Consider the following 55,651-nt stretch of genomic DNA (forward strand, 5'->3'; position numbering starts at 1 on the left):
GGGACATCAATCCGTTCGACCAGTGGGGCGTCGAGCTCGGCAAGATTCTCGGCAAGGTGGTGGAAGCCGACCTGTCGGCCGAGTCGGTCGATCCGGCGAAGCACGATTCGTCGACGGCCGCGCTGATTGCCCGGGCTCGGAAAGAGTCCCGGTAATCTTCAAGTCAGATTCTTGCGCCGACCCAGCCCGGCCAACGAGCGCCGGGCGTGCGAGTTCACTTATCTCCGGGCATGTCCTTCAGAACCTGAGTGTCCTGCGCCCGGTGGTTCGCTTTAGGAATCTCGGACCGATCCGAGATTCCCAAAGCGGATCACTGAAATTTTCTACGGGGCGAAATTATCTCGAATATCGTGTGGAACACGGTACCGTCGAACATGTCGAGCAGCACGTGTGAAGCTTGTTGGCTCTCGACGCGTACCGGCGACGCGAGCGCTTCGTCGATCGACGCCTGGTTATCGAAATGCATCGCGATCACGAGCGGCAGCGCCGGATCGTCGACGTCGCTATGATGCTGTCGCATGACGTGGATCTCGCGGGCGTTCGGGAAGCGCTGCCACAGCGGCACGAGTGTCTCGTCGACGTGCCGGTGGAAGTCGGCCTCCCGGCCGGGCCGGATCCTGCCTCTGAAGCAGGCCAGACGAATGAGCATGATCGTCGCCTCGCTGCGTTCAGCCGCGGCCGATGAACGGCATCTGCGTGGCCATCACCGTCATGAACATCACGTTGGCCTCTAGAGGCAGGCTGTCCATGTAGAGCACTGCCCGCACGACGTTTTCCATGCCCATCCGGGGCTCGACCTGCGTCGAGCCGTCCGCCTGCAGCGTGCCGTGCGCCATCAGGCTGCTCATGTCGCTGACGACGTTGCCGATGTCGATCTGACCGCACGCGATGTCGTACCGGCGGCCGTCGAGCGACGCGGCCTTCGTGAGCCCCGTGATCGCGTGCTTGGTCGCCGTGTAGGCGGCGGCCTGCGGGCGCGGTGCATGCGCCGAGATCGAGCCGTTGTTGATGATTCGCCCGCCGCGCGGGCTCTGCCGCCTCATCAGCCTGAACGCGCCCTGCGTGCAGAGAAACGTGCCGGTCAGGTTGACGTCGACGGCCTGGGTCCATTGTTCGTAGGGCAGATCCTCGAGCGAACACTGCGGCGTGAAGATGCCGGCGTTGTTGAAAAGCAGATCGAGCCGGCCCCAGCGGTTTTCGATCGTGTCGAACAGACGGCCGACGGCCGCTGGATCGCTCACGTCGCAACCGACGACCAGCGTGCGCGATGCCGCGTCCGCGCCGGCCTCGTCGATGACGCCCTGGAGATTCGCGACATTGCGCGCCGCGAGCGCGACACGGTAGCCCGATCGCAGCAGGCCGAGCGCGACGCTCTTGCCGATGCCGGAACTCGCGCCCGTTACCAGCGCAATCCTTGCGTTCATTTCAGTGTCCTCGTGCAAGAAACCCGCCCGGCAGCCGGGCGGGCGATACGGCGACGGTGCTGCCCGACGGGGCGACCGCCGCGTTGCGCGTCAGCGTGACCCGCCGCGCCATGCGCGGGTCGTCTGGCGCTGCGTTCCGAGCCCGTCGATGCCGACCCGCATCTCGTCGCCCGCCTTCAGATAGACGGGCGGCTGCTGGCCGAGCCCGACGCCGGGCGGCGTGCCGGTGCTGACGATGTCGCCGGGCAACAGCGTCATGAACTGGCTGATGTAGCTGACGAGCGTCGCGACGCCGAACACCATCGTTGCGGTGCTGCCGTTCTGGTAGCGGTGGCCGTTCACGTCGAGCCACATCCCCAATGCCTGTGGGTCCGGCACTTCATCGCGCGTGACGAGCCAGGGGCCGACGGGCGAAAACGTGTCGCAGCCCTTGCCCTTGTCCCACTGTCCGCCGCGTTCGAGCTGGTACGCACGCTCGGAGACGTCGTTGACGATGCAGTAGCCGGCGACGTGGTCGAGCGCGTCGGCTTCGTCGACGTACGACGCACGTTTGCCGATCACGACGCCGAGCTCGACTTCCCAGTCGGTCTTTTCAGAACCGCGCGGAATGACGACGTCGTCGTCCGGTCCGGTCAGCGAGCTGGTCGCCTTCAGGAACAGCACCGGTTCCTCGGGGATCGGCATGCCCGATTCCGCGGCGTGATCCGCATAGTTCAGGCCGACGCAGACGATCTTCGACACGTGCGCGACCGGCACGCCGACCCGCGTGCCGGCCGCGACTTCGGGCAGTGCGAGCGGATCGAGCTTCGCGAGCGCGGCGAGGCCTTCGGGCGACAACGTGTCGGCCGTGATGTCCGGCACGACGCCGGACAGGTCGCGGATGCGCGATTCGGCATCCAGCAGGCCGGGTTTCTCGAGGCCGGGCGGCCCCCATCTGAGCAGTTTCATGGCAATTCCGATGGACGGGTGGTGAAGGGGCGGCGGCGCGCGGTCAGTTCGACCAGCCGCCGTCGATGATGTGAATCGCGCCGGTCGTGAACGCCGACTCGTCCGACGCGAGGTAGGTGACGAGCGCGGCGATTTCGTCGGCACGGCCGACGCGGCCGATCGGCTGGCGCGCGACGAACGCGGCGCGTACCTGCGCCGCATCCTGACCGGACGCGGCGGCCTGGCTGGCGATCCGCTGATTCAGCGACGGCGATTCGACGGTGCCGGGGCAGATCGCGTTGCAGCGCACGCCGGCCGCCACGAAGTCGGCCGCGACGGCCTTCGTCAACCCGATCACGGCCGCCTTGGACGCCCCGTAGACGAAGCGGTTCGGCACGCCCTTCACGCTGGACGCGGCCGACGACATGTTGATGATCGAGCCGCCGCGGCCACCGGCGAGCATCGCGGGCAGGAATGCGCGGATCGTTCGATACATCGATTTCACGTTCAGGTCGAACGCGAAATCCCAGTCCTCTTCCGGACACTTCAGAATGTCGCCGTTGTGTACGAAGCCCGCGCAATTGAACAACCCGTCGATCCGGCCGACCCGGTCGGCGAACGCCTGCACGGCGGCGGTGTCCCGCACGTCGAGCCGCGCGGTTTGCAGCGTGCCGCCCGCGGGCGGATCCGACTGCAATTCGGCGAGCGCCGCATCGTCGACATCGGTCGCGAACACGTACGCGCCCTGTTCGGCCAGCATCCGTGCCGACGCGCGCCCGATGCCTTTGCCCGCCGCGGTGACGACGATGGTTTTTCCTGCTACGCGATTTTTCATGCCTGGGTTTCCGTTGGTCAATGAAGGGGGCCGCAGATGCGTTTCCCGGCCGGCGCTTCAGCGGATCGCATCCCGCAGATCGGTGAGGTCGCGTCCGCGCGTTTCGGTCGACATCGCGACGCCGACGAGCGTCAGCGCCGACAGCACGGCCGTATAGGCGCCCATCACCCAGTACGCGCCGCCCGCGAGCCCGATCAGGTACACGCCGAGGATCGGCGCGAGGCCGCCGGACAGCACCGCGCCGATCTCGCGCGACAGCGCGACGCCCGAGTAGCGGTAGCGATTGCCGAAGAGTTCGGCGAAGTGCGAGCACTGCGCGCCGAGCATGCTGTTCGAGCCGAGCGCGAGCCCGCCGAACATCGCGATCGCGATCAAGAGCGGGTCGCCGGTGCCGATCATCCACCATGCCGGCAGCGCCCACAGAAGCATGAAGATCGCGCCCCAGCGATACACGGTCTTGCGGCCGAAGCGGTCGGACAGCGCGCCGAACATCGGCGTCGTGACGACGCTGGCGAGGGTCGCGATCATCACGCAGGTCGTGCCGATCTTCGTGAGATCGGCGGGCGGCACGCCGAGCCGTGTCGACACGGCGCCGCCGAGAAAGGCGATCACGATCGTCGTGTAGATGGTCGAGCCGCCCTGTTCGGCGAGCCGCATCAGGACGGCGGCGATCACGGGGCGGCGCGCGTCGCGCATGACCAGCCGCATCGGCGAATGCGCGATCTTGCGCTCGCCTTCCAGTGCGGCGAAGGCCGGGCTTTCGCGCAGGCGCAGCCGGATCCAGATTGCGACCGCGATCAGCACGACGCTCGAGAGGAACGGAATGCGCCAGCCCCACGCGAGCAGCGTGGCGGGGTCCATCATGTGCTGCAGCGCGCTGAACGTCGCCGTCGCGATGCCGAATCCGGCGAAGATGCCGACGAACGGCAGCGCCGCGTAGAAGCCGCGCCGCGGTAGCGGCGAGACTTCGGCCATGAGCGTGGATGCGCCTGCCTGCTCGGCGCCGGCGCCGAAGCCCTGGATCAGGCGCAGCACCACGAGCCCGATCGCGCCGAGCGGGCCGGCCGGCAGCAGGCCCACGAGCGTGGTCGAAACGCCCATGATCGCGATGGTCAGCAGCAGCACCAGCTTGCGGCCCTTGCGATCGCCGAGCGATCCGAAAAAGAGGCCGCCCAGCGGCCGGGCGAGGAACCCGACACCGTAGGTGGCGAAGCTCGCGAGCAGGCCGGCGTTCGCGTCGAGCGTCGCGAAGAAGACATGACTGAACACGAGCGCCGTCGCGAGCCCGAAGATCGCGAAATCGTAGTATTCGAGCGCGCTGCCGACTGCGCTGGTCAGGATCGCGCGTCGTAGCTGCCGGGGTGTCACCGGCGTGGCGGCGTCGGAGCGAGGCAGGCTTTCCGGACCCGCGCCGGACAGGCTGGATGGCGCCGCTGGCGTGACGGCCGCGCGATGAATCGTCATGGTTTCTGTCTCCTGGATTCGGCCCCGCCCGGCGCGCGTGCGCCGTTCGTCGCGACGCACGATGCTCGCCGGGCAGCAGCGAAATCACCGTCTGTATTGTCAGTACGTCAAATTATTTTGCGATGGGCGGCATGGTGAACGATTTACCAACCCGCCGTTCATCGGCTACACTTGGTTACCGGTAACCAAGTTGAATGAAATCTAACATGAGGAGACGCGAATGCACAAGGAAGAGTTGATGGTGGTTTCCCGGTATCCGGACGCGGACATGGCGACGCTGGAAGCGCAGTTCTCGCTTCACGTGCTCGCGGATGCGCCGGACCGCGAGCGGTTGCTGGCGGAAGTCGGGCCCCGCATCCGGGCGCTCGCGACGGACGGCGAGTCGGGCGCGAGCGCCGCGCTGATCGATGCGCTGCCGAATTTGCAAATCATCGTGTCATATGGGGTCGGGGTCGATGCGATCGATCTCGCGCAGGCGGCGCGCCGCGGCATCCGGGTGACGAATACGCCGGACGTGCTGACCGGCGACGTCGCCGATCTTGGCATCGGCCTGATGCTTGCCGTCGCTCGCGACATCGCGCAGAACGATGCGTTCGTGCGTGCCGGAGCGTGGGGCGCGCAACGCTTCCGGCTGACGTCGAGGATGTTCGGCAAGCGGCTCGGGATCATCGGGCTCGGGCGCGTGGGCCGCGCGGTCGCGCGACGCGCGGCGGCGTTCGACATGCAGATCGCCTATCACGACCGCATGCGCTTCGACGACGTCGACTACCGTTTCCATGCGAGCGCGGCCGAGCTGGCCGGCGACGTCGATTTCCTGATGGTGTGCGCGGCGGCGGACCGGATTCCCCGCGGCGCGATCGGCCGCGACGTGTTCGACGCGCTGGGACCGGACGGCTTCCTCATCAATATCGCGCGCGGCAGCATCGTCGACGAACCTGTCCTTGTCGACTATCTGCTCGACGGCCGGATCCGCGGCGCCGCGCTCGACGTATTCTGGAACGAGCCGGCGATCGATGCCCGGCTCCTGACGCTGCCCAACGTCGTGCTGCAGGCGCATCGCGCGAGCGCGACGATCGAGACGCGCGCGGCGATGGCGCAGCTCGTTCGCGACAATCTACGGGCGTACTTCGACGGCCAGCCGCTCGCGACCGAATTCACCGGTCATCTCGGGGCGGCATGACGCGCCCCGTTCCCTTCACTCATTCGATCGAACCGTCCATGACCCATTCTTCCCGTTCCGCTTCCGACACCGACCATGCTGCCGACAGCGCCGGCGACGCAAAGGCCGGCCAGCCCCGGCTGCGCAGCCGCCGCTGGTTCGACGATCCCGAGGATCCCGGCATGACCGCGCTCTACATCGAGCGCTACATGAACTACGGAATCACGCGCGACGAGCTGCAGTCCGGCAAGCCGATCATCGGCATCGCGCAGACCGGCTCCGATCTGGCGCCGTGCAACCGGCATCATCTCGAACTCGCCCAGCGCGTGCGCGACGGCATTCGCGATGCAGGCGGCATTCCGCTCGAATTTCCGGTTCATCCGATCCAGGAAACCGGCAAGCGGCCGACCGCGGCGCTCGACCGCAATCTCGCGTATCTCGGTCTGGTCGAAATCCTGCACGGCTATCCGCTCGACGGGGTCGTGCTGACGACCGGTTGCGACAAGACCACGCCGGCCTGCTTGATGGCCGCGGCGACCGTCAACATTCCGGCGATCGTGCTGTCGGGCGGCCCGATGCTCGACGGCTGGTGGAAGGGCAAGCTGGCCGGCTCCGGCACCGTGATCTGGGATGCCCGCAAGCGCCACGCGGCCGGCGAGATCGGCTACGACGCGTTCATGGACGAAGTGTCGGCGTCCGCGCCGTCGGCGGGCCACTGCAACACGATGGGCACCGCGCTGTCGATGAATTCGCTCGCGGAGGCGCTCGGCATGTCGTTGCCCGGCTGCGCCGCGATTCCCGCGCCGCACCGCGAGCGCGGCTGGATGGCCTACCACACGGGCCGCCGGATCGTCGGCATGGTCGCCGAGAACCTGCGTCCGTCGGACATCATGACCAAGGGAGCGTTCGAGAATGCCGTCGTGGCCGCCGCGGCGCTCGGTGCATCGTCGAACTGTCCGATCCACATGGTCGCGATCGCGCGGCACATGGGCGTCGACCATACGCTCGACGACTGGCAACGGCTCGGCCCCGACATTCCGCTGCTGGTCGACTGTCAGCCGGCAGGCCGCTTTCTCGGCGAGGCGTTCCATCGTGCGGGCGGGGTGCCCGCGGTGATGCGCGAGCTACGCGATGCGGGCCGGCTCGACACCGGGGTGCGCACGGTGACGGGGCGCACGCTCGGAGAGGATCTCGCCGGTGTCGCCGAGCCGGATCGCGAGGTCATCCGCGCCTACGACCGGCCGCTCAAGCCGGCGGCCGGCTATGTCGTGATGTCGGGCAACCTGTTCGACAGCGCGGTGATGAAGATCAGCGTGATCGACGAGGCTTTCCGCCGGCGCTTCCTGTCCGATCCTGCGCATCCGAACGTGTTCGAGGGGCGCGCGATCGTGTTCGAGGGGCCGGAGGACTACCACGCGCGCATCGACGATCCGTCGCTCGGAATCGACGAGCGTTCGGTGCTGGTGATTCGCAACTGCGGGCCGGTCGGGTTTCCGGGCGGCGCGGAGGTGGTCAACATGCAGCCGCCCGCCGCGCTGATCAAGCAGGGGATCACGCAGTTGCCGACGCTCGGCGACGGCCGGCAGAGCGGCACCTGCGCGACGCCGTCGATCCTCAACGTATCGCCGGAGGCGGCCGTCGGTGGCAATCTCGCGCTGCTGAAGACCGGCGACCGGTTGCGGATCGACCTGACGGCCTGCCGGGTGAACGTGCTGATCTCGCCGGAGGAGATGGCCGAGCGCCGCGCCGCGTACGTGCCCCGGCCGCTGCAGCACAAGACGCCGTGGGAGGAAATCTATCGCAGCATGGTGGGGCAGCACGGCACGGGAGCGTGCCTCGAGCCGGCGACGCTGTATCTGGACATCGTCGCGTCGCGCGGCGAGTCGCGTCACAACCACTGACGGGCGACGTCAAGTCAGGCGCTTTCGCGTGCGATCACTTCGTACGGGATGCGAATGAGCGACGGCGCGTCGCGCCGCGCTTGCGGCGCCGACGCGATTTCGCGGCGCGACGGCGTCGGCGGCTCCGATGCGTCGATCGCCGCGAGCAGCGACTCGCCCGCCGAATGGCCGATGCCGTAGGCGTCGACCGATACGGTCGTGATCGTCGGATAGCAGTGACGCGACACCTCGAAGTCGCCGAAGCCGGCGATCGCGACGTCGCGCGGCACGCTCAGCCCGCGGCGGTGGCACGCCATGATGGCGCCGAATGCGTGAATGTCGCTGGTGCACATGATCGCGTCGGTGTCCGGCCACGCGTCGAGGAGCCGGTTCAGCACGTCGCCGCCGTGACCCATCGCGACGCCGTGCGTCATGTCGGTCGTCCATTCCGTCCGGGCGATTTCGCGCGGCGTGTGCAATCCGGCCTTCCTGACCGCGGCCAGGTAGCCGTTGCGCCGCGCGACGCCGCGCAGGTCCAGCCGCGACGCGCTGCCGATGAAGCCGATCCGGCGGTAGCCGCGTTCGTACAGGTAGCGCGTCATCGCGGCCGCCGCATCCGCGTTCGAGAAGCCGACGACACGATCGATCGGATGACGCGGCAGCTCCCAGGTTTCGACCACGGGAATCTGCGCCTGCTTCAGCAGGTTGCGCGCTTCCGGCGTGTGATGGCCGCCCGTCAGCACGACGCCGCGCGGCTGGTGGCTCAGCAGCGAGCGGATCAGCGATTCCTCGCGGTCGGTCTGGTATTCGGTGTCCGCGAGCAGCAGCCGGAGGTTGCGCGGCTCGATGGCATCGTTGATGCCGCGCACCGTCTCCGCGAAGTTCGAGCTCGACAGCGACGGCACGAACACCGCGACGATGTTGCTGCGGCCGGACGACAGCGCGCCCGCCGCCGCATCCGCGACATAGCCGGTCTTCCTGACCGCATCCATGACGCGGGCACGGATGGCGTCGCTCACTTGCTGCCCCGTAAGAACTCGGGAAACCGACATCTTGGACACGCCGGCCATCCGGGCAACGTCCGCCATGCGAACCGGAACGCCGGGTTCCGGTGCGAAATCGCTGTTTGAACTCATGATCGTGGAAGCGCCGTAACACGGTGGGTGACGGGTCGACCGGCACCGTCGCCCATAAGATGGCTCTCCGGTGCGTAGTGCGAACGTACCCCAAAGCTTCGATTTTAATACCGGCTTCACACGAATGGTTCTGGTGTTCAGCGAAGATCAGAGGAGGCCTGAGGGACAGCCGGCCTGTACCGGAATCAGAGTCCGGGCGCAGCCGCAATCCCGACCTTCAAGCCGTCGCGCAAATGAAAGCTCGGCAAACCGAGGGTGCCCATATGCCCCACGGAACGCGAGAAGGGCCTCAGGGCCGCAAGGACGGCGCAAGCGCCAAGGCGGTCTCGAGCACGGCCCGTCCGAACGTGCGGGCGTATGCAGCGGCGTCGGCATCGTCCCGTGGGCGGTCAGCGCTCTCTTTGAACGGCAACTCGATGGTCATCGCCAGCGCGTCGAATTGCTCCGCGACCCACGGGATGCACTTCTTCGGGCTCGCATGATCAGGTCGGTCGACGGAATAGCCACGCGCAGTCTGGAAGACGGGGGAGCGTCGCAGCAGTTCTTCGTCGAACGCGCGGCGCAAGACCTGCAAGCGTGGCGTCCAAGCGGGGCTACCGTCAGCGCCCACCGAGAAGACGTGGGGCAGAACCTCGTCGCCATGGAAGTCGACGAGCAGGTCGAGCCCGAGCGCTTGCATGCGCCGGCGCACGGCGGCCGTCTCGGGCGCGTCCGGATACTCGCGGTCCCAGCAGCGATTGAGGTTGGCGCCGCGCGCGTTCGTTCGCAGGTTGCCCAGGCGCACACCGTCCGGATTGACATTGACGACGACGTGCACTGCGTGGCCACCGATCTCCCAGACGGGACGCAGTTCGCCGCACAGTGCCTGCACGAGGCCCTCCAGGCAATAGCCGCCCTGCGATTCGCCCGGATGCTGACGGGCCATAAACCAGAGGCGCGAGCGCGGTGCACGGCCCTCGAACGAGAGCATGCGGATCGGCTCGCCGAGCGCGGAGACTCCGAGAGTCGCCAGCGTCGCGCCTGCTTGCGTCGCCTGGGCAACGAGATTGTCCTCAGCGACGCGGTCGAAGGTCGGGAAATAGGCGAAGCGCAGACGCGCGGCGGGGCCGGGCGCGTGGAAGGCGAGCGCGTCGCCATCGAAGTTCGTTGGCAGGCGGCACCAGGCCGCGTTCTCGCCGCCGTTGGCATGCATGCAGACGCGGTAGTCGACCCAGCCTTTAGGGTAGGACGATCCGGCTAGGCCCTCGATGCGTACGTCGATGCCCTCGGACGGCACGTCGACCAGCTCGAAGGCGAACCATTGGGTGAATTCGGCCGCGTTGTCGCTGCGCAGACGCAAGCGCAAGGGCGAGCCGGTGGTGGCATCGGCGACGTGGTCGATCGCGGCGGCTTCGAAGTCGGTGTCGATGTGCATGGGACCGGTCCTTGTACAGTGATAAAAGGCGGGATTCCGCGAATCAAGCATGATATTTGAGTCGCCTTGCAAGAAACAGCGGATCAATATTGGGACGCGGCGGCCTTTTACACAATGTTCGATCGACCTCCCCAAGTCGTTGTTGTCGCATTGAGGGCACCCACTGCCACGTCACATCGGACGCTCGGCAGTCCACCTCTTCATAAATTCCATTTGCGGCCCTGACCGACACCTCGAACACATCACAAGTACATCGGCGTGGATGTCGTGAACGCATCAGCAACAAATTCGCCGCCAGGTAACCGATGGTGCTGCATAAAATCGCGCTGCGCGGATTCGACCATCACCGGCGCGCCGCACGCATACACCTGGCGACCCAACAGATCGGGCAGGTCCTCGATCACCGCGCGATGGACGATGCCCATGCGGCCCGACCACTGATCCCAGGCGCTCGGCTCGGAGAGCACCGGCACGTACTTGAAGTTCGGGATCTTGCGCGTGCCCACTGCCCGGCGAACTCGCCGAGATCGATGTCCTTCTTGTCGCGCGCACCCCAGTAGAGCGTCGTCGGCCTTGCGTTCGAGCGCGGCGAACCGGCACGGCAGCTTCTTGACCTGCACGCCGTCGACGCCGGCGATTTCGCGCACGTCGATCTCGAGATCGCACTGCGCCTTCGAGCAGCGCAGCAGCGCGAGGCTTTGAATGTGATGGTGTTGTTGACAGCGGTGTGCGGACACGGGTATTGCTCGAGTACGCCGCGCGTCCACACGTCACGTGGAGGAATCAGGCGGTGCGGATGACCGCTTGTGCGCGTATCCGCCAGCCGAGCGCTGCCGCAATCGCGGCGAACCCCGCCAACGCCCACATCGGCAATGACAGCCCGAGAATCGGGGGAGTCGGTGTTTCGCACAACCCGCTCACCTTGAAGACCAGCGGCAGCCAGTGCGCTGGCGGCAGACTGTCGACCACCGGCTGCAACGCATCGAAGCCGCAACTGAATCCCGGGTGAGCCTGCACATAGATATGCCGCACGGCGACCGCCGCGCCTGCCAGTGCCGTGGCCAGCGAGAGTGCACGTAGCCACGCGACGCGGCGTCCGCCTGCCGCCGCCACGAAGGCGAATAGTGCGATGAGCAGGAACAGATAGCGCTGGATGATGCACAGCGGGCACGGATCCTCGTGCCACACCAGCTGGATCCCCAGTGCGCCGGCGACGAGCGCGATGCTGGCCGTGCCGATTGCCAGCAGCATCCACCGCTCCGCGCGCGCGGCGCGGGTCGGCGGGCTCATCGCAGTGCTCCGGGTGCGCTGAACGGCGACTCGAGCATGCGGTCGACAGCGCGCTCGAGATCGGGGGCGGCGCTGTCGATGCCCACCGTCGGGCGCGGGTCATGCTCGCTCGTCAGCCAGTCGCCGGCGAGCGCGGCCGTGTGCTCGTCGATGTGGTTCGGCGCGTCGAGCGCGTGATCGAGGGGCCGTTGCAGACCCGCTTCAATGCCGACGAGGTCGTCTAAGTGTTTGGCATCCATGCTGTCGATGAAGGTTGGGTGGAGGAACGAAACGGACGTCACGCGCGCGGGCGCAGCGTCGCATACCAGAACAACAGCGCGGTTGCACTGAACGCGGCGCCGAGCATACAGACGCCGGCCCAGCCGAAGCGCGCATACACGCAGGTCGACGCGATCGAGCCGGACGCGCAGCCTGCGGCATAGAACAGCATGTAGCCGGCCGTCAGGCGGCTGCGTGCATCGGGACGCACGCCGTAGATCAGGCTCTGGTTGGTCACGTGCACCGCTTGCAGGCCGAGGTCGAACGCGATGACGCCCACGACGAGTGCCGCGAGCGAATGCATCACGAGCGCCGTGGGCAGCCATGACACGAGCATCAGCGCGAGCCCGATGCCGGAGGTCCATTGCGCCAAGCCGCGATCGGCGAGGCGGCCGGCGCGTGCGGCGCCGAGCGCGCCTGCCGCACCCGCGAGCCCGAACAGCCCGATCTCCGTATGCGACAGCGACAGCGGCGGCGCGCTGAGCGGCAGCACCATCGGCGTCCAGAGCGTCATCGCGGCCGCGAAATGCAGGAAGGCGATGAAGGCGCGCACGCGCAGCACGCGCTCCTGCGCGAAAAGTGCAAAGACCGACGCGATCAAGCGCGGATACGGCTCGGCAACACCCGGAAGACGATGAAGCGGGAGGACGCGCGACAGGACGACGGCAAGCAGCAGCATCACGCCGGCCGACGTGAAATACACCGCGCGCCATCCCGCGAGGTCGGCGATCGCGCCCGAGAACGTACGCGCGAGCAGAATGCCGAGCACGATGCCGCTCGTCACCGTGCCGACGACCTGTCCGCGTTCCGCCGGTTCGGCGAGCCCTGCCGCGAATGACACGAGCACCTGCGTGACAACGCTCAGAAAGCCGATCAGCGCCATGCCGGCGAACAGCACGGAGGTGCGCGTGGCCGTGGCGATTGCCAGCAGCGCGAGCGCGCAGACGACAGTCTGGATCAGGATCATCCGGCGCCGATCCCACAGATCGCCGAGCGGAACGAGGAGCAGGAGGCCGAGCCCGTAGCAGACGCTCGTGATCGTCATGATGCCGCCGATTGCGGCGCGCGAGATGTCGAACTGGTGCGCGAGCGTGTCGAGCAACGGCTGCGCGTAGTAGACGTTGGCGACGGCGAATCCCGCCGTCGTCGCGAACAGCAGCGCGACCGGACGCGTCAGCGTGGCATGGGCTACCGCGAGGGGCTGCGGGGCGCGCTGTAGCGGAGACAGTTGTTCGAGACTCATGATGGTGACGGCTGGCGAACCGGCATGAAGAAAGCGGGCGGGGTGGTGCTGACCTCCCCCGGGAAACGGCAACGCGCATGAGGTGGCCCGCGCGGCGAAGTCAACGATGGAGGGAAATGTACCGAGTGCGATGCGCAACGGTTAGCCGGTGCGTCTCAATGGATGGACTGTGCGTCCCACCCACACGGCGCGCGGTGCGGACGAGCGCACAGAAACGGATCGTCGATGCGTTGGGACAAAAGCGCTAACGGTTGCGGCCGCCCCTTTCATACCATCACACGCAGCCCACTCCCGCCTGTCGACGCGGCCGGCTGGGCGCATGTCGACGGCACGCTCGCGCGGGTTCGAATCCTGGCCGTCGGCATGGCGACATACCGGCGTCGCGGCGGGGGCCGGTCTCGACAATCCCGCTTGCCATTAATCGATCATGGAGGTTCGTATGGCACTCAATCCGCTGGAACAGTTCTTCTCGAAGGTCGGCGCCCGTGACGTATCGGGCGCGCTCGCGGTCATCGACGACGCGACGGTGTTCGAGCCGCAGGGCCCCGAGAGCCTGCCGATCTACGGGCGCTTCGTCGGCAAGGGCGGTGTCGAACGCCTGCTCGGCACGCTGGCCGAGCAGTTCGAGACCGAGCGGTTCGAGATCCGCGAATGGGCCGAAGCCGGCGACTATGTGTTCGCGTACGGTTACATGCAGCATCGCGTGCGCAAGACGGGGCGGATCTTCAAGAGCGACTTCGCCGTCGTTGCACAAATCGAAGGCAACGTGATTCGCCACTATCGGATCTTCGAGGACACGGCCGCCGCCGTGGCAGCGTTCGCCTGACCGCCCGCAGGATGCCTATCCGGCCCGGTGCGCCTCACGCCGGGCCGTCGCGCGTGGCTTTCGCCACGTCGTTCAGCGAATCTGCGCGAGCCAGCCGTTGTAGTCGGTATCCGTGTGTCGTTGCAAGCGATGCTGCGCGTTTCCCGCGACGATGCGGGTGTCGCTCGGTGCGTGACCGAACTCCAGCCTGAACGCGCGGCTGAGCTGCGTGTTGCTGTTGAAGCCGTACCGGTATGCCAGATCGCCGATCCGGTGCCGTGGGTTCTCGGGCGACATCAGCACGCGGTGAATCGCAAGCAGGCGGCGTTTGCGGATGTAATTCGCGACACCGCCGTCCTGCTCGAATAACCGGTACAGACCCGAGCGCGAGATGCCGATTGCCTTGCAGATTCGATCCGGCGACAGGTCCGGTGAGTCGAGGTTCTGCCGGATGTATTCCTTGATCTTCACGTACAGGGTCGACAGCAACGCGTTGTGCGCATTCGACATCTCTTGAGCGGTCGGGCTGAGCATCGCCTTCACCAGGCTCAGCGTCGCCTGCTCGGCATGCAGCGTTTCCGATTGCGACAGCATGCCGATCTGGTCGAGCAGGCTCCTCAGATAGCTATCGAGGAGCTGGCTGATGCCGCCACTGAAGAGGGTGCCGTGGACGCTCGACGGCAGGTTCGGCAGCATGTCGCGCGCGACCAGCAGCGTGATCGCGTCGCCCGCCTGGATTTCGCGGTGATAAGGACGCGCCTGGTCGACGACGAGGATATCCCCGGGCTGTACGAACACCGGCCTTCCATCGATTTCCCCGCGCACGATTCCCGCGTCCCGGAGGTTGAACGAATAGTTGTCCATCCCGTCTCGCCGAATGAACGCCGTCGAACGGTTCAGCGCGTACGAGAGCGGAATGGCCGCGCGCCCCGGATGACGGTAGGTCCATTTACCGACCGAGATGTTGCCAAGCGTGTATCCGATAAATCGGTAGTCAATGATCGGGTCAATCGGCGTGGTTAAAGAAAATTCTGCAATCGAATACTGTGTCTGCCATGCGTCGAGCCGGTCGGCAGGTGAATGATCCTGTAAGGAGAAGCGGAAAGGTGGATTTGCCGTGTCGCTCATCTCGCGGCCCTCGATGTCGTATTTTCGTTTGCTGAATTATAGGAATGTTTCTTAAAGGAAGGCGGTGAAGAAGGTCGGGTCGCTATGTAGATTTTCTTATATTTATATAATTTCTCTGGGGGGTAATTGCATCTGGATTGAGGGTGATTCTGTTGTTTTTAATGGGGTTCAACCTCGTCGCCGCCGTGATCCGTCTGGTCGCCCTTGCGAGCCATCGCCGTCATGCAGCGGCTACGCCGTCCGGTGCTTCTTCACCTGTTCCAGGGTTTCGCACGTTCGAAGAATCGTGTCTTTCGAGAATGGCGACAGGGGATGTTCGTCGAGCCATAAAATCCACTCGATCACGGCATCACACTCGATGTCTGTCAGCTTGGGCCAGCGCTGCAGAAAATACGCATCCCAGTATTCCGCAACCGGCGATCTGTCCAGCGACCCCATCAAGCTCTCGATGACCGTCAGGGTAACCTGATTGTCTTCGACCGAAACGCGGATGATCCCGGGTAGAAAGTAGCAGAACGCTTCGGGAGTCAATCTGTAGATGGCGTCGGAGTATTTTCTCCAGTCGTGAGCAGTTGTCTCGTCCCAGAGCAGGTTTGAGAAGTGCAACGCGTCGTCGTAGTCGTTCGTGTGGGGTGAGACGGCCGGAACGACCGACGTCGGCCTCATGCGTTCGGAGAAGGCCGTTCTCACCTGTTTCATGACGAGACGCCCGTTGTCAGCTGTTTGCATGTTCCTGTCATTGCTTGCTGGTGGAGCACGACGCCGAGGATTGCGTCGACGGACTCAACTCGGCTTGCGTCGTACCAGTGAACGCGCCCAACCGGCGATCGCAACAAACGTCAGACCGGGAGAACACATCAATGCGACCAGCAGGTCGAAGACTTTGGAAAGCTCGGCCTCGTCGGCCCCGAAAATCCAGCGACTGGTCGCCCGCATCACGGCGTACCATACAGCCGCGCCACCTGCCGAACACAATCCGATCAAGAGCCAGGGTTTTGTTTCCGGTTCAACCTTGCGCCAGATATAGATCGCACTCACAGCCCACGCGCCGTAGATTGGAATCCATAGCGGTCGAGGGATGTCGGAAGACGGGACGAAAACCGACAGGATCGCCACAAGGATCACGAGAACGATCAAACCCGTGGCGTCCGCGAAGTATCGGTTTTTTTGCGCCGTGAACATGAGTATCAGCCTCTCATTCCCTGAATGCTAAATGGCGACCTGTGCCGGCGTGCTGAAACGACAGAGGCCCGGAGTCTGGCTGGCGACCAGCATACACGTCTGCGATGGCGCCTGGATGGAGATGTCTGGGATACCACGCCTAGATGATTCGCTTCCAGGAACCGTTTTCCGCTTTCTCGGGCTCGACGAATGCCCGGATCGAGCGGCAGCACGTGCAGCGACAGGACATGACCGAACCTGCCGAATCGGGTCCTTCGGAACAGAAATGAGGCTGAGGAATTGGAGAGAGGATGCTGTTTGCGACGGCCGCGTGCGATGGTTTCCTCCCGCGCACGGTCGACATCCGGCAGATAGGTGCCGGTGCCCTCGCCATCGGCGTAGCCCAGTGAGTCGGCAATGGCGGCGCTGGACGTCCCGATTGCCGTATAGCCGGCCGCTTCCGCGGCACGGGCGCTGGCGGCATCCCGGACGTTGGCGAGCAACAGCGGCTCGGCTTGTTGATGGCGCTGGGAAAAAGTCATGATGCGCTTCTCGGTTGGGCGGGCGGAAAGTACGGGTTTCCCGTCGATCGCATCACAACCGAAAACTGGACAAGCATTGTTCTAATGCGGCTACGCGACTTCTTGTGGCGTCCATCGGCCCCGGAAACGGCAACCTTATCAGAACGGCGGAGTCGCGCCACCGCGAAACTGACGGGGTTGTACTCCGCTGTATCGCTTGAATGCGATCGAGAATGCCGCTTCGGACTGGTATCCCACCTGCCACGCGATCCTGCCGACCGAAAGCGAGGTACCCTTCAGGAGCCGCGAGGCTTCCTGCATGCGAAAGCGCGTGACATAGCGGAAGATGCCTTCGCCCAACTCGTGTTGCGCGGCAGCGATCAACCGCGAACGCGATGTCCCGGCCGCGCCTGCCAGCATCTCCAGTGTCCAGGGGCGGGATATGTCGCGATGAAACTCGCGCAAGGCCGTCGCTACCCGGGAATGGTCCGGCAGCGATACCCAGGTCGGCAACTGACGGGTATGCGACGCGATGTAGTGCCGAATGACATCGATCACGATCAGTTCGGCCTGACGCGTTGCCACAGACCGGAATCCTGGGCGCTGCCACGTCAGTTCGTCTCGAATGGCGTCGGTCGCGCGACACAGCCACACCGGCAACTCGTCGAAGTTCAACAGCAACACGTCGGGCAACGCATCGAATAGCGAGGGGCTCACGCCTTTTGCTGGCGCCATGCCGAGGAAAAATGTCGACGTCACGCCCTTGTCCGGCGACTCGCCGAACGCGATCGTCTGGAAGCGATCGACATTGGCGGGATTGCGCAAATCGACGGGTTGGTTAGGCCGGGTGAATAGCGCGTCCTGAACGATGTGTTCCTGTGCGCGAAGGATCAGGCACACGCTTTTGTCGTGCAGCGCATTCCTCTGTCCCGACTGCGTCATGAACAGGCTGCACGCCGCACCGGTAAAAACATACAGCGTGACCGGCCATACGTCGCCGGGCATATGTACCGCCCACGGGCTACTCGATTGTGCGTGACCCGCCTCGATTTCCGCGAAACGGCAAGTATCGAGCGCAGCAGTTATCGGATCCATTTACCGTACTCCATTCATCCCGGCGTGTCGTCGGACACCGGTTCCCGTACCGGGCGTCCTGCCCCAAGGGAAACACCGCGGGCTGCCGCGCGCAATCCGTAGATGCCTCGATTCGCTGAATCTGCCGCGATGGCAGCGGGCTGCCGTGATGGTGCTCTCGCAAAAGGAAACGGGTCCTTCGGATGGGCGCGGCGAACCATACTCCCACCAGACCGATGTGCAGACGCTTCGAACGCTGGAGACGCCAGGCCGAAGCCGGCAACGCACGACGGATTGCCTACCCTTTCCGGATAATCAGATGCGCCCTTTCGATACCCCCGATCTGAAGTCGGCCACTTTTCTCGCGGACCGGTACCCGACCTACCGCACGATGCAAAGCAACTTTCCCCATTTCGACATCGAGATCAACGGCGAGCGCTGCATCGTCCTGACGCGATACAGCGATGTCGACGAGGTGCTGCGCAACCCGCTGGCGACCGTCCAGCAGGCGCCCGGCACGTTTCCCGAGCGCATCGGCACGGGCGCGGCGGCGCGTTTCTATCGCGAATCGCTGCCGAACATCGACGCCCCCGATCACACGCGCATCCGGCGTATCGTTACCCCGGCGTTCAATCCTAAGACCGTTGCGAACATGCGGGGCTGGGTCGAAAAGGTCATCCTCGACCATCTGGACAAGCTCGAAGGCGAAACCGAGATCGATTTTGTGTCCGACTTCGCGGATCCGGTTCCGGCTGAAATCGCTTGCCGGCTGCTGCACGTGCCGGTTTCCGATGCCGGCGAACTCTTCGCGCGGCAGCACGGCCTGAACGCGGTACTGAGCGTGTCGGACATCACGCCGGAGCGTCTGGCCGAAGCAGATGCGTCCGCAACCTTCTATTACGAGTACATGGACGACGTACTCGATGCCCTCAAGGGCAAGCTTCCCGAGGACGACTTCGTCGGCGCGTTGATCGCGGCAGAAGGCGCGGACAACGGCCTGACGCGTTCCGAACTGGTCACGACCCTGATCGGCTTCCTGGTCGCCAGCTATCACACGACCAAAGTGGCGATGACCAACACGGTGCTGGCGCTCCTGAATCATGAAAGCGAGAAGGCTCGCCTGATGGCTCAGCCCGACCTCGCCCGCACGGCCTGGGAAGAGTCGTTGCGCTATGACGCCCCCGTGCATTTCGTGCACCGCTACGCGTCGGAGGCGATCGTGGTCGGCGGCACGACCGTCGAGAAAGGCACGCGCCTGCTGCTCGGGCTTCACGCGGCAAATCGTGACGAAACCCGCTTCCCGGATGCCGGCCGCTTCGTGATCGACCGCCCCGACAATCGTCATCTGGCGTTCGCAGGCGGTGGCCACTTCTGTCTGGGATCCCAGCTCTCCCGCCTGGAGGGCGATGTTCTGCTGCGCACGATCTTCCAGCGTTTCCCCGGGATGCGTCTGATGGAAACGCGCTTCGAACGCGTGCCGGACCTGACGTTCCCGATGCTGCTTCGCATGGCGGTTTCGCTTCGTGCCAACGCGGGTGATCGAACATGAGTCAGGTCACCGTCCAGATACAGGGCGATATGTGCTGCGGCTTCGGTAACTGCGCGAGCCGGTGTCCTCAAGTGTTTGTGCTCGACTACGACACGAACCGCGTGCAGCTGGTGCCCGATGCACCGGTGGCCGCCTATGCTGCCCGAATCGCGCAGGCCGCTCGTGAATGCCCGACGCAGGCGATTTTTTTTAGTGAATCCGACGACGAAGCGTGGAAATCGCATGCGTGATCCAGCCATACCGCGCGCGATAGCCGAGTGGCGGCCCATACGCCTCGTGGATCGCTACCGGCTCGCCGAGCATGTCTTTGCCGTGACGCTCGCGAACGAGTGCGGGATGCCGCTTCCGGAGAGCGCACCGGGCGACCACATAGAGGTTCAAGTGCCCGGAGGCACGCGCGCCTATTCACTGTGCAACCCGCCCGGTGCACGAGACCACTATCTGCTGGGCATCCACCATTCGACCTCGCGGGGTGTCGCACATTACCTGTGCGACACGTGCAGGATCGGCGACACCGTACAGGTGCGTGGCCCCGGCAATCGCTTTGCATTGTTGCCGACGCATCGACGCGTCGTGTTGATCGCGGGAGGTATCGGCATCACGCCGATCATCTCGATGGCGGAGCATCTGGCCCTGCGGGGCGTGGATTTCGACATGCATTACTGCGCGCGTAGCCGTGCGGCGGCGGCGTTCGTGGACCGGCTCGACGGCAGTGCGTACCGGGATCGGGTTCGCTATCACTTTCGGGACGATCCACGATGTGAACGGCTGGATCTCGACGCGCTCTTCAAAAGCCTCGATGTCACCCGGAACGTCTACCTGTGCGGGCCGAACGCGATGCTGGCCGAGGCCAGGGCATTGAGCGAACGGTATTCCCTTTCAGACCGTCTGCATTACGAACGTTTCGGGGCGAGTCGCCCCGCGTCGGATCCGCCTGCGCCGACCGGCGGCTTCGACGTATGGGTGGCCCGAAGTGGCCGGCGTGTCGAAGTGCCGGCGGATTGCTCGATTGCCGTCGCCTTGAACCGGGCTGGCGTCGACGTGCCACTTTCCTGTGAGCAGGGCGTCTGCGGCATGTGCGTGACGCGGGTACTGGACGGCATCCCGGACCACCGCGACGCCGTGCTTTCGGACGCGGAGCGCGCGGCGAACGACGTCATCCTGCCCTGTGTCTCACGCGCGAAGTCGGCCTCGCTCACACTGGATCTGTGAGGTGGCCTTCACTGCTTCGAATGCCGAATACGCCGATTGCTCTGGTCCCCGCTGGGGACACCCCACAAAACACTCAGGAGACAGGATGAGACTTGCCATGTTTCGCGAAGGCGGAACCGACCGCATTGGCGTGGTCGAGGCGGACACCGTCATCGACGTGACCGCCGGACTGCCGGCGCTGTCGGCGGAACTCGCCGACTGGTTGCCCGGACTTGCGACCTCCTGGCGCATGCTCGCGCTGCTGGCACGCGAATCGACCGTGCGCTTGCCGTTGTCGGCCGTCCGCCTTTTGCCGCCGATACGGCGACCGTCGACGTTTCTGGCGATCGGAGGCAACTATGCGTCGCACCTCCGGGAAATCGCCCATTTGAACGTGAGTGTGGGAGAGCACCAGATCTGGTTCAACAAGCAGGTCTCGTGCATCACCGGGCCGTTTGACGAGCTCGTCGTGCCGGCAGGCATGTCGACGCTCGACTACGAGGTCGAACTGGCGGTGATCATCGGCCGGCGCTGCCGCAACGTTTCGGCACGGGATGCCGTGCATTGCATCGCCGGATATACGGTCTGCAACGACGCGAGTATCCGGGAACGGCACAGCCGCAGTCCGACCATTACGCTGGCGAAATCGTTCGACTCGCTCGGCCCGCTCGGCCCCTGGATGGTGACGGCCGACGAGATCCCCGACCCGCACGCGCTTCAGGTCCGCACATGGGTAAACGGTGAATTGCGGCAAGACGGCAATACATCGGAAATGCGCTTCAACATTTTCGAGCAGATCGAAGAACTCAGCAGCGCCATGACCCTGGAACCCGGCGACGTATTGGCCACGGGCACGCCGGCCGGTATCGGTGCCGCACGCCGGCCTCCGTTGTTTCTTTCGCCCGGCGACGTCGTGCGCATGCAGATCGAAGGTATCGGCGAAATCGAGAACCGGGTAAGCGCCGCACGCCCAGCACGCACCTGATCGACGTCGTCGTGTGTCGTATTGCGATCATGCACCGGGCAGGAGTATTCATTTAAATCAGGATTACAGATCATGTTGTGTATCACATTCGACAATTTCGGTAATGCGGCTGGCGATTCGCTGCCGTGGGACTGTCCGGCCGATGTCCCGCCGGTTGAATGGGCCGCCTACAACAGAATCGGCCTCGAGCTGGGCCATCCGCGCATCCTCAAGCTTTTGGACGATTTGCACATCCGCTGCACGTACTTCGCGGAAGGATACGCCGCGGTCCTGCATCCGGACGAGATGAGGGTCTGGCATGCCGCGGGCCATGAGCTCGCCGTGCATGGCTGGAAACACGAAATCTGGTCAGGCATTGCCTCGCGCGAAGAAGAGGATCGTCTCGTCGGGCTCGCCGTGAAGCGCATTCACGCCGTAACCGGAGAGGTGCCGACAGGCTTTCGGCCCCCGGGGCTCGCCATCAATCCGTGGACGGATGACGTCCTGGCGGCTTACGGCATCCGCTATGTCTCCCGGTTCCTGCCGGTCTCCCGCGCGGGAGCGCATGGCGATGATGCGAAGCCGACGGCCGCGCCCCGGCTCGATGTGCTGCCCACCGATCCGGCGCTGATCGACGGCGCCGTGATCCACCCGCGGTTCGGCGGGATCTTCGGTGCACTCGATGCGGTCGCTGCCTACGACGAGCTCTACCGGCTGGCCGTCGCACATGAGCGCATGCGCCCGGACGAACCTTGGGTGCTGGTCGTTCATCCGTTCACATCGGGCAACCGGGCGTGGTTCGGGTTTGAGGATTTCATGCGGCGTCTTGTCGGCGAGTTCGGCGCATCCCGCTTCTGTCTGGCGAAAGACGCGGCGTCGATGACGCCGCGCGCCAGCACGGGCATCCGCTGAGGTCGGATGCGACGTCACACGCCGATCGGCTCGTCCCGTCGCACGGTGCGCATCGGGCACGGCCATGAAGGACGCAGTTCAAAAAATAGAAAACACGAAAAAAGGAGACAAACCATGAGGCAATTCATCTTTCTCGGACTCTTTCTCTGGGCACTCTCGCGTGGTGCGATGGGCGCGCAAGGTGTGACCTATGGCGGTCCGGTCGGCGGTACCGACATCCAGAACGCTTACCTCCCGCCGGCGCCAGGGCTTTATGGATCGCTCATTGGCGTCGGGGCGTATGGGGATCAGTTTTACGACAACGCGGGGAAGAGCGCCGAGATGTCGGTCAGGATGCCGGGGGGGATTGCCGAGTTCGGCTTGCTTTACGTCTATCCGTTCAAGCTGTTCGGCGGAACGTTGGGCAGTTCCGTCGCCACCGGATACGGGTGGGGCAACATTACCGTCAATGGCAGGCGTCAGAATTTCAAGGGCATCAACGACATCTATACCGACGTCCTGACGTGGAGCAAGCACCTCGGATCGTTTGACGGAGGCATGCCGCGAGGGTTGACCGTGAAGCTGGGCTACTCGATGGTGATCCCGATCGGGAAATACAACACCACCGATCTGTATACGACCGGACAGAATACGTACTACTACATTCCGAACGCGGCGCTCACCTATCTGACCGGGCCCAACATCCTGGGTGACGGCACCGAGGTCAGCGTGCATTTTTTCCTGAATGTCGCGGGAAAGAACGCCGCGACCCATTCCAGGAATGGCGTGGTGGCGGATGTGGATGTTGCGATCAGTGAAGTCATCGGCAGATGGCAGGCGGGCGTGGCGGGTTATTACGCACGGCAGGTGACCGACGACAGGGTGAACGGGCAGCCTGTCCCGGGCGGAAACCGGTTTGCAAGTGCGGCTGTCGGGCCCGTCGTTGCGTATAACATTCCCGAGTGCGAGTGCAGCGTCAAGTTCAAGGCACAGTTCTCCGTGTTCACGCGAAATTCGCTCGCTCCCAACGCCGTCTATCTGTTTTTCAACAAGGCATTCAACTGATCGGCGAGGCGTCGGCCGCCGCGAGGCACGCGGCGGCCGACGCAGGCGTTACCGGTCTTCCGCCCGAAGGGACAGCAGGCCGAGCAGCACCTCGTCACGGCGAGCGGCCAACTGGTCGATCGACCGACCGTCCACCTCGTCCTGAATGCCGTCGATCATTTTCCGCCGGACCTCCGGCGTGATTTGGGGCGACCCCAGCACGTTCCACCAGGCGGTCATCGGGCCGGTGAACTGATCGAAGAAATGCTCGATGCCGCCTTGTCCGCCACCGAGATGAAACAGCAGGTTCGGCCCCATCACGCCCCAGCGCAGGCCCGGCCCCCAGCACACGGCCGTATCGGCATCCTTGACGCTCACGACGTCTTCCGCGACCAGATGGACGATCTCGCGCCAGAGGGCCGCCTGCAGGCGGTTGGCGACATGGCCGGGCACTTCCTTGTTGAGCCGGATGGTCTTTTTCCCGAGGCGCGTATAGAACGCCGTCGCGCGTTCGATCGTTGCCTCCGATGTCCTGTTGCCGCCGACGATCTCGACGAGCGGAATGAGATGGGGCGGATTGAACGGGTGGCCGATCACGCACCGTTCGGGGTGGCGCTCGCAGGCTGACTGGATTTCGCTGATGGTCAGGCCGGACGAGCTCGACGCGATGATCGTGTCCGGGGCGAGAATGGCGTCGAGATGTTTGTAGAGATCCTGCTTGAAGTCGATCCGCTCGGGGCCGTTCTCCTGGACGAAGTCGGCGCGGGTCACCGCTGCGTCGAGGTCGGTCGTGAACTGCAGCCTCGCGCGCGACGCGCCCGGTGCGAGGCCCATTGCTTCGAGTGCGGGCCATGCCGCGTCGATGAATGCGTCGAGCTTTGCGCCGGCGTCCGGCGCGATGTCGGTCGCGACGACGTCCAACCCTCTGGCGAGAAACAGCGCCGCCCAGCTTGCGCCGATGACACCGGTGCCGATGATGGCGACGCGGTTGATTTCCTTGCTCATGGCTTGCGATCCTTCGAATGGAGTGAGGTCAGACGAACGCGCTGAAACCGGTGATCGCCTTGCCGACGATCAGATGGTTCATTTCGCGCGTGCCTTCGTACGAATAGAGGGCTTCCGCATCGGCAAAGAAGCGTGCGACGTTGTAGTCGAGCACGATGCCGTTGCCGCCGAAGATTTCGCGTGCCCAGGCGACGGTCTCGCGCATGCGGCTCGTGCAGAACGCCTTGGCCAGCGACGATTGCTGATCCAGCAGCTTGCCCTGGTCCTGCAGCTCGGCGAGCCGTACCACCATGCATTGCGACGCGGTGATGTTGCCGAGCATCTTCGCGAGGTGGTCCTGAATCATCTGAAACGATGCGATCGGCTTGCCGAACTGCTCTCGGGTCTGCGCGTAGCGCAGTGCATGCTCGTAGGCGCCCATGCTGCAGCCGACGGCCTCCCATGCGACGTATTGGCGGGTCAGGCGCAGCACGCGCGCCGTGTCGCGGAACGACATGTCGCCCTGAAGCCGGTTTTCTTCGGGCACCCGGCAGTTGTCGAGGGTGATCACGCCGTTCTGCACGACCCGCAGCGCGATCTTGTTCTCGATCTTTTCGACCGAAAAGCCCGGCGTGGTCTTGTTCTCGACGATGAAGCCCTTGACCTGGTTGTCGTCGACGTCGCGCGCCCAGATGATCGACAGGTCGCACCAGGGCGAATTGCCGATCCAGCGCTTCTGGCCGTTGAGCACCCACGTATCGCCTTCCCGCTTGGCGGTGGTCAGCAGGCCACCGCCGGAACCCGATCCGACCAGTGGTTCCGTCAGGCCGAAGCAGCCGATCTTCTCCAGGCGCGCCATCGGCGGCAGCCATTTCTGCTTCTGCTCCTCCGATCCGCCGAGATAGATCGATCCCATCGCCAGCCCGCTATGGACGCCGTAGAAGGTCGAAATGGACGAGTCGACGCGCGCCAGCTCCATCGCGATGAAGCCGTCGAGCAGCGTGCTGCCGCCGGGACAACCGTAGCCCTCGAATCCGATGCCGGCGATGTTCAGCTCCCGGATCTCGGGGATCAGCTCGAACGGGAACGCGTCGTCGGCCCAGTATGTGTTGATGATCGGTGCGACGCGGCTCTCCATGAACGCACGTACCCGTTTCATCAGGGCGAGATCGGACTCGCTCAGGAATTCACGGATCAGGTAAAAGTCGCTGTCGGGGGCCGGAAGCGGGTGATTCGGCTTCGCGCTGGCTGTCATGATGATGTCCTTGTGAGGCGGAGTTCAGGAGGCGTCCGACGGCGCTTGCAGATAGTCGTGAACGACTTCCGCGCCGGCGATCGTCAGATCGGTCAGGAGATGGACGGCGGACACGACTTCCAGCACCGGTAGTCTGGCGACCGGGGCGAAGCAGTGCGGATGCAGTTCCAGCGAGGCCGGGCCGGTCCACGCGCCTTTCACCGTGATGTCGGTCACGTAGTACCGGACCAGTTCGCAGACGCGGGCCGTTCCGTCGACGTGCGGCAGGATCTTCAGCAGGAAGCCGGGCGCTTCGAGCGTCTTCCGGACGGCGGCGAGATCCAGCGGCTCGTACTTGTAGGCCATGGTGGCGGTTGCCACGCGCACGCCGTTGTAGTCGAGGGTGCCGACCAGCGCGTCGTTTCGCACTTCGAGCTTCGGTTGTGCGAGCACCTTGGGAAAGCCGAGCAGTTCCCGGCCGGACGCGATGCCCGCTTCGCTGTCGAGGTACATGGCATGCGTGAAGCCGCCGGGCGTGCCGTTGAACGAGACGGGGACGACCTGGCCCGATTCGGTATAGGAACCCAGCCCGCTCGAGTCGGGCATCTTGATGAACTCGTATTTGACGAGCGGCTCGGTCGGCCGCAGCGGCTCGGGAACGATGCGCGCAAGCGCCTCCGGATCGGTGCGATAGGTCACGATGATGAATTCGCGATCCACGAACCGGAACGGTGGCTTGGGATAGGCCGGGCTGCCGAACGGCATCGCGTACGCGCTGGCACGGATTTCAGCTTCAGTCATGAAATGCTCCGAATGGGCGGCTGGCGTGCGCCAGCCGGTGTGTGGGTCGGAAGAGGGGCGGGCGACGGGGCGGGCGCGGGTCAGCTCGCGTCGTCGAAGCGGGCAACCGTGCCCGAATCGAGAAGGCGAGCGATATCGGCGTCGTCAAAGCCGATCTCCGCCAGGATTTCGGCGCCGTGCTCGCCGAGTTGCGGTGCCGCGCCGGGCGCCACCTTCTTGCGCCCCTTGATTTGAATCGGATTGCTGACCGTTCGCGTGGCGGGTTTGCCGGGGAGGTCGAGCGGTACGACGATTTCGTTGATCTCGAGCTGGGGATCGTGAATGATTTCCTCGGCGATCTGCACGACACCGAAGATCACGCGCTCAGCCGCGAGCGTCTGTTTCCAGAAAGACAGGGGCTGACTCGCGAACAGCGGATCGAGTATCTCGACCAGCGCGGCAGCGTGCTCGACGCGCAGTCGCTCGTCGGCAAAGCGCGGATCGTCCAGCAGGGCAGGCAAGCCGGTCGCGCGGACGAAACCCGCCCACTCCTTGCGTTGTGCGGCGACCAGCAGGATCCAGCGGCCGTCGCTCGTCCGATACGGGTTGAGCAGCGCATTCGGCGGATTCTTGCGGTCGTGCTGCGGAAAGAACCGGCCGCCGTTGAGGCCGCCTTCGACCCAGGCCGCCGCCGCCCAGATGCCATTGGCGATCAGCGACGTCGTCACGTGGCTGCCCTTGCCGGTCCGGGTGCGCTCGTAGAGCGCGGTGACGATCGCGGCGTACAGCGTCGTTGCGGTGGCGTGGTCGCCGATTCCCGGAATGGGCAGGGTCGGCGGGCTGCCCGCATCGTGCGTGACTTCCATGAGGCCGGAGCGCGCCCAATAGGCGGTGACATCGAATCCCGGTGTGTCGGCATCGGGGCCGTCGGATCCGTAACCGGTAATGTCGGCGTAGATCAGCCGCGGATTCAGCGGCGCGAGATCGTCATAGGTCACGCCCAGGCTGGCCCGCACGCGCGGCGGGAAATTGACGACCACGACATCGGCCCATTGAACGAGGCGTGCCAGCACGGGCCGCGCGTCGCCCGATTTGAGGTCGAGCGCGATGCTGCGCTTGTTGCGGTTCGTCAGTTGCCACGCATAGTTCGTCGCGGCAACCGGGTTCGGCGGAATGCTCGAAAAGAAGCGATAGACGTCGCCGGTGCCCGGCGGTTCGATCTTGATGACGTCCGCGCCGAAGTCGGCGAGGATCGTCGTCGCGGCAGGGCCGGCAATGTAGCTCGCGAGGTCGAGCACCTTGAGGTCCGAGAAAACGTGTTGTCCGTGAGTCATGGAAGTGTTCAGCATTCGAGGTTGAGAGAGGGCGTGGCGTCGAGGGGAGGGCTCCCGAACGCGCGATGGCGTCGTGCGTCAGCGCCCGTGAAATACCGGCGTGCGCTTCTCGAGAAAGGCCGCGGTGCCTTCCTGCTTGTCGTCGGTCGCGGCGCACAGCGCGAACAGCTTTCCTTCCAGTGCCAGTCCTTCCGGCAGGGCCGCGTTCAGGCCGAGATGGACGGCGTCCAGCGCATAGGCGACGGCCAGTGGCCCATTGGCGGCGATCTGCGCCAGAATCGCTTCCGCGCGGGCGATCAGCCGGTCGGCTTCGACGATTTCATTGACCAGCCCGATCCGGTGCGCTTCTTCCGCCGACACCATCTCGCCGGTCAGGATGAGTTGCAGCGCGACACCCTTGCCGACGAGACGAGGCAGTCGTTGCGTGCCACCGAAACCGGGGATGAGCCCGAGCCTGACTTCAGGCTGGCCGAACTTCGCGGTGGGGCTCGCGAGCCGGATCGTGCACGCGAGTGCGGTCTCGCATCCGCCGCCGAGAGCGAGGCCGTTGACCGCGGCGATCACGGGTTTGCCGAGATGCTCGATGAAGTCGAGCAGCGCCTGGCCGGCGCGCGTGCGCCGCTCCGCGTCGATCGGCGTCGCCGTGGCCAGTTCGCCGATATCCGCACCGGCGATGAACGCGCGCGTGCCTGCACCGGTGAGAATGACGCCGCGAATCGACGGGTCGTCGCGCGCATCCTCGAACGCCGCACGCAGTTCTTCGATCGCCTGCTGGTTCAGCGCGTTCATCACGTCGGGGCGGTTCAGCGTCACGTAGGCAGTCGCGGCCCGCTTTTCATACAGCAGGGTGTCGAAACGGGGGGAGGACAAGCTGTTGGGCATGGGGGCGGTTTCTCCGAAGAAGGTCGCTTGCTGGTCCGGAGCCAGGGGCGTCCGGATGGCCGGAACGCAGCGGCGTGGTGGTGTCTTGCAGCGCGAGAGGCAGGCGTCAGGCGTCAGGCGTCGGGAATCCGGGTGTCCTCGACGGCGGCGGCGAGGATCATGAAATTCAGGTTGACGGGCTTCGATTGCAAGCGGATCCGGCTCGGCCGATAGACGAGGTCGCCGGCGTATATCGCGCTATGCGACAGCGCGCAGACGCCCGCGCTGCGGGCGATGCCGATCTTCCAGATCTGATCGCCGTAGTGGCATGCGGTCGGGTCGAGCCATGACACGCAGATGGTCGATTCGCTTTGACGCCCGAGGATCCTGACCTTGGCGACTGACGAACCTGCGCCTGCATGCGTCCTTTGCCCATCATCGCGGCCGCGCGAAGCGACGGGGGACGCGCGCCGATGGCTGCCGTCGAGCATGTCGACCAGGTGCGACCATATCGAGCAATCCGGTACGCCACTCTCCATCCATGTGACTCCTCTTACCTTCACTTCATTCAAGTAAGTGGTACTGACTTGAAACAATCCTAAGGCGGTGCCGATTCTGCGCATATGTGGGATCCCACAAAGGCATTAGCTTTTTTTCCAAAACGTGAATACGCCCGACGAGCGGGGGCGGTCCCGGGAGGCGGGTAAGGCATGGGAAGGGGGCGCGAACGCGCAGGCCATCTGCTGCATTGCGTCGCGCACAATCCGTGCGGCACGCGGTGTGCGTCAGTCGTCCGATACCGGCATGCCGCGGGGTATCGGACGTCGATCCGCTATCGGGAGGACGTGGAGCGATGCAGCGAGTGGGCGATTGCCGCGAAGTCGGCCTGAATGACCGCGAACAGGAAGGCGGTGGACATGCCGAACAGCAGCACGCCGTCGGATGACTCGATCGCGCCGAGCATTCGCCAGTTCGGGGTCAGCGAAAGGCCGGACGCGCCGCGTGTGGCCATCGTGTCGAGCGAGAAGAACAGTGCGTCGCTGAACGAGCCGAGCGCCTTCAGTTGAACCAGCACGACGGCCCATAGAGCCGCTTCCAGCGTATGCAGCGTGCCGAGCGTGATGCAGATGAAGGTGACGATGCCGACCAGCTTGCGCAGTTGCACGTGAATGGTGTTGTGCTGCATGTCGAGTGCGCGGCGTATTCGACGGGCGCCGACGGCCAGGAAGACCATCGCCGCCGCGTGAATCAGGATGTTGATCATGCTGAGAAGCACACCGATCGTCCAGCTTTCCATGATGAATGGGTTTGGTCAGGAATGGGAAGGAACACGGAACCGCTTCAAGCCTCGGGCAAGGCGTGTACGGCAGCCTGGTCGTCGGTTGCCGTCATGTGCGCGCGTTGCGCAGCTTGAGCGCAATGTCGAGCTTCGAGATCCAGCCGGCATCGTCCAGACGCGCGCCGAGCATGTTCTCGATGCGCTCCAGGCGGTAGTTGAGCGTGTTGGGGTGGATGCCCAGGACGCTCGCGGTCGCCTTGAGCCGCTGGCACTGCGCGAAGTAGGTCTGGAGCGTCTCGAGCAATTCCGGTTCGCTGGCCAGTCGTTCGATCAGGGACGTCAGGTAGGTCAGCGCACGTTGCGTGCCGCGGAGGCTTTCCTCGACGGCAATTTCGGCATACAGGCGGACGCGTGCGTCGTCGAGGTGGTGGCGGCCGAACCCGAGCGCCCGGCTTGCCTCGTTGGCGGACTGGGCCCAGCCCGATGCGCCTTCTCCCGGCAGGCCGACGCCGATCGCGGTGACTTCGGGCAGCGTATCCGCGATGGACGCGATCTGCTTCACCATCTGCGCGTCGCTCGTTCCTGCGGCGTCGCCTGGCCGGACGGGTATCCACATGAGCAAATACCCGCGAAACCAGATGGCGAAAATATCGTCGGCGGACAGTTTGAGGTGCCGGGCTGCCGCCGCGACGATGTGGTCGATCTCGCTTTTGAAGGTGATCGAATTGCTGTCGATCGACGCGATGTCGACGGCCAGGGCCACGCGCGGCACCGACACGTCGAGACGCAGCGCTGCCGCCGTCTTGTTGAATTCGTCGGTGTCGTCGGGGAAGTTGAAGATGATGCTGTGCAGCTGGTAGCGAAGTGAATCCCGCCAGCGCGCCTGCTTGTACTGCTCCTCCAGATAGGTCTGCGCCACTTCCTGCGACATGATGTCGAAGAATTCCATCAGATAGGGAGAAACGCGGAACAGGAGCTCGTCGCGCAGACCGCCGCTCTCATCGGCGAGCCCGATATAGAAGCACCACAATTCGCGCGACCCGAGTCGGAACGCGCGGAGCAGCGATTCCAGCGGAACGCCCTGATAGACGCGCCGGCGCCCGTATTCGCGGAAACCTTCGAGGGCGTCCTCCGACGGCATTCGGCCCGATACGAGGCTTTCGAGCCAGAGCGTCGACGACAGGGTGATCGAATGACGAATATCGAGCCGCGTGGTCGAATCGAGATCCGCGTAGGGCTTGACGATCATCAGGGCCTTGTACACGCGATCGACGAAGACGGCGTTGTTCTCGGCGACGCTGGCGGTCCACTGGCGCAGGGCCGGCGAGATCTCGGGGATGGCGGTGGTCATACGAATTCGCTCCTGACGAATGCCTTGCTTGATCGGACGATGCGCCGGGAAGTCTGAATGGTACGTCCGGGAGCAGTCGTGCTGCTGAACTGATTGAACAAAACTTGGCGGTACAAAGGATTGCCGCTTGCGTCGCCGCAGCTCGCGCCAATGGCCCCTTGCGGGACCCTGCGGCAACGCCGCGCAACGTCCGGTTCACGCTACTGTCGTAGCCGTGCCGGCACCGTTGCGCGACGCGCGCGGAAGATCATTCCATTCAGCGCTCGTCCAGGCAGCCCTTGACGTAGCTGGCCACGTCTTTCCAGTTCTGATCCACGATCAGCACATGACATTGCCCGTCGAACCGATGGAAATCCGCGACCGACGATGCGTCGCTGTATTTCTGGATGTTCTTGAGGTTGAGCGCGGCAGGGATGATGGGATCGTCTTCGCTGCCAATCATCAGCAGCGGCCCGTGCGGCTTCGTGAAATCAGGTCGGTCTTCCTGCCGATCTGCGAAAACACCTTGGCGCGCGTGTACTGCGTGATGTCGCCGGTCCCGGTAAAGATCCCGAACGCACCCGAGCCCTTCGCGTGCATGCGGCGTTCCGGGATGACTTCGCGATGGAGGTGCGCCAGTTTCTCCATGCGCCGCAGATCCTGCAGCGGCTTGGCGCCGCGAGGGCCGGCGGTCCGCACGTCCTGGTTGTCGGCAACGGGTGCGCCGGCGGCGGTGGTGAGTTTATTCATCGATGAACTCCTTCCGGGTGGATGAAGCCGAACGGCGCAAACGCTGTTCAACGGCCGGGTGTCGAGCGTCGCCGCTCCGGCGGAGCAACGTCGATTCGCTCTTTCATGCCGCGGCGGGATAACCTGATCGTCAGGAATGCGATACGTTGCGTTTGTTTCAGGAATTGGCTTCCCTTGCCTTGCCGCGCTCGGCCGGTGTCACGCCGAGTGCGCTCTGGACGGCCTCGAAGCGCGAGCCGACCTTGAGCTTCTCGAAGATGTTCTTCAGATGCCACTTGATGGTCTCGGGGGCGACGCACAGTGCCCGTCCGATTTCCTTGTTCGACATGCCGCGGGCAATGTGACTGAGGATCTCGATCTCACGCGTGCTGAGCAGGTTCCGGGCGTCGCGCGCGGCGCCGTCGTCGGCCGGGGTGCGACGCGGGTCGAACGCGGCGAGCAGCCGATCGACGAAGGCCGGTTGAATGCCGCCGCGCTCGGCCGTTTCGCGGTTCAATGTCGTCAGCAGGCGCAGCACCGGTTCGCCTTCATCGACGAAGCTGCCGATCATGCCGTTCGGCTGCGCATAGCGCAGCGCGTCCGTCAGCGCGGCCGACGCCGATTCATGCGCGTGTTCCTGCTGGAGCGCCACGGCGTACAACAGCGACATCCGCGCTTCCAGGTAAGTCATCCCGGCACGGGACAGCGTGGTCCTCAACTCGCGCAGCCGTTCGGCTGCGCAATCCGGCCGGCCTGTCGCGAGGTCGAGCCGTGCCTTGACCTCGCACCAGCTTGCCCACGTCTCGATGAAACTGCCCATCGGCGCCGGGATCTGCTCGGGCATCAGCGCGTCCAGTGCGTCGGCGGCTTCCCGGGCGCGATCGACCCAGCCCTGCTGCAGACACAGCCGGACGATCTCCGCGTCGCACGACGCGCGCATGCGCAGCCAATGTCGGGAGGCAGCGATTTCGCTTGCCTGTTGCAGGCACAGCAGCGCGGATGCGATGTCGTCGTTGCGCGCATGGAGCCGCGCCGCGGTGCGGCAGTAGCTCGACAGGGAGCCGAGCGGGCAGGCTTCCGCCGTGATGGCCGAGCGGTCGTTGATCAGTTGCCGTGCGCGGGACAAATCGTTCTGCTCGTAGCAGAGTGCCGCCAGGTAGCCCGCGGGAACCGCCGCCGCCGCCGAATGGCGGAACACGTTTGCCTCGGCATGCGCGATCGCCGATTCCAGCAGCGTGATCGCTTCCGGCAGGCGGCCGTTCACCAGCAGGTTCAGCCCGAACATGCACTCGCGGTAGACGTTGGCGTAGATGAAGTCGTGATCGTCGGCCGGGACGGCGGCCGCGCCTTGCCTGAGTCGCTCGACTTCGTCGAAGCGGCTGTCGTAGATCAGGCCGAAGATGTGCGCCGTTTCCCCGAGCCGCCTGACCCATGCAGAGGCAGGCAACGACGAGAGGACGACTTGGCGCCCCAGCTCGAGCGACCGGTAGCTGTCGTCGTCGAAGCCGGAAATGGCCGCATCCACGGCAATCATCTCGATCGGCAGCGCCGTGTCGGGTTCGCCTTCCGTCCGTGTGCGATCGTCATGATGGCGCGCAAAGTCGGATTGCGCGTGCCGCAGCACCTCGCCGGCCTCCGGCATGCGCATCAGGAACGCGAGCGCCCATGCATTCGCCAGTCGCAAGCGCAGCCGCGACTTCACCAGTTGACGCGGCAGCTTGCCGATCAGGCTCAGCAACGTGTTGACGTCGCTGCGATCCATCAAGGCCGTCGCACAGTTCTCGACCCAGATCGCGGCTTGCAGCGTGTCACCGGCGGCGAGCGCGTGACGCACGGCGTCCGGCCATCGCCGCGCGTGCGCGAACCACTGGCTGGCGCGCTGGTGAAGTCGCGGCAATTCGTCGGCCAGTTGCCGCGCGGCACGCCGCCGCAGCGCGTCGGACAGCAGCGCGTGATAGCGGAACCATTGGCGCTCGTCGTCGAGCGCGCGGATGAACAGGTTGTGACGCTCGAGCCAGTCGAGTTTTTCCCAACTGCGGGCGCCGGCGCCCATGACGGCGTCGCAGAGGCCGGGGCTCAGGTGATCGACGATCGATGTCCGCAGCAGAAACTGATACACGGGACGCGGCAGGTGCGACAGGACGGCGTCGTCGAGATACGCGTCGATGCCGAATCGATTGCCGGCGAGATCGCGCGCGACCTTGGTGGCATCTGCTTCTTCCTTCAGCGACAACGACGCGAGCTGCAAGCCCGTGATCCATCCTTCGGTCGCGTCGGTCAGCATCTCGACCGCGCCGCGGTCGAGCGGCGCGGTGCCGGTACGCGCGAAGAACGCCTGCGCATCGTCCGCGGAGAAGCGCAGGTCCGATTCGTCGATCCGCAGCAGCTGGCCGTGGGTCCGGAGCTGGGCAAGCGCCAGCCTCGGCTCACCGCGCGCGCCGAGCAGCACGTGGAAATTGGCCGGCGCGTAGCGCAACAGGCGCGACACCACCGCACATACCGGGGAAGACGTGAGCCGGTCGAAGTCGTCGAGGATCAGAAAGACCTGCTTGCCGCACGCGGCGATCTCGTTGAGCAGCACGGAGATCACGGTCTTGCCGGGTGTCATCGGATCGTTGCGCAGCAGCTTTTCGGCCTGCTGACCGATGCCGCCCGTGCCGTGATTCAACGCAGCCACGAGGTAGGCGCCGAGCTGGTCGGGATTGTCGTCGTCCTGGTCGAGGCTCAGCCACGCGACGAGCTGATGGCGGGTGCGGAGTACTTCGCACCATTCGGACAACGTCGTGGTCTTGCCGAACCCTGCCGGCGCGATCACGAGGGTGACCGCGTGCTCGGCCGCCGCGGCCAGTTTCTTCGACAGCGTCCGCCGCGCGACACGGAACCGGGGCGGGCGCGGCGGCGCCATTTTTGTCTGTATCAGCGAGAGATTCCAGAGAGGCTCATCGGATTCGGACGGCAAGTTCATGGGGGATAGTCCGGAATGCACCACATCATGTTAATGATAGTCGCCACCACTGCGATGAGGGTTTTCCCACGGTAGGGGGGAGTCGCATCGCGCCCCCCCCGTCGCCAGACTCCCGCCTCCCCTTTGGAGGGGGGCACATCCCCTCGGCCTGCTTTTAGTCTTGCATTCAGTCCACGTCGATCCGGCGCTGCGATACGGTCATCATTGTTTCGCATGACGTCGTGACAAACGTGCTTCGTCGAATCGAGCCCTACCGGAAGTATGTCAAGGAGTCCTTTGTGCCCACCGCATCGCCGATCGGTCAGACGTCATCGACCTGTACCTGCTTGCTGCCGATCACCTCTGCGGGCCCGACGCGGTTCGCCTCCTGACGTACGTGCGCCGTCGTGCGCGTCGCCGTCCGTCGCGCGATTGCGCCCGCCTTTCCCTCCATCAGCCGCGTGCGGCATCGGGCCGGATCGGCCTGCCGTGGCCGCTGCCGCAACGTTGGCCCGCACGGGTCGGCGTGGGCGGTGACGGCTCGATCGCCTTGGTAGCGAATGCCGAATGGCCCGCGGCGATTGCCTGCCGTTCGACATGCAATGCCGTCGATGACGGCCAGGTGCGTCGTCGATCGCATCGACGCATGTTTGGTTTCTGCCGGACGTGACGCGTCCGGATCGGGAAGACTCCGCGCGGCGCAAGAAGCGGCCGTGACGGACCTGTTGTGACGTGTAGCGAAAGCGCCGATCGGCATCCAGCCGTGACGCGACATTGAAAATAACGATCTTGGGTTGGAGGATAGACATGAAATCGACATGGCGTCAGGGAACGCTTGGCCTGGCCATTGCTGCGTCGCTGGGCGGGACGTCCGGCATGGCGCATGCGCAAAGCAGCGTCACGCTCTACGGCGTGCTCGATGCCGCCGTGCTCTACACGAACAAGTCGCTGAATCCGGCGACCGGCGCGAACGACGGCCACAAGTTCGCGATGGTCGACGGTGCGGCGTCGGCATCGCGATTCGGCTTGCGGGGCGTGGAGGATCTGGGCGGCGGGATGAAGGCCACGTTCGTCCTCGAGAGCGGCATCGACATCCCGAGCGGCGGGTTCGGCAATTCGAACGGCAACCTGTTCGGCCGTCAGGCCTGGATCGGCTTGAGCGGCGGCTTCGGGTCGGTCAAGGCCGGCCTGCAATACTCGCCGTTCGTGCTGTCGCTGATCGGCACCGATCCGCGCGACGTGGCCTATTTCGGCAGCGGCGCCGTCATCTATGTCGACAGCGTGCTGGTGACGGGGCTGTTCAACCAGAACGCGGTGTCCTACACGAGCCCGGACATCGCCGGCTTCCAGGGCAGCGCGATGTTCGGACTGGGCGGGAAGGCGGGCGATTTCCAGGCGGGGCGGCAGTATTCGGCGAGCCTCAAGTACCAGCGAGGCGGGTTCCTCGTCACGGCGGCGCTCTACAACGGCAACGCGGGCGGCACGGCGGGGACGCCGATTCCCAGCACGGTCCCGTTTACCGGCCGCACCATCGGCGCGGCATACAGTTTCGGCAGCCTGACCGTCAAGGGTTCTTACGCGCTCTACAAGGTGAGCGGCGGGTTCGACAGCCGCGTGTACGGCGCCGGCGCAAGCTACACCATCACGCCTGCCGTCGAAGCCGATGCGGGCGCATGGGTGACGAGCGACGGCAACGATACCGGCAACCACTCGGTGCTGACCGCGATCGGGCTGCGGTACTTCCTGTCGAAAGCGACGACGGTTTACGGGCAGGTCGGTGTGGTTCACAACCACGGCCTGATGAATACCGGGCTCGCGATCAACGGCGCGCTGCACGAGGGCGCCGGTACGACCGTCGGTACGGTGGTCGGCCTTCGTCATACGTTCTAGGCCGGCGCGCGCGCCGTCGGGGTGCCGAGGCCGCACCCCGGCGGCGTTTTCGCCAGGCTCGACCGGCGGCACGGCACAGGCCGACGCAGTTCGGCATTGGAGATTTTCACAGTGTCGTTGTGCGATTTCACGATTCTCCGGCCGCGCCCCGCCCACTAACATCGGAGATCGAGCCGCGCAGTGCCCGATCCCGGCCCGACCGGTGTTCCGCCATGCGGCGGAACCGGCGTCCGGCTGTCGCGGCAACCCGCCCGCGCGTTCTCGCGCCCTGTTCGTTCAATCCATGAATCCATTCGCCGGCATCCCGTCATGCCGTCCCTGCCCGTTGTCGTGAGTACCTTGCAGATGCGTTCGTCCATCGCCCTGACCATCGTTTCGATTGCGGCAAGCCTGTTGCTCGAAGGATGCGCGCCCGCGCCGTCGGTTGCCGTATTCGGCGCGGCTTTTCCGGATTGGCTGTTCTGCATCGTCGGCGGTGTGCTGGGCACCGTGGTTGTCCACGTCGTGCTGGGCACGTGCGGCAAGCGCGATCTGCTCGCGCCGGTGGGGATCGGCTACCCCGCCCTGGCCGCGGTGTTCGCGATGGCGTTCTGGCTGCTCTTCTTTCCTCACTGATCACGCGTACCGTTATGTCCGACGCTTCCGGCGCATCGCGCAAAAAGTCCATCGTTACCTGGCTCATCGTGGTGGCCGCGCTGGTGTTGCTCGGCGTCGTCCTGTGGCGTCTCGAGCATGCGCCGACGACCGACGACGCCTATGTCTATGCCGACACGATCAACGTCGTGCCGGAAGTGAACGGCAAGATCGTCGAGATGCCGGTACGCGACAACCAGCCGGTCAAGCGCGGCGACCTGCTGTTCCGGATCGATCCGCGGCCCTACCAGGACGCGCTGGATCAGGCACGTGCCCGGCGGGTCACGCTCGACCGGCAGATTGCGCTGACGCAGCGCTCGGTCAATGCGCAGCAGTACAACGCCGATTCCGTGAGGGCGGCGGTCGAGCGGTCGCGCGCGCAGGCCAACCAGGCGACGGATACGCTGCATCGCGTCGAGCCGCTGCTCGCGCACGGCTATACGTCGGCGGAAGATGTCGATCGGGCACGCACCGCGCAACGGGCGGCGCAGGCGGAACTGAACGCGGCGATGCTGCAGGCGCAGCAGGCGGCCGCGGCGGTGAGCGGCGTGGATGCGCTGGTGGCGCAGCGCGCGGAAGTCGACGCGCAGATCGCCCTCGCGGAGCTGAACCTCGAGTTCACCGAAGTGCGTGCACCGTTCGACGGCCGGGTGGCTGCGTTGCGCACGACGGTCGGCCAGTTCGCGTCCGCGCTCAAGCCGGTCTTCACGCTGATCGATACGCGTCACTGGTACGTGATCGCCAATTTCCGCGAGACCGACCTGAAAGACGTGCGCGCGGGCATGCCGGCCACCGTCTACCTGATGAGCGACACGGGCAAGCACTTCGACGGCACGATCGATTCGATCAGCTACGGGGTATTGCCTGACGACGGCGGCGTGGTGCTGGAGGGTTTGCCGCGCGTGGCGCGCAGCATCAACTGGGTACACGTCTCGCAGCGTTTCCCGGTGAAGATCGCGGTGCGGAACCCGGACCCGGAGACGTTCCGGATCGGCACCTCGGCGGTGGCCACGCTGCGGCCGGGTGCCGCCGTGCACGATGCGGCACGGTGAGCGTGACATGAGCGCCGGGCATCCCGCCGCGAGCCGCCTGCAGCGCTTCGCCCGCTTCATCGGCGGCGAAATCCGGCCATACCCGGGACGCCTGAACGTGACACTGCGCTGCGTGCTCGCCAGCGCGCTCGTCATCGTCGCGTCGATGGCGTTGCAGGTGCCGCTCCTGGCGCTGTCGCTGATCGTCGTGTTCTACGTGACGCAGGCGAACGTGGTGGTGACGCGGCTGATCGGCGTGCTGTTCGTGATCGGCTCGACCGTGGCGGTCGGCAGCGCGATCCTCGTGCTCAAGTTCACCTACGACTATCCGTTGCTGCGGATTCTGCTCGCGAGCGTGCTGTTCCTGTTCAGCGTCTACATGATGCGGGTGGCGAAGATCGGGGTCGTGTTCTTCATCGTCGCGATCGTCGTCATTTACGTTCAGACGTTCGTCGATCGAACCGACCAGGCCGAACTGCTGGTGCGTACCACGTTGTGGGTGTGGGTCGCGGTCAACTACGCGATCGCGGTGACGCTCGCGATCAATACGCTGTTCCTGCCCGCGGAACCGGTGCGCCAGCTCGAAGCGGCCATGCGCGGCCAGCTGACTGCGATCGATGCGGCGCTGGCACGGCTCGACCATCGCGCGTCGGCGGCTGGCGGGCCGGGCGCGCGTGAGATCCAGGCCGGTGCGCTGACGCTCCAGAAACTGCTGCGCTTTGCGACGATGCGGGATGCGTCGTATCGCGCAAATCAGGCGCTGCACCTCGCGAGGGTGGCGACGGTGTCCCGCCTGTACGCGGCGGCAAGCCATCTGCCGGACGCCGCAACCGGCACGGCCGCAGACGCGAAACGCGCACTGCGCGACGCATGCCGTGGTCTCGGCGACGCGATCGAAACGGGCGCGCGATTCGTCGCGCCGGCGTCGCTGGTCGACTTGCCGACGGACGGCTTGCCCGGCGCGCTGGCGGACATGCGCGACGCGTTGCTGGCGTTCGCGGATCGGTCCGCCGCCCCGCCGGCCACCCCATCCCCGGCCGAGAAGGCGCGCCTGCTGGTTCCGGACGCGTTGACCAATCCCACCTACGTGCAGTTCGCGTTGAAGACGCTGATGGCCGCGCTGCTCAGCTACGTCTTCTATGCCGCGACCGATTGGCCGGGCATTCACACGATGATGCTGAGCTGCCTGATCGTTGCGCTGCCGAGCCTTGGCGCCACGACCCAGCGCGCGGCGCTCCGGATCGGCGGCGCGGCGGTCGGCAGCGCACTGGCGCTCGCGATGGTCGTGTGGGTCGTGCCGCATCTCGACGATATCGTCGGCCTGTTGATGATGACGTTGCCGGTGGTTGCGCTGGGCGCGTGGGTGTCCGCCGGGTCGGAACGCATCAGCTACGCCGGCACGCAGATCGTGTTTACGTTCGCGCTGGCCTTGCTGGAGAAATTCGGCCCGACCACCGACCTCACCGAAATCCGCGACCGGATGATCGGGATCCTGCTCGGTGTCGTCGTGTCGACGGTCGTTCATGCGTACCTGTGGCCCGAGGCGGAAGGCGAAGCGCTACGCCAGCGCGCCGCGCGGCTGGTGCGCCGGATCGGCGAGCATCTCCGTGCGGAGACGGTGCAGCCGGTGCCCGTCGGTCTCTGGAGCGAGCTGGGCGACAGCGAGGCGATGTCGGCGCGCGTCGCGCTCGAGCCGGGGTGGCAGATGGCGGACGGCGAGCACGAAGGCCTGACCTTGCGCATGCAGGCGCTCCTGGCCCGGGTCCGGGAAATCCTGCTGGCGGTCGACGCGTTCGGCGCGGAGCGACGTGCGTCGTGGCCGACGCGCACCGCGACTGCGGCAACCGCCTTTCAGCACGAGCTGGCCGCGCTCCTCGACAACTATGCGGACGCGCTGGCCGCGCATCCGCTGACGGTGGGCGCGCCGCCGCGCGCGTCGCTCGAGGCGCTGGCCGAATGCTGCGCGGCGGATCTTGCGGCCCGGCCGACCGATGCCCTGCGGGCCGCGTATGACCGGCTGACGACCCGGGCCGACAGCCTGGCCGGCCAGATCTCGGGCCTGCCCGCATGGGCGCCGGAACCCGCCGGTCCAGTATTGACTTCTCGAGCTTCGCAAGCATGACTGATTCGTTGATTCGCCCTTTCCGTTCATCGTTGCGCCGTGTCTCCGTCGCGGTGTTGCTGTGCGGCCTGTCCGCCTGTGCGTTGATTCGTCATGACGTGAAGCCGGCGGCGACGCTCGACGCCGAACGCATCCGCGTGGCCGACGACATCCATCTGGCGAAGGACGGCTGGCCGTCGGCGCGCTGGTGGACGCGCTACGGCGATCCGCAACTGGACGCACTGGTCGGGCGTGCGCTGGCCGATTCGCCGACGATGGCGATCGCTCGGACGCGCGTGTCGCAGGCCAAGGCCGACGTCGACCTCGTGAAATCGGGCACCGGCCTGCAGGTGGGGGCACTGGCCTCGGTGGACCGCGAGCGCGTGTCGGGCAACGGCTTCCTGGGCGCCTATTCAGGCAATGAACCGCTCATTGGCGCAACCGGGCCGTGGTACACGGCAGGCATCGTCGGTCTCGGCGCGAGCCTCGATATCGATATCTGGGGCAAGGCGCGCGCGCAGGTGGAGGCTGCGCTGGGCGTGCACAACGCGCGGGTGGTCGAGACTTCGGCCGTCGAACTGGAGCTCTCCGCGGACGTGGTGCAGCTTTACTACGGTATCCAGACCACCTGTCGGCTCATCGAGCTGCTGGAGCAGTTGCAGGACGTCGCGACGTTTTCGCTGAATGCGCACGCCGCGCGGGCGGCGCGGGGGCTCGAGGCGCAGACGCAGACCGAGGTCGCCCGCGCGCAGCAGCTGGCGACGGCACGGCAGATCGTGGCCGCCCGGGGGCGCATCACGCAACAGCGCGAAGCCCTGCGCGCGCTGATCGGCGCGGGGCCGGACGATCTCGCGGAGATCCGGCCCGTGCCGTTGCCGGCGCCGCCGTCCGCGTTGCCTGCGACGCTGTCGTACGAACTGCTGGCGCGCCGCCCGGATCTGCAGGCGCTGCGCTGGTACGTCGAAGCGTCTTTCGACAAGATCGACGCAGCCAAGGCCGCGTTCTATCCGAGCTTCGACATCAAGGCGTTCTTCGGCGTCAATGCGTTGCATCTGGCCGACCTGTTCACGCATGCGAGCCAGCAGATCAACCTGGTGCCCGGCCTGACCCTGCCGATCTTCGACGGCGGGCGGCTCAACGCGAACCTCGGCAACGCCCGCACCGCGAGCAACCTGCTGATCCTGCAGTACAACCAGGCGGTGCTGAATGCCGTGCGCGACGTGGCCGCGAGCGGCAGCCGGCTGCAGGATCTCGACGCCGAGGCGGCCCTGCAAACCGGGAAGATCCGCGCGGTGACGTTCACCCAGGACAGCGCCGAGGCCCACTACCAGCGCGGGCTGGCGAGCCAGTTGACCGCGGTCGAGGCGAGACAGGCCGTCATTCAGGAACGGGTTGCGCTGCTCGACATCGATGGCCGGCGAATCGGCCAGGACATCGCGTTGACGAAGGCGCTCGGCGGCGGCTACCGGTCGGACGCGCCCGTCGTTCTGAACCCGCGGTAATGCAGCACGTGCCCGACCCGTTCGCACGCTCCGGCCTGGGTGACGCATCGCGCGAGGCAGACGGATTTCGCACGATGCTGGGCGCGCAGCTCGCGATCAAGCGCGTGCTGGACCAGACCATGCTGGCGGCGCTCGGTATCCGGTTCTCGCAAGGGCGTGCGCTGGTTCAGCTCGCCCGCGGCGGCGCGATGTCGTGCCAGCGGCTCGCGAGCGTGCTCGGCTGCGGCACCAGCCGCCTCACGCGTCTGGCGCAGGATCTCGAACGTCGCGCGCTGATCGTGCGATGCCGGGATGACCGGGATCGCCGGGCACTGGTGCTGACGCTCACGCCGGCAGGCAGGGCAATCGCGGAGCGTGTCCCCGCCGTCATCGCGGCAGCGGAGGCCGTCGCCCTGGGGCCGTTGACGGCGGAGGAGCGGATGTTCCTCTCACGGCTTCTCCAGCGGATACTTGGCGAGCGTGATGCGTGATGCGTGAAGCGTGAAGCGTGAAGCGTGAAGCGTGAAGCGTGATGCGTGATGCGTGATGCGTCATCGTCATCGTCATCGTCATCGTCATCGTCATCCCGCGATGGCGTGGAAGCGGCGCGTATCGTCGCTGTCGGAAGGCGCGTATGCGCGACATGCGCCCGATGGCATCCGATGGACGCCTGTTGCCGACCTGCATCGCTCCCCGACCGCGACCGCTTCTGTCCGCGACTGCTTCTATCGATCAGCCGCCAGTCGATCAGCCAATCTCTTCAACGAATCGAGTAGCGACGCGCGTCTTGGCGTTCGTCCAGGGCCATGCACACGCGGCCCCCGCAGTTTGCCGGCACCGATGCAGCACTGGCGCGGTGCAGGCGGGCATCATGAATGTTCCGGCGCGGAAGGGCAGCGCATGGCCGGCGAAGCCGTATCGACGTTTTTGACGATGCGCTGCGCGGCCGCCATCGCGCGTACCGTGCCGGCGATCTCGGTCGCAAGCTGACCGATCGCCTGACGGTGCCCGGTCACGAGCGCGTCGTAGCCCGCGCTCACCGGTACGGCCGCGTGGGTGTGGCAGGTCGTGACGCGCTGGCTGGAGAGCGAGCGTACGCTCCAGACGGCATCGAGCACGGCACGCTGGCCCGGCCACGATTCGAACCGCTGTACGTCCACGCTGACCCGGTATACCGGTACGCCGGGCGGGTAGGCCGAATGGGCGACGTCGATCGTATCGAGCTGATGCGTCAGCGCCGACGAAAGCGCACTGCGAATCTCGTCAGCCGGCGCCGACGCCCAGCGTTCCTGCTCGAGCACAGCGACTTGCCCGATGCTTTTCTGCACGACGAACTGATTCTTCGCAACCTGCTCGGGGACGCCGACGGCGGGCACCTGGATCAGGAACGCCGGATCGGCCGACGTGTCGGGCACAGTGGGCGTGGCGGCCGATCCGTCGGCGGCGAGCGTGTAGAAGCGCGCCGGCGGCGACGCGCAGCCGGCGAGCGTCGCGGCCACTGCAAGGGCCGCGCCGGCCCGTGCGAGAAGCTGGCCGAGGCGTGGCGTGCATGCGTTCATTGCTTGTCTCCAGGCTTGCCTTGCAGCAGTGATTCGGGGTGGCGTTCGAGATAGTCGGCGAGCATGTTCAGCGAACGCAGCGTTTGCGTCAGTTCCTTCAGCGCGCCGCGTACGTCCGATTGCAACGGGGAGTCCTGCTGCAGCGTGGCTTCGGCGGTCGTGAACGTCCGCTTCGCGGCCGACAGCGTATCGCGCGCTTCCGGCGCGACCTGCGTGTCGAGCTGCTGGAACAGCTTGTTGGCGTTCGCGAGCGTGCTGTTCAGGTTGGCGCCGATCTGGTCGAACGGGACCTTGTCGAGTTTCTTCGCGATGTCGGCGACTTGTACTTGCAGCTCGTCGAGCGTGTTCGGCACGGTCGGCAACTCGATCGTCTCCCGATTGACATCGAGTTTCACGGCCGAGGCGGTCGGGAAGAAGTCGAGCGCGACGTACAACTGGCTCGTCAGCAGGTTGCCCATGCGCAACTGGCCGCGCAGGCCGTGTTCGACGAGTCGCTGAAGAATTTCGCGGCGGGCGGGTTCGCCCTTGCTGCGGATCGTATCGCGGAAGCGCTTGCCGAGGCGCTCGGGGTAGAGGTTCATCGTCACCGGCATCGTGAAGCCCTTGGCTTTCGGATCGTAGTCGATGCCGATATTCGTGACCTCGCCGAGCACGATGCCGCGGAAGTCGACCGGCGCGCCGACGCTGAGCCCGCGCAGCGACTGGTTGAAGTTCATCACGACCGGCACGCGTTCGCCGTCCGGATCGCGCATCGCCTGCGTTTCGTCCGCGCCGAGTGCGAAGACCGTATCGTGCGTGGCAACGGCGCCGGCCGGCTGGTCGACCGGTGCCTGGAACGCGATACCGCCGAGAATCACGGTCGCGAGCGATTGCGTGTTGAGCTTGAGGCCGCTCGAATCGAGCCGCAGATCGACGCCGCTCGCCTGCCACCAGCGCGAGTTCGCATGGACATACTGGTCGTACGGCGCGTTGACGAACACGGTGAACGTGACGCCCGTGCCGAGCGGGTCGAGCGAGAAGCCGACGACTTGCCCGACCTGCACGCGCCGGTAGTAGACGGGCGAGCCGATATCGAGGGAGCCGAGCGAATCGCCGCGCAGCGTGTATTGCGTGCCGCGCTGGTCGCCGGTGACGGCGGGCGGCGTCTCGAGTCCGCTGAATGTGATGGCGTCGATTTTCGAGCGCCCGGCGTCGACGCCGATGTACGCGCCGGACAGCAGCGTGCCGAGGCCCGACACGCCGCTTGCGCCGACCCGCGGCCGCACGACCCAGAACCGCGAATCCTTCACGGCGAAGGTGTCGGCGTCCTTGGTGAGCTGGACGTCGACCAGCACGTGCGACAAGTCCTTGGCAAGCTTGATCGTCTTGACGGTGCCGATTTCGACGTCCTTGTATTTCACCCGCGTCTTGCCGGGTTCGAGGCCATCGGCGTTGCGAAAGCTGATCGTGATCTCGGGCCCGCGCTCGAGCGCCGACTTGACGACCAGCCCGATGCCGATCAGCGCGGCGACGAGCGGCACCAGCCAGACGAGCGACGGCAGCCATCCGGCGCGCGTCGCGATGACGGGATCGGGGACGGACGGGAACGGCTGGCCGTTCCCGGGGCGTTCCGCATTCGAATCGTGTTGCGGGCCTTGCGGACTAGTCATGGTGTTTCCCAGAAGTTTCGACTGGATCCCAGATCAGGCGGGGATCGAACTGCATCGACGCGAGCATCGTGAGGATCACGACCGAGCCGAACGCGAGCGCGCCGGGGCCGGCCGTGATCGTCGCCAGCGAGCGGAAATGGACGAGCGCGGCGGTGAGCGTCACGACGAAGATGTCGAGCATCGACCAGCGGCCGATCCGTTCGACCATCCGGTAGAGCCGGGTGCGCTGCATCGGTCGCCACGCGGAGCGGCGCTGTGCGGTGAAAGCGAGGATGAAGAGCACGCCGAGCTTGAGCATCGGCACGAGGATGCTCGCGACGAACACGACGACGGCGAGCGGCCATTCGCCCGACACCCAGAAATAGATGACGCCGCTCATGATCGTGTCGTCCTGCGAACCGACGATCGAGGTCGTGTGCATCATCGGCAGCAGGTTGGCCGGGATATAGAGGATCGCGGCGGCGATCAGCAGTGCCCACGTGCGCGCGAGGCCATTCGGGATGCGCGCGTGCAGCGCCGTGCCGCAGCGCGTGCAGCGGGCCGGGGTGGCATGCGGGTGCCCGGCGCCCGGCTGCGCGTGCCGCTGTACGCGGCCGCACGCGTGGCAGCCCGTCACACCCGCCCGGGTAGCGGTGACGATGTTCATCGTGCGGTCGCGCGACGTGCCGGACCGCCCGCCGCCCGCTCGCGCAGCGCATCGGCCACGTCCCACAGCGCGCGGGGATCGAACGCGGCGGCCACGGCAAGCAGCAGTGTGAGCGTCGCGAACGCGAATAGCGCCGCTTCGGGGACGACTTGCGCGAGGCTCACCATCTTCACGATCGTGACGAGAATGCCGAGCATGAACACCTCGATCATGCCCCACGGGCGGACGAGCTGGATCGCCCGCAACACGGTGTCGAAGGCCGGCGGGATCCGGCCGGCGCGAAGCGGGGCCAGCAGGTAGAGCAGCGCGGTCAGCTCGACCAGCGGAAACAGCAGGGCGGAACAGAACACCATGACCGCGACGATCCGCATGTCCTGGCGCCACAGCGCTCCGAGCGCACCGGTCAGCGTGGTCTGCACGTGCATGCCGCTGACGTTCATGTCGAGGATCGGGAAGCATTGGGCGATCGCGAACGCGATCAGTGCCGCGAGCGTGAGCGCGCAGAGCCGGTCGAGCTGCGCGGCATGGCCGCGGTAGAGCCGTTCGTTGCAGCGCGGGCAGCGCGCGGTTGCTTTGCCCGCGAGGCGCGGCTTGTTCAGCACGGCGTCGCAGGTATGGCAAACAATCAAGGCAGGTTGGGACACGTGACGTGATTCGTTTCGGTTCTATCGGTAAAGCGCGACGTCCCGATGGCGGCATGAACGGGCCGTATCGAGGCCGGCGAGGGTCAACGGCGAGGCTTCCGCACTTCGTCGAGCATGCGGGCCAGCGAGGCCCCGAGAACGCGACGTTCCTCGACGGACAAGCGGCCGAGCACGGCCTGCCCGGCCTGGGCGAGCACCGACGGGATCTGCCGGGCGAGCGCGAGGCCGGCGGGCGTCAGCGACAGGTTCCGCGTGCGGCGATCGTCGCTGCCCGGACGGCATACGACCCATTCGCGGTTGGGCAGATCGTGCACCAGGCGCGAGATCCGGCTCGTACCGCAGCCGAGCGCCTTCGCGAGATCCTGTTGCGAGACGGTGCCGCCCCCCGCGAGCTGGACGAGCACGCTACCCTGCGAGAAGGAGATCCCGAGTGTCGTCAACATGCGCTGGTCGAGCATGCGCTCGATCGAGACACGGATGTCCAGCAGCAACCGGAAGCTGTCGACGTGGCACGGTGTGCCACCTCGGCTGAAGGACAAAAAGTTCTCGAACATACTCGGCATCACCCTGCATTCGACGCGACACGCGCATCCGGTCGATTTCCACCACCGTGCGCGCTGGGCAAGGTGCGGTTTCGATGGTAAGCGTGCGGGGCCGGCGGGAAAATTGGAAAATCCGACAATGCGATTGTCGATATTCACAACGCGACCGGTCGCGGTCATGCCGCCGCCAAGCAAATCCGCGATACTTTCGCCTACGCAGGCACAGCACCGCGCTGTGCCTGTCCATTCCATTGCGACCCAAGCCGACCATGCCAGTCATCGTTCCCACCCTCAGCTCGCGCCTGCGCGACAAGCTTGCCGAGCTCGCGGACGACCGTGCCGTGATCGTCGAGAGCGCGTATGCAATCCTGATGAAGCTCGAGGGCTACCGGGACCTTGCCCCGACCGTCCGGAACGACATCTTCGAAACGATGTCGCTGCAGACGGATCTCTGCCTCCGGTCGTTGCTGACGGGGAAGCCCTGTTCGGCGGAGGTCATCGACGCGTTGCAGGAATCGGCGCGGCGTCGCGTGCACCAGAATGTGCCGCTGCAGTCGATCCTGCGTGCGTATCAGCTCGGCGCGCGCGAGATCTGGCGGGTGAGCGCCGAGGTCGGCCGGGCCGACCCGGCACTCGCCGAGGAATTGCTGTTCGACGTGTCGCCGTATCTGTTCGACTTCTTCGACGAGCAGGCGCAGATCACCGCGCAAGCCTATCTGGCCGAGCAGCACCAGCAAGCCTGGTGGCGTGAATCGCTGCTGCATCAGTTCCGCGACGTGATCTTCCATGCGTCCGGCGATGCTGCGATGTTTGCGGAGCTGGCCGCCGCACTCGGACTGGATGCCACGTCACCGCGCGTCGCACTCGCGATCGACGCCGATCTCCGGGATCTTCCGCCGGTTGTCCGGTACGACGAACTCGAACGGCTCGTCCTGATTGCGGCACGGCATCTGGACGTGGCGCGGGAGGCGCTCGTGCATGCGTGGCATCGCGAACGGCTGGTGATCTGGGTGCCGTGCACGCGCGGCGATACGCTCAGCCGCTGCGACCAGATCGTCGCCGAGCGGGCGGCGCGCCTCGTCGGTGCGGAACCGCGCATGCGCAACATCGGGATCGGCCTGATGAATCATGGCGCGGACGGCTGGGCTGCGTCGGTCACCGAGGCGCTGAAGGCCGTCGACTTTGCGCCGCGCGACGGGCAGTCCCGCAGGATCCACCGATATTCGTCGATGGCGATCGAGGAAAGCGTGCGCGGCACGCCCAACGTGCTGCGCTACCTGGTGTCGCTGATCGAGCAGTTGTCGGGCGAGGCGGATCTGATCGCGACGCTCGCCGCCTATTTCGAGAGCGGGCAGCGGCGCAGGGTGACGGCCGAGCGCCTGAACATTCATCCCAATACGCTGATCCATCGGCTGGAGCGCATCGAAACCGTGCTGGGCGCGTCGCTCGACGATCCGGGGTGGATCGCGCAACTCGACATCGCGCTCAAACTGAGGCACGCCACGTCCGGATGCGCGGCACCCGAGCCGACCGAAGCCGAACCGAAACCGCGGCGAGGGCGCGCCAGCGCGAAATGACCGGCCGGGGCGGCGCGTCGGGCCGCGTCACGCGTTGTCGCGTACCGCCATCGCGAGCGGCATCATCGCCGGCCCGATGGAAGCGAGCAGGCGCTCTTTCGATACGCCGTCGCGGGATTGCACGGAAATGCCGTGCAACTGCGTCGCATAGAAATCGGCCAGCGCCTTGATGTCGGTGCCGCGCGCGAGCTGCCCCTGCTCGGCTGCGAGTTGCAGGCGCTCGGCGATCGATTGCGTGCGTGCACGCCGATGGGCGGCCAGCCATTCCATGACGCCTTCGTTTTCGGCCGAGTAGTTGGTCGCGGCGGAGACCACCATGCAGCCGTGCGGCTGGCCACGCCTGGTATAAGCGGCGACGGCGTCGCGCAGCATCCGCTCGACGGCCGCGCGGACATCGGTTTCCTCGCCGAGCGCACGATCGGCGAAGCCGCCTTCGCCTTGTTCGTAGAGCGCAATGGCCTCCTGGAACAGGGCCTCCTTGCTGCCGAACGCGGCATAGATACGCGCTGACGCGATACCCATCGCTTCGACCAGGTCGGACATCGACGTGCCTTCGTAGCCGCGTCGCCAGAACGCGAGCATCGCGCGTTTCAGCGCCATGTCGCGATCGAATTCTCTCGGTCGTCCTGCCATATCCCTTTCGTCCGTCGTCACATCGTGCGCCGATTTTATCGCGCGTCGTGTTGACACGCGCCGTTCCGCTATTCTATTCTTTGTCGATCAACAAACAATAGGAGTTGATCATGCGTACCCTCAAGGGCCCCAGTCTCCATCTCGCCCAGTTCGCCGACGATGCGGCGCCGTTCAACAGCTTGCCGAACATCGCTCAATGGGCGGCCGGCGTCGGCTTCAAGGCGCTGCAGATTCCCGCGTGGGACGGCCGGCTGTTCGACGTGGAGACCGCTGCGGAAAGCCAGGTCTATTGCGATGACATGAAGGGCATGCTGGCCGAACACGGGCTGGAGATCAGCGAACTGACCACGCACATCTTCGGGCAACTGGTCGCCGTGCATCCCGCGTACGACGCCATGTGCGACAACTTCGCGCCCGAAGCCGTGCGCGGCAATCCGGCCGCGCGCACCGCATGGGCGCTGGATCGGCTCAAGCTGGCCGCGCGGGCTTCACGCCGCCTGGGGCTGACCGACATGGGCTCCTTTTCGGGGTCGTTCGCGTGGCCGTACCTGTTTCCGTTCCCGCAACGGCCCGCCGGCCTGATCGAGACGGCCTTCGACGAACTGGCGCGCCGCTGGCGGCCGATTCTCGACGTCTGCGATGAAAACGGCGTCAACCTCTGCTACGAGATCCACCCCAGCGAAGACCTGCACGACGGCGTCAGTTTCGAGCGCTTCCATGCGCTGGTCGGCCAGCACGCACGCTGCAAGATGCTGTTCGATCCCAGCCATTTCGTGCTGCAGCAACTGGACTATCTGGCGTACATCGATATCTATCGCGAGCACATCCGCATGTTCCATGTGAAGGATGCCGAGTTTCTGCCTTCGGGCCGTCAGGGCATCTACGGCGGCTACAGTTCGTGGCTGGAGCGTGCCGGCCGTTTCCGCTCGCTCGGCGACGGTCAGGTCGACTTCAAGGCGATTTTTTCGAAATTTGCTCAGTACGACTACGCAGGGTGGGCGACCCTCGAGTGGGAATGCTGCCTCAAGGATCAGGAGGACGGCGCGCGCGAAGGCGTCGCGTTCATCAACGACCACATCATCCGGGTGACGGAGCGCGTCTTCGACGACTTCGCCGGTGCCGTCGTCAACCAACAGCAAATCCACGACATGCTCGGCATCGCCTGAGCCGGCCCCCATTGCGAGGAACCATCGATATGTCCGCTCAATTTCAGTCGTCGTTAGCCGGCGCTCAAAGCTTTGCCCATCAATACGTCCGCATCGACGGCCAGCGCATTCATTGCGTCACGGCCGGCGCAGGCACACCGGTGCTGCTGATTCCGGGATGGCCGCAAACCTGGTACGCATGGCGTCATGTGATGCAGGCGCTCGCCGCGCGCGGCTTCATGGCCATCGCGGTTGATCCGCCCGGCACCGGCTATTCCGACCGGCCGGAGGCGGGTTACGACACGGGGCGCACGGCGGCGGCGCTGCATCGCGTGATGGCGCAGCTCGGCTTCGACGTGTACCAGGTGGCCGGCCACGACGTCGGCATGTGGGTGGCCTATGCGCTGGCGAGCGACCGGCCCGAGGCCGTGAAGTCGCTGGCGCTGACGGAGGCGGTGATTCCGGGGCTCGCGCCCGCGCCGTCGATCTTCGCTCCGCCGGAAGAGAACATCTTCCTGTGGCATTTCATGTTCAACCAGCTGGCCGATTTGCCCGAGACGCTGATTGCCGGACGTGAGCGGGCCTATCTGGAGTTCATGTTCAACCGCTGGTCGTTCCGGCGCGATTGCGTGGCCGTCGACGTGTATATCGACGCCTATTCGGCGCCGGGCGGCTTGCGCGGCGGCTTCTCCTATTACCGTGCGATTCCGGAGACGATCCGGCAGAACCAGGCGCGGGCGCAGCGCAAGCTGGCGATGCCGGTGCTTGCCATCGGTGCCGAACACGCCACCGGCGATGCGCCGCTGGTCACGATGCGCGATAACGCGACGGATCTGCAGGGGGCGGTCGTGCCCGATTGCGGCCACTTCATCATGGAAGAGGCGCCCGACGCGTTCATCGGCCATCTGCTGCCGTTCCTGGAGCGGAGTCGCTGACCATGCCGATCGACGCCAACATCGCCGCGCTGCTGGAACAATTGGCTGGGGTCGAGCCGCCCGCGTCGCTGGACGCGTTGCGGCAGGCCACCGATACGACACTGCGGCACTGGCATGGACCGCTGGAAGCGGTCGACCGTACGGAAACCTTCTCGGTGCCGACGCGCGACGGGCGGCAGATTCGCGTGCGGGCTTATTGGCCAGCAGTCACGTCGGCGTGCGCGGCAGGCCAGCCGGCGATCGTCTATGCGCACGGCGGCGGATGGTGCCTCGGCACGCTCGAGCTTTACGACAATCCTTGCTGCGCGCTGGCCAACGCGACGCAATGTGTCGTGCTGTCGGTCGATTACCGGCTTGCACCGGAGCACCGGTTTCCGGTCCCGCTGGAGGATTTCTACGATGCGCTGGACTGGGTAGTCGGCGAGGCGTCCGGCCTGGGGCTGGACCCGGCGCGCATCGCCGTCGGCGGCGACAGTGCCGGAGGAAACCTGGCGGCGGCTGTCTGCCTCGTCGCACGGGAGCACGGCGGCCCGTCGATCGCGCATCAGCTGTTGCTGTACCCGCCGCTGGATGTGTCGATGAGCACGACGTCCTATCGGACTTGCGGGCAGGGCTACTACCTGACGCAAGAGATCATGCGGTATTGCTTCGATCTGTACCTGGCCGATGCGGACGACGGCAGCTCATCCTGCGTGTCGCCGCTGCGGGCGGCGTCGCTCGAGGGTTTGCCACCGGCCACGTTGCTGGCGTGCGAGTACGACCCGGTGCGCGACGATGCGCTCGCGTATGCCGAGCGATTGGGGGAAGCCAGCGTGCCGGTCGATTGCGTCGTGCTGCCGGGGATGATCCATGCGTGCATCCATATGGCCGGCGTGACGCCGGCAGCCCGCCGGGTGTTCGACGTGGCCGGCGCGCAGATGCGCAGGGCGTTCCGGCGGTGAGCGCATGGCCGAAGGGTGCGTGCGCGAACTTGGGAAGACCGCCGCGTTCGATGGATTTCCTGTCTGGCAGGCCACGCAGTCGACGGATTGACGTCCGACAGCAGGTTGACTAGATTCGTCACATGAACGCACTTTTCTTCACGACCACGACTACCACCACGACCGCCAATGGCGGGCCGGGAGGAGGTTGCGTGTCGTAGTCCAGTGTGTCGAACCCACCCCAAGCCCCGCCGGAAACGGACGGGGCTTTTTTCATGCTCCGTCAGGCCGGCATCGAACGTCAGCGGAGAACATGATGGAAGATTGCGATCGGCGGGTGTCCGGCGACAGAGTCGACTCGTTTCGCCAGAAGCCAAACAAGCCGGCCGCGTGGCTCACCGGAATCACGGAGGGCGTGCCGGCGTCGACGCGCGTCCTGCTGATCTTCCAGTTCCTGGTGAACCTGTCGGTGTTCGGATCGCTGCCGCTGCTTGCGGCGTTCCTGGACATGGAGCGTCATCTGGATGCGAGTAGCGTCGCCAGCGTGCTGACGGTGAATCTGCTGGCGAGCCGGCTGCTGCCGCTCGTGCTGGGGGCGTCGACGGATCGCTTCAGCAGTCGCGTGCTGACCATGCTCGGCCTGCTTTGCCGCGCGACGGGGTTCGTCGGATTCGCGTTTGCGCGGTCGCTGCCGGGCCTGCTGCTGTGGGCGTGCCTGTCCGGGCTGGGCGCCGCGCTTTACGAAACGACCGCGTATTCGATCTTCGGCTCGCTCGATGGCGCCGTGCGTCCCAAGGTGTTCGCGCTGAACAATCTCGCGCTCAATCTCGGCGCGCTGATCGGCCCGGCGTTGCTGTTCGTCGTGCCGAACACGAACGGGGCACTGCCGTTTCTGGTGAGCGGCGCGGTGTTCGCGGCGCTCGCGCTGATTGCACCGTGGATCGCGGGGCGAAGCAGGCGCACCGCGGTCGCAGTGCGCCCGCTGCGCGGTGTGCTGGTCGCGTTTGGCGACAGGCGGTTTCGCCGGCTCTGCTGGGCACTTGTCCCGTTCTGGACCGTGTATACGCAGATTTACGTGTTCATTCCGTTGACCTTTTCGCATGGCGCACACGGCTATAACGGCGTGAGACCGTTCTACATCGCGAATGCGCTGATCGGAATCGCCACCGCGTGGCTCGGCATGGGCTGGTTTCAGCGCACGAACTGGCGCGCGATGATGGTGATCGGGCATGCCGCGTTGTGCGGCTGCTTTGCGATGGCGGCACTGCTGTTCGCTCGCGATCGGGGCGCGGATGCGTCGCTCGTGATCCTGATCGTCATTGCGATCGTCTTCACGTTTGGCGAAAGCCTGATTCTTCCCGCGTCGAACATTGCGCTCGCCGACCTGACGACGGACGGCAATGCCGGCAGCTATTTCGGCGCGTCGGCGATTTCGTGGGCGATCGGCGGGTTGCTCGGCAATTTCATCGGCAGCATCGCCGCAGGCTGGACGGCGCTCACGCCGGGATGGATCCTCTTTATGGGAATCGCGTTGGCCGGTCTGCTCGCATTCTGCAGGCAGCGGCCGGCATAGCCAGCGCGACGGTCGATGTCATGTGAGCGACCTGCGCCGCCGAACCCGCGCCTTTGCACACTTGAACCACAGTCGCAGCGCACCGACACCGCCCGCGACCGGAATCCTCGGCAACAGGAACCGGTCGTCGTGCGCATCGGCGCAGCCGCGCCGCGTCGTCGTCGCGTGGCGGTAACCCGCGGCGGCGACCTGGTCGCGCACGCGCGGGTCCAGATCGCCGTACGGATAGCAGAACGATTCGACCGGCTGGCCGCTCAACGCTTCGAGCCGCCGCTTCGATTCGGCGATTTGCACCTCCGACACGTGCGCCGGCACGTGCGACAGCGCGACGTGATCGAGCGTATGCGAACCGATTTCATGGCCGCGATCGCGCCAGGCGAGCATGTCCGCGCACGTCATGAGCGGCGAGCATGCGGTATCGGCGCCCGCATCCCAGTCGTTCTCGCCGCCGAACCGGCCGGCGACGAAGTAGCAGGTCGCGGTGAAGCCGAGCTCGTCCAGCACGGGCATCGCATGCGTCAGCACGTTGAGAAAGCCGTCGTCGAACGAAATGCCGAAGACCTTCCCGCTGCGCTCGCCGCGCAGATACGGCTGCAGTTCGCGCACGCTCAGGCCGCGGTAACCGAGCCGCCTGAACAGCGTCATCTGGCGGCGGAACGCGTCGGGCGCGACGCTCAGGCTGCGCAGCCGGTCGGGCGGCGGCGGCAGCGTGCGGATCTGGTGATACATCAGGATCGGGTAGCGCGGGGCGGACAGCAGCATGAGCGGCTCGCGAGGTCGGGGAATTACGCCGCTTTGCGGAAAATCCGCAGGGTCTTGAAGTCGCCGACTTCGACGAAATCGGCATTCGCCGCCCATTGCTCGATGATCGGCTCGGCCTGCCGGTACGCCGACGAGCCCTTGTAGAACAGCAGGTGACCTTCGCGCGCGGTATGGCGTGCGAACAGGGTGAGCACTTCGGCGTCGGTCTTCGCACCGTAAAGGCTGTTCTTCTCGTTGCGGAATTCGCACAGATGGAACAGCGTGACGACGTCGAACGCCGGCAGCAGGTCGGAATTGCTCGTATAGATGTCGCCGAAATAGGCCAGATAGGTCTTGCTGACTTCCGGTAGCCGCGTGACGAGATCGACGTACGACTTGTATTCCTTCGGCGATGCCGTGACGCCGAAGACGGTGTTGTTCAGGTGCGGCCGCGCGCATTCGAGGCCGACATGATGATGGCCGCCGGTGCCGAAGTGATAGATGCGGATGCCGTTGAGGCGAACGGATTCCAGCCATTCGATGAAGTGCACGTCGCACGGGCACTCCCGCGTGCGCAGGTCCCAGTATTTCTTCCAGATGTTCATGGCCATTAAACGGACCTCAAGGAGGTTGCTCGACGATAGGGGTTGTGTCGAATCGATTTCTGATAGATGGACAGTGTCGCGTCGACGAATCGTTCGAACGAGAACTCGCGTTTGCCCTTCAGCCGTGCGTTGCGCCCCATCACGGCCACGCACCCGGGTTCGCGCACGATCGCGCGCAGGATTGCCTCGATCGCCTCGGGCTCGCGCGGCGGAACCACCCAGCCGTCCACGCCCGGTTCGACGTTCTCGGGCAGCCCGCCCACCCGCGTGACGATCGCGGGGCAGCCGAGCGCCATCGCTTCGCGGCACGCGTACGACAGGCTCTCGTAGTACGACAGCACGAACGACACGTCGACGATCGAGAACGGCGTCCGCACGTCGTCGACGCGGCCGGTGAAAGCGGTGCGCGCGGCCATGCGGTGGTGCGCGATCTGTTCGCGTTGCTCGCCGGTCGGCTCCGTGCCGACCAGCAGCACGCGAAACCGCTCGCGCTCGTGTTCGGGCAAGCGGCCC

56 protein-coding genes and 2 pseudogenes (1 of these 58 cut by a window edge) are annotated in these 55,651 nt (G+C 65.6%); 21 read left to right on the forward strand and 37 right to left on the reverse strand.

Annotated features, from left to right (window positions below):
• Nucleotides 1-155: hypothetical protein (locus QZM67_RS16305; RefSeq protein ID WP_301805345.1), on the forward strand; the 155-nt coding region annotated here is incomplete at its 5' end.
• Nucleotides 156-310: 155 nt separating this feature from the next.
• Here QZM67_RS16305 and QZM67_RS16310 read toward each other — a convergent pair.
• From QZM67_RS16310 to QZM67_RS16330, 5 genes are all read right to left on the reverse strand, one after another.
• The gene (locus QZM67_RS16310) at nt 311-649 is read right to left on the reverse strand and encodes a hypothetical protein (RefSeq protein WP_301804841.1); all 339 of its coding nucleotides are present in this window, start codon (nt 647-649) and stop codon (nt 311-313) included.
• Between the two features lie 19 nt (nt 650-668).
• Nucleotides 669-1,424, reverse strand: a complete 756-nt coding sequence (locus tag QZM67_RS16315) for an SDR family oxidoreductase (protein WP_301804842.1) — start codon at nt 1,422-1,424, stop codon at nt 669-671.
• A gap of 90 nt (nt 1,425-1,514) precedes the next feature.
• Nucleotides 1,515-2,372, reverse strand: a complete 858-nt coding sequence (locus QZM67_RS16320; protein ID WP_301804843.1) for a fumarylacetoacetate hydrolase family protein — start codon at nt 2,370-2,372, stop codon at nt 1,515-1,517.
• Nucleotides 2,373-2,415: 43 nt separating this feature from the next.
• The gene (locus QZM67_RS16325; RefSeq protein ID WP_301804845.1) at nt 2,416-3,186 is read right to left on the reverse strand and encodes an SDR family oxidoreductase; all 771 of its coding nucleotides are present in this window, start codon (nt 3,184-3,186) and stop codon (nt 2,416-2,418) included.
• 57 nt (nt 3,187-3,243) lie between these two features.
• A complete protein-coding gene (locus QZM67_RS16330) occupies nt 3,244-4,650 on the reverse strand; it encodes an MFS transporter (protein WP_301804847.1) in 1,407 nt (468 codons plus the stop codon).
• 220 nt (nt 4,651-4,870) lie between these two features.
• On the opposite strand from QZM67_RS16330, the gene QZM67_RS16335 reads away from it, so the two are divergent.
• Both QZM67_RS16335 and QZM67_RS16340 read left to right on the forward strand, forming a co-directional pair.
• Nucleotides 4,871-5,830, forward strand: coding sequence for a 2-hydroxyacid dehydrogenase (locus QZM67_RS16335; protein WP_301804849.1), 960 nt, complete (start codon nt 4,871-4,873; stop codon nt 5,828-5,830).
• A gap of 38 nt (nt 5,831-5,868) precedes the next feature.
• Nucleotides 5,869-7,710: an IlvD/Edd family dehydratase gene (locus QZM67_RS16340; RefSeq protein WP_301804851.1), complete on the forward strand. Its 1,842-nt coding sequence runs from the start codon at nt 5,869-5,871 to the stop codon at nt 7,708-7,710.
• A gap of 14 nt (nt 7,711-7,724) precedes the next feature.
• Here QZM67_RS16340 and QZM67_RS16345 read toward each other — a convergent pair whose 3' ends face one another.
• From QZM67_RS16345 to QZM67_RS16370, 6 genes and pseudogenes are all read right to left on the reverse strand, one after another.
• Nucleotides 7,725-8,777 (reverse strand): LacI family DNA-binding transcriptional regulator, encoded by a 1,053-nt coding sequence (locus QZM67_RS16345; RefSeq protein ID WP_301804853.1) that lies wholly within the window; start codon nt 8,775-8,777, stop codon nt 7,725-7,727.
• Between the two features lie 337 nt (nt 8,778-9,114).
• Nucleotides 9,115-10,239 carry a M14-type cytosolic carboxypeptidase gene (locus tag QZM67_RS16350; protein ID WP_301804856.1) on the reverse strand — a complete coding sequence of 375 codons (1,125 nt, stop codon included), beginning with the start codon at nt 10,237-10,239 and terminating at the stop codon, nt 9,115-9,117.
• A gap of 242 nt (nt 10,240-10,481) precedes the next feature.
• Nucleotides 10,482-10,940: pseudogene (locus QZM67_RS16355) on the reverse strand (hypothetical protein); the annotation flags it as partial.
• Nucleotides 10,941-11,022: 82 nt separating this feature from the next.
• A complete protein-coding gene (locus QZM67_RS16360; RefSeq protein WP_301804857.1) occupies nt 11,023-11,529 on the reverse strand; it encodes a disulfide bond formation protein B in 507 nt (168 codons plus the stop codon).
• Complete coding sequence (locus QZM67_RS16365) at nt 11,526-11,810, reverse strand: hypothetical protein (RefSeq protein WP_301804859.1); 285 nt, start codon at nt 11,808-11,810, stop codon at nt 11,526-11,528. Before QZM67_RS16365 ends, QZM67_RS16360 begins: the two co-directional genes overlap by 4 nt.
• Nucleotides 11,807-13,030 (reverse strand): MFS transporter, encoded by a 1,224-nt coding sequence (locus tag QZM67_RS16370; protein WP_301804861.1) that lies wholly within the window; start codon nt 13,028-13,030, stop codon nt 11,807-11,809. The genes QZM67_RS16365 and QZM67_RS16370 overlap by 4 nt, the downstream gene beginning before the upstream one ends.
• 439 nt (nt 13,031-13,469) lie before the next feature.
• On the opposite strand from QZM67_RS16370, the gene QZM67_RS16375 reads away from it, so the two are divergent.
• Nucleotides 13,470-13,856 (forward strand): nuclear transport factor 2 family protein, encoded by a 387-nt coding sequence (locus QZM67_RS16375; protein ID WP_301804863.1) that lies wholly within the window; start codon nt 13,470-13,472, stop codon nt 13,854-13,856.
• A 72-nt stretch (nt 13,857-13,928) separates the two neighbouring features.
• Here the strand turns inward: QZM67_RS16375 and QZM67_RS16380 are convergent, their stop codons facing one another.
• The 5 genes from QZM67_RS16380 to QZM67_RS16400 all read right to left on the reverse strand — a co-directional run bounded on the left by QZM67_RS16380 (nt 13,929) and on the right by QZM67_RS16400 (nt 17,740).
• A complete protein-coding gene (locus QZM67_RS16380; RefSeq protein ID WP_301804864.1) occupies nt 13,929-14,963 on the reverse strand; it encodes a helix-turn-helix domain-containing protein in 1,035 nt (344 codons plus the stop codon).
• 231 nt (nt 14,964-15,194) lie between these two features.
• Entirely contained in the window at nt 15,195-15,692 is a 498-nt protein-coding gene (locus QZM67_RS16385; protein ID WP_301804866.1) for a hypothetical protein, read from the reverse strand.
• Between the two features lie 54 nt (nt 15,693-15,746).
• Nucleotides 15,747-16,145: a hypothetical protein gene (locus QZM67_RS16390; protein WP_301804868.1), complete on the reverse strand. Its 399-nt coding sequence runs from the start codon at nt 16,143-16,145 to the stop codon at nt 15,747-15,749.
• A 5-nt stretch (nt 16,146-16,150) separates the two neighbouring features.
• Nucleotides 16,151-16,666: an isocitrate lyase/phosphoenolpyruvate mutase family protein gene (locus QZM67_RS16395; protein ID WP_301804870.1), complete on the reverse strand. Its 516-nt coding sequence runs from the start codon at nt 16,664-16,666 to the stop codon at nt 16,151-16,153.
• A gap of 138 nt (nt 16,667-16,804) precedes the next feature.
• Nucleotides 16,805-17,740, reverse strand: coding sequence for an AraC family transcriptional regulator (locus QZM67_RS16400; protein WP_301804871.1), 936 nt, complete (start codon nt 17,738-17,740; stop codon nt 16,805-16,807).
• 298 nt (nt 17,741-18,038) lie between these two features.
• Between QZM67_RS16400 and QZM67_RS16405 the strand changes: the two genes are divergently transcribed.
• The 6 genes from QZM67_RS16405 to QZM67_RS16430 all read left to right on the forward strand — a co-directional run bounded on the left by QZM67_RS16405 (nt 18,039) and on the right by QZM67_RS16430 (nt 23,379).
• Entirely contained in the window at nt 18,039-19,268 is a 1,230-nt protein-coding gene (locus tag QZM67_RS16405) for a cytochrome P450 (protein WP_301804873.1), read from the forward strand.
• Nucleotides 19,265-19,498: a ferredoxin gene (locus QZM67_RS16410; protein WP_301804874.1), complete on the forward strand. Its 234-nt coding sequence runs from the start codon at nt 19,265-19,267 to the stop codon at nt 19,496-19,498. The genes QZM67_RS16405 and QZM67_RS16410 overlap by 4 nt, the downstream gene beginning before the upstream one ends.
• Nucleotides 19,491-20,480, forward strand: a complete 990-nt coding sequence (locus QZM67_RS16415) for a PDR/VanB family oxidoreductase (protein WP_301804875.1) — start codon at nt 19,491-19,493, stop codon at nt 20,478-20,480. The genes QZM67_RS16410 and QZM67_RS16415 overlap by 8 nt, the downstream gene beginning before the upstream one ends.
• An 85-nt stretch (nt 20,481-20,565) precedes the next feature.
• A complete protein-coding gene (locus QZM67_RS16420) occupies nt 20,566-21,444 on the forward strand; it encodes a fumarylacetoacetate hydrolase family protein (protein ID WP_301804876.1) in 879 nt (292 codons plus the stop codon).
• Between the two features lie 72 nt (nt 21,445-21,516).
• Nucleotides 21,517-22,335 (forward strand): polysaccharide deacetylase family protein, encoded by an 819-nt coding sequence (locus QZM67_RS16425; protein ID WP_301804877.1) that lies wholly within the window; start codon nt 21,517-21,519, stop codon nt 22,333-22,335.
• 114 nt (nt 22,336-22,449) lie between these two features.
• Entirely contained in the window at nt 22,450-23,379 is a 930-nt protein-coding gene (locus QZM67_RS16430) for a transporter (RefSeq protein WP_301804878.1), read from the forward strand.
• 48 nt (nt 23,380-23,427) lie between these two features.
• Here QZM67_RS16430 and QZM67_RS16435 read toward each other — a convergent pair whose 3' ends face one another.
• The 12 genes and pseudogenes from QZM67_RS16435 to QZM67_RS16490 form a co-directional block, all read right to left on the reverse strand.
• Nucleotides 23,428-24,363, reverse strand: coding sequence for a 3-hydroxyacyl-CoA dehydrogenase NAD-binding domain-containing protein (locus tag QZM67_RS16435; protein ID WP_175022606.1), 936 nt, complete (start codon nt 24,361-24,363; stop codon nt 23,428-23,430).
• Between the two features lie 28 nt (nt 24,364-24,391).
• Nucleotides 24,392-25,597 carry an acyl-CoA dehydrogenase family protein gene (locus QZM67_RS16440; RefSeq protein WP_301804879.1) on the reverse strand — a complete coding sequence of 402 codons (1,206 nt, stop codon included), beginning with the start codon at nt 25,595-25,597 and terminating at the stop codon, nt 24,392-24,394.
• 24 nt (nt 25,598-25,621) lie between these two features.
• Nucleotides 25,622-26,377 carry an acetoacetate decarboxylase gene (locus QZM67_RS16445; protein WP_175022608.1) on the reverse strand — a complete coding sequence of 252 codons (756 nt, stop codon included), beginning with the start codon at nt 26,375-26,377 and terminating at the stop codon, nt 25,622-25,624.
• 80 nt (nt 26,378-26,457) lie between these two features.
• Nucleotides 26,458-27,690, reverse strand: coding sequence for a CaiB/BaiF CoA-transferase family protein (locus QZM67_RS16450; RefSeq protein WP_175022609.1), 1,233 nt, complete (start codon nt 27,688-27,690; stop codon nt 26,458-26,460).
• A gap of 78 nt (nt 27,691-27,768) precedes the next feature.
• A complete protein-coding gene (locus tag QZM67_RS16455) occupies nt 27,769-28,572 on the reverse strand; it encodes an enoyl-CoA hydratase/isomerase family protein (protein ID WP_301804880.1) in 804 nt (267 codons plus the stop codon).
• Nucleotides 28,573-28,685: 113 nt separating this feature from the next.
• Nucleotides 28,686-29,042, reverse strand: coding sequence for a DUF3331 domain-containing protein (locus QZM67_RS16460; protein ID WP_175022611.1), 357 nt, complete (start codon nt 29,040-29,042; stop codon nt 28,686-28,688).
• Nucleotides 29,043-29,383: 341 nt separating this feature from the next.
• Nucleotides 29,384-29,848 (reverse strand): two pore domain potassium channel family protein, encoded by a 465-nt coding sequence (locus tag QZM67_RS16465; RefSeq protein ID WP_175022612.1) that lies wholly within the window; start codon nt 29,846-29,848, stop codon nt 29,384-29,386.
• Nucleotides 29,849-29,939: 91 nt separating this feature from the next.
• A complete protein-coding gene (locus tag QZM67_RS16470) occupies nt 29,940-31,181 on the reverse strand; it encodes a CdaR family transcriptional regulator (protein WP_301804881.1) in 1,242 nt (413 codons plus the stop codon).
• Between the two features lie 256 nt (nt 31,182-31,437).
• The gene (locus QZM67_RS16475) at nt 31,438-31,623 is read right to left on the reverse strand and encodes a hypothetical protein (RefSeq protein WP_301804882.1); all 186 of its coding nucleotides are present in this window, start codon (nt 31,621-31,623) and stop codon (nt 31,438-31,440) included.
• A gap of 29 nt (nt 31,624-31,652) precedes the next feature.
• A pseudogene (locus tag QZM67_RS16480) lies at nt 31,653-31,910 on the reverse strand (catalase); the annotation flags it as partial.
• A 157-nt stretch (nt 31,911-32,067) separates the two neighbouring features.
• Nucleotides 32,068-34,794: a LuxR C-terminal-related transcriptional regulator gene (locus QZM67_RS16485; RefSeq protein ID WP_301804883.1), complete on the reverse strand. Its 2,727-nt coding sequence runs from the start codon at nt 34,792-34,794 to the stop codon at nt 32,068-32,070.
• A 361-nt stretch (nt 34,795-35,155) separates the two neighbouring features.
• Nucleotides 35,156-35,473, reverse strand: coding sequence for a hypothetical protein (locus tag QZM67_RS16490; protein WP_301804884.1), 318 nt, complete (start codon nt 35,471-35,473; stop codon nt 35,156-35,158).
• A gap of 167 nt (nt 35,474-35,640) precedes the next feature.
• Between QZM67_RS16490 and QZM67_RS16495 the strand changes: the two genes are divergently transcribed.
• The 6 genes from QZM67_RS16495 (at nt 35,641) to QZM67_RS16520 (ending at nt 42,460) form a co-directional block, all read left to right on the forward strand.
• Nucleotides 35,641-36,723 (forward strand): porin, encoded by a 1,083-nt coding sequence (locus tag QZM67_RS16495; RefSeq protein ID WP_301804885.1) that lies wholly within the window; start codon nt 35,641-35,643, stop codon nt 36,721-36,723.
• A 309-nt stretch (nt 36,724-37,032) separates the two neighbouring features.
• Complete coding sequence (locus tag QZM67_RS16500; protein ID WP_301804886.1) at nt 37,033-37,338, forward strand: YtcA family lipoprotein; 306 nt, start codon at nt 37,033-37,035, stop codon at nt 37,336-37,338.
• Between the two features lie 14 nt (nt 37,339-37,352).
• Entirely contained in the window at nt 37,353-38,408 is a 1,056-nt protein-coding gene (gene mdtN / locus QZM67_RS16505) for a multidrug transporter subunit MdtN (protein ID WP_301804887.1), read from the forward strand.
• Between the two features lie 7 nt (nt 38,409-38,415).
• Nucleotides 38,416-40,509: an FUSC family protein gene (locus QZM67_RS16510; protein WP_301804888.1), complete on the forward strand. Its 2,094-nt coding sequence runs from the start codon at nt 38,416-38,418 to the stop codon at nt 40,507-40,509.
• Entirely contained in the window at nt 40,506-41,990 is a 1,485-nt protein-coding gene (locus QZM67_RS16515) for an MdtP family multidrug efflux transporter outer membrane subunit (protein WP_301804889.1), read from the forward strand. Before QZM67_RS16510 ends, QZM67_RS16515 begins: the two co-directional genes overlap by 4 nt.
• Nucleotides 41,990-42,460 (forward strand): MarR family winged helix-turn-helix transcriptional regulator, encoded by a 471-nt coding sequence (locus QZM67_RS16520; protein WP_301804890.1) that lies wholly within the window; start codon nt 41,990-41,992, stop codon nt 42,458-42,460. Before QZM67_RS16515 ends, QZM67_RS16520 begins: the two co-directional genes overlap by 1 nt.
• Nucleotides 42,461-42,838: 378 nt before the next feature.
• On the opposite strand, the gene QZM67_RS16525 is transcribed toward QZM67_RS16520, so the two are convergent.
• From QZM67_RS16525 to QZM67_RS16545, 5 genes are all read right to left on the reverse strand, one after another.
• Nucleotides 42,839-43,528, reverse strand: coding sequence for a membrane integrity-associated transporter subunit PqiC (locus QZM67_RS16525; protein WP_301804891.1), 690 nt, complete (start codon nt 43,526-43,528; stop codon nt 42,839-42,841).
• Complete coding sequence (locus QZM67_RS16530; RefSeq protein ID WP_301804892.1) at nt 43,525-45,177, reverse strand: intermembrane transport protein PqiB; 1,653 nt, start codon at nt 45,175-45,177, stop codon at nt 43,525-43,527. The genes QZM67_RS16525 and QZM67_RS16530 overlap by 4 nt, the downstream gene beginning before the upstream one ends.
• A complete protein-coding gene (locus QZM67_RS16535) occupies nt 45,170-45,823 on the reverse strand; it encodes a paraquat-inducible protein A (RefSeq protein WP_175022624.1) in 654 nt (217 codons plus the stop codon). Before QZM67_RS16535 ends, QZM67_RS16530 begins: the two co-directional genes overlap by 8 nt.
• Entirely contained in the window at nt 45,820-46,467 is a 648-nt protein-coding gene (locus QZM67_RS16540) for a paraquat-inducible protein A (protein WP_301804893.1), read from the reverse strand. Before QZM67_RS16540 ends, QZM67_RS16535 begins: the two co-directional genes overlap by 4 nt.
• An 83-nt stretch (nt 46,468-46,550) precedes the next feature.
• Nucleotides 46,551-47,006: a MarR family winged helix-turn-helix transcriptional regulator gene (locus QZM67_RS16545; RefSeq protein WP_301804894.1), complete on the reverse strand. Its 456-nt coding sequence runs from the start codon at nt 47,004-47,006 to the stop codon at nt 46,551-46,553.
• Nucleotides 47,007-47,278: 272 nt separating this feature from the next.
• Here QZM67_RS16545 and QZM67_RS16550 point away from each other — a divergent pair, with 272 nt between their 5' ends.
• Nucleotides 47,279-48,586, forward strand: coding sequence for a CdaR family transcriptional regulator (locus QZM67_RS16550; RefSeq protein WP_235995991.1), 1,308 nt, complete (start codon nt 47,279-47,281; stop codon nt 48,584-48,586).
• Between the two features lie 27 nt (nt 48,587-48,613).
• Here QZM67_RS16550 and QZM67_RS16555 read toward each other — a convergent pair whose 3' ends face one another.
• Nucleotides 48,614-49,219 carry a TetR/AcrR family transcriptional regulator gene (locus QZM67_RS16555; protein WP_301804895.1) on the reverse strand — a complete coding sequence of 202 codons (606 nt, stop codon included), beginning with the start codon at nt 49,217-49,219 and terminating at the stop codon, nt 48,614-48,616.
• 110 nt (nt 49,220-49,329) lie between these two features.
• Here QZM67_RS16555 and QZM67_RS16560 point away from each other — a divergent pair, with 110 nt between their 5' ends.
• From QZM67_RS16560 to QZM67_RS16575, 4 genes are all read left to right on the forward strand, one after another.
• Nucleotides 49,330-50,385: a sugar phosphate isomerase/epimerase gene (locus tag QZM67_RS16560; RefSeq protein WP_301804896.1), complete on the forward strand. Its 1,056-nt coding sequence runs from the start codon at nt 49,330-49,332 to the stop codon at nt 50,383-50,385.
• Between the two features lie 29 nt (nt 50,386-50,414).
• Nucleotides 50,415-51,299 (forward strand): alpha/beta fold hydrolase, encoded by an 885-nt coding sequence (locus QZM67_RS16565; RefSeq protein WP_301804897.1) that lies wholly within the window; start codon nt 50,415-50,417, stop codon nt 51,297-51,299.
• Between the two features lie 2 nt (nt 51,300-51,301).
• On the forward strand, nt 51,302-52,240 hold the full coding sequence (locus QZM67_RS16570; RefSeq protein ID WP_301804899.1) for an alpha/beta hydrolase: 939 nt from the start codon (nt 51,302-51,304) through the stop codon (nt 52,238-52,240).
• A gap of 316 nt (nt 52,241-52,556) precedes the next feature.
• Nucleotides 52,557-53,792 carry an MFS transporter gene (locus tag QZM67_RS16575; protein ID WP_301804902.1) on the forward strand — a complete coding sequence of 412 codons (1,236 nt, stop codon included), beginning with the start codon at nt 52,557-52,559 and terminating at the stop codon, nt 53,790-53,792.
• An 18-nt stretch (nt 53,793-53,810) separates the two neighbouring features.
• On the opposite strand, the gene QZM67_RS16580 is transcribed toward QZM67_RS16575, so the two are convergent.
• The 3 genes in view from QZM67_RS16580 to QZM67_RS16590 are tightly spaced (at most 23 nt apart) and all read right to left on the reverse strand, a layout consistent with a single transcriptional unit that may run on beyond the window.
• Nucleotides 53,811-54,554: a polysaccharide deacetylase family protein gene (locus QZM67_RS16580; RefSeq protein WP_301804904.1), complete on the reverse strand. Its 744-nt coding sequence runs from the start codon at nt 54,552-54,554 to the stop codon at nt 53,811-53,813.
• A gap of 23 nt (nt 54,555-54,577) precedes the next feature.
• Nucleotides 54,578-55,144 carry a hypothetical protein gene (locus QZM67_RS16585; protein WP_301804906.1) on the reverse strand — a complete coding sequence of 189 codons (567 nt, stop codon included), beginning with the start codon at nt 55,142-55,144 and terminating at the stop codon, nt 54,578-54,580.
• On the reverse strand, nt 55,144-55,651 hold the 3' portion of the coding sequence (locus QZM67_RS16590) for a glycosyltransferase family 4 protein (protein WP_301805348.1). The gene runs 638 nt beyond the window's last position; only the last 508 of its 1,146 coding nucleotides appear in the window; its start codon lies off the right edge, out of view; its stop codon occupies nt 55,144-55,146. Before QZM67_RS16590 ends, QZM67_RS16585 begins: the two co-directional genes overlap by 1 nt.

Origin of the sequence: Burkholderia sp. AU45251 (genome assembly GCF_030482905.1) — a bacterium.
Taxonomy (GTDB): Bacteria; Pseudomonadota; Gammaproteobacteria; order Burkholderiales; family Burkholderiaceae; genus Burkholderia; species Burkholderia aenigmatica.

Coding starts and splice junctions, on each gene's coding strand:
- QZM67_RS16310 (WP_301804841.1), bottom strand. CDS start 649: ATGCTCATTCGTCTGGCCTGCTTCAGAGGCAGGATCCGGCCCGGCCGG.
- QZM67_RS16315 (WP_301804842.1), bottom strand. CDS start 1,424: ATGAACGCAAGGATTGCGCTGGTAACGGGCGCGAGTTCCGGCATCGGC.
- QZM67_RS16320 (WP_301804843.1), bottom strand. CDS start 2,372: ATGAAACTGCTCAGATGGGGGCCGCCCGGCCTCGAGAAACCCGGCCTG.
- QZM67_RS16325 (WP_301804845.1), bottom strand. CDS start 3,186: ATGAAAAATCGCGTAGCAGGAAAAACCATCGTCGTCACCGCGGCGGGC.
- QZM67_RS16330 (WP_301804847.1), bottom strand. CDS start 4,650: ATGACGATTCATCGCGCGGCCGTCACGCCAGCGGCGCCATCCAGCCTG.
- QZM67_RS16335 (WP_301804849.1), top strand. CDS start 4,871: ATGCACAAGGAAGAGTTGATGGTGGTTTCCCGGTATCCGGACGCGGAC.
- QZM67_RS16340 (WP_301804851.1), top strand. CDS start 5,869: ATGACCCATTCTTCCCGTTCCGCTTCCGACACCGACCATGCTGCCGAC.
- QZM67_RS16345 (WP_301804853.1), bottom strand. CDS start 8,777: ATGGCGGACGTTGCCCGGATGGCCGGCGTGTCCAAGATGTCGGTTTCC.
- QZM67_RS16350 (WP_301804856.1), bottom strand. CDS start 10,239: ATGCACATCGACACCGACTTCGAAGCCGCCGCGATCGACCACGTCGCC.
- QZM67_RS16360 (WP_301804857.1), bottom strand. CDS start 11,529: ATGAGCCCGCCGACCCGCGCCGCGCGCGCGGAGCGGTGGATGCTGCTG.
- QZM67_RS16370 (WP_301804861.1), bottom strand. CDS start 13,030: ATGAGTCTCGAACAACTGTCTCCGCTACAGCGCGCCCCGCAGCCCCTC.
- QZM67_RS16375 (WP_301804863.1), top strand. CDS start 13,470: ATGGCACTCAATCCGCTGGAACAGTTCTTCTCGAAGGTCGGCGCCCGT.
- QZM67_RS16380 (WP_301804864.1), bottom strand. CDS start 14,963: ATGAGCGACACGGCAAATCCACCTTTCCGCTTCTCCTTACAGGATCAT.
- QZM67_RS16385 (WP_301804866.1), bottom strand. CDS start 15,692: ATGCAAACAGCTGACAACGGGCGTCTCGTCATGAAACAGGTGAGAACG.
- QZM67_RS16390 (WP_301804868.1), bottom strand. CDS start 16,145: ATGTTCACGGCGCAAAAAAACCGATACTTCGCGGACGCCACGGGTTTG.
- QZM67_RS16395 (WP_301804870.1), bottom strand. CDS start 16,666: ATGACTTTTTCCCAGCGCCATCAACAAGCCGAGCCGCTGTTGCTCGCC.
- QZM67_RS16400 (WP_301804871.1), bottom strand. CDS start 17,740: ATGGATCCGATAACTGCTGCGCTCGATACTTGCCGTTTCGCGGAAATC.
- QZM67_RS16405 (WP_301804873.1), top strand. CDS start 18,039: ATGCGCCCTTTCGATACCCCCGATCTGAAGTCGGCCACTTTTCTCGCG.
- QZM67_RS16410 (WP_301804874.1), top strand. CDS start 19,265: ATGAGTCAGGTCACCGTCCAGATACAGGGCGATATGTGCTGCGGCTTC.
- QZM67_RS16415 (WP_301804875.1), top strand. CDS start 19,491: ATGCGTGATCCAGCCATACCGCGCGCGATAGCCGAGTGGCGGCCCATA.
- QZM67_RS16420 (WP_301804876.1), top strand. CDS start 20,566: ATGAGACTTGCCATGTTTCGCGAAGGCGGAACCGACCGCATTGGCGTG.
- QZM67_RS16425 (WP_301804877.1), top strand. CDS start 21,517: ATGTTGTGTATCACATTCGACAATTTCGGTAATGCGGCTGGCGATTCG.
- QZM67_RS16430 (WP_301804878.1), top strand. CDS start 22,450: ATGAGGCAATTCATCTTTCTCGGACTCTTTCTCTGGGCACTCTCGCGT.
- QZM67_RS16435 (WP_175022606.1), bottom strand. CDS start 24,363: ATGAGCAAGGAAATCAACCGCGTCGCCATCATCGGCACCGGTGTCATC.
- QZM67_RS16440 (WP_301804879.1), bottom strand. CDS start 25,597: ATGACAGCCAGCGCGAAGCCGAATCACCCGCTTCCGGCCCCCGACAGC.
- QZM67_RS16445 (WP_175022608.1), bottom strand. CDS start 26,377: ATGACTGAAGCTGAAATCCGTGCCAGCGCGTACGCGATGCCGTTCGGC.
- QZM67_RS16450 (WP_175022609.1), bottom strand. CDS start 27,690: ATGACTCACGGACAACACGTTTTCTCGGACCTCAAGGTGCTCGACCTC.
- QZM67_RS16455 (WP_301804880.1), bottom strand. CDS start 28,572: ATGCCCAACAGCTTGTCCTCCCCCCGTTTCGACACCCTGCTGTATGAA.
- QZM67_RS16460 (WP_175022611.1), bottom strand. CDS start 29,042: ATGCTCGACGGCAGCCATCGGCGCGCGTCCCCCGTCGCTTCGCGCGGC.
- QZM67_RS16465 (WP_175022612.1), bottom strand. CDS start 29,848: ATGGAAAGCTGGACGATCGGTGTGCTTCTCAGCATGATCAACATCCTG.
- QZM67_RS16470 (WP_301804881.1), bottom strand. CDS start 31,181: ATGACCACCGCCATCCCCGAGATCTCGCCGGCCCTGCGCCAGTGGACC.
- QZM67_RS16475 (WP_301804882.1), bottom strand. CDS start 31,623: ATGATTGGCAGCGAAGACGATCCCATCATCCCTGCCGCGCTCAACCTC.
- QZM67_RS16485 (WP_301804883.1), bottom strand. CDS start 34,794: ATGGCGCCGCCGCGCCCGCCCCGGTTCCGTGTCGCGCGGCGGACGCTG.
- QZM67_RS16490 (WP_301804884.1), bottom strand. CDS start 35,473: ATGCGATCGACGACGCACCTGGCCGTCATCGACGGCATTGCATGTCGA.
- QZM67_RS16495 (WP_301804885.1), top strand. CDS start 35,641: ATGAAATCGACATGGCGTCAGGGAACGCTTGGCCTGGCCATTGCTGCG.
- QZM67_RS16500 (WP_301804886.1), top strand. CDS start 37,033: ATGCCGTCCCTGCCCGTTGTCGTGAGTACCTTGCAGATGCGTTCGTCC.
- mdtN (WP_301804887.1), top strand. CDS start 37,353: ATGTCCGACGCTTCCGGCGCATCGCGCAAAAAGTCCATCGTTACCTGG.
- QZM67_RS16510 (WP_301804888.1), top strand. CDS start 38,416: ATGAGCGCCGGGCATCCCGCCGCGAGCCGCCTGCAGCGCTTCGCCCGC.
- QZM67_RS16515 (WP_301804889.1), top strand. CDS start 40,506: ATGACTGATTCGTTGATTCGCCCTTTCCGTTCATCGTTGCGCCGTGTC.
- QZM67_RS16520 (WP_301804890.1), top strand. CDS start 41,990: ATGCAGCACGTGCCCGACCCGTTCGCACGCTCCGGCCTGGGTGACGCA.
- QZM67_RS16525 (WP_301804891.1), bottom strand. CDS start 43,528: ATGAACGCATGCACGCCACGCCTCGGCCAGCTTCTCGCACGGGCCGGC.
- QZM67_RS16530 (WP_301804892.1), bottom strand. CDS start 45,177: ATGACTAGTCCGCAAGGCCCGCAACACGATTCGAATGCGGAACGCCCC.
- QZM67_RS16535 (WP_175022624.1), bottom strand. CDS start 45,823: ATGAACATCGTCACCGCTACCCGGGCGGGTGTGACGGGCTGCCACGCG.
- QZM67_RS16550 (WP_235995991.1), top strand. CDS start 47,279: ATGCCAGTCATCGTTCCCACCCTCAGCTCGCGCCTGCGCGACAAGCTT.
- QZM67_RS16555 (WP_301804895.1), bottom strand. CDS start 49,219: ATGGCAGGACGACCGAGAGAATTCGATCGCGACATGGCGCTGAAACGC.
- QZM67_RS16560 (WP_301804896.1), top strand. CDS start 49,330: ATGCGTACCCTCAAGGGCCCCAGTCTCCATCTCGCCCAGTTCGCCGAC.
- QZM67_RS16565 (WP_301804897.1), top strand. CDS start 50,415: ATGTCCGCTCAATTTCAGTCGTCGTTAGCCGGCGCTCAAAGCTTTGCC.
- QZM67_RS16570 (WP_301804899.1), top strand. CDS start 51,302: ATGCCGATCGACGCCAACATCGCCGCGCTGCTGGAACAATTGGCTGGG.
- QZM67_RS16580 (WP_301804904.1), bottom strand. CDS start 54,554: ATGCTGCTGTCCGCCCCGCGCTACCCGATCCTGATGTATCACCAGATC.
- QZM67_RS16585 (WP_301804906.1), bottom strand. CDS start 55,144: ATGGCCATGAACATCTGGAAGAAATACTGGGACCTGCGCACGCGGGAG.